The sequence below is a fragment of the Campylobacter volucris genome, assembly GCF_008011665.1.
GTDB lineage: Bacteria > Campylobacterota > Campylobacteria > Campylobacterales > Campylobacteraceae > Campylobacter_D > Campylobacter_D volucris_A.
Window position 1 is genome coordinate 57,672 of record NZ_VOWJ01000014.1, and the last position, 57,671, is coordinate 115,342.

The 57,671-nt window shown below is 28.1% G+C and carries 56 protein-coding genes (2 of these 56 cut by a window edge); 41 read left to right on the forward strand and 15 right to left on the reverse strand.

All coding sequences use genetic code 11. From position 1 onward, the window contains the following. Positions 1-837 carry the beginning of an excinuclease ABC subunit UvrB gene (gene uvrB, locus FPD38_RS02195; RefSeq protein WP_147555162.1) on the reverse strand. 1,137 nt of this gene lie to the left of the window's left edge, so the window shows 837 of its 1,974 coding nt (coding positions 1-837); the start codon lies at positions 835-837; the stop codon falls past the left edge of the window. Positions 838-988: 151 nt separating this feature from the next. Here uvrB and FPD38_RS02200 point away from each other — a divergent pair, with 151 nt between their 5' ends. From FPD38_RS02200 to FPD38_RS02215, 4 genes are read left to right on the forward strand one after another with little or no spacing between them, the layout of a single operon-like run. Continuing rightward, entirely contained in the window at positions 989-1,219 is a 231-nt protein-coding gene (locus FPD38_RS02200; protein ID WP_039665884.1) for a hypothetical protein, read from the forward strand. Further along, the gene (locus FPD38_RS02205) at positions 1,209-1,460 is read left to right on the forward strand and encodes a hypothetical protein (protein ID WP_147555163.1); all 252 of its coding nucleotides are present in this window, start codon (positions 1,209-1,211) and stop codon (positions 1,458-1,460) included. The genes FPD38_RS02200 and FPD38_RS02205 overlap by 11 nt, the downstream gene beginning before the upstream one ends. After that, the gene (locus FPD38_RS02210; RefSeq protein WP_147555164.1) at positions 1,450-1,926 is read left to right on the forward strand and encodes a type II secretion system protein; all 477 of its coding nucleotides are present in this window, start codon (positions 1,450-1,452) and stop codon (positions 1,924-1,926) included. Before FPD38_RS02205 ends, FPD38_RS02210 begins: the two co-directional genes overlap by 11 nt. Continuing rightward, positions 1,923-3,767, forward strand: coding sequence for a primosomal protein N' (locus tag FPD38_RS02215; RefSeq protein ID WP_147555165.1), 1,845 nt, complete (start codon positions 1,923-1,925; stop codon positions 3,765-3,767). The genes FPD38_RS02210 and FPD38_RS02215 overlap by 4 nt, the downstream gene beginning before the upstream one ends. Here FPD38_RS02215 and FPD38_RS02220 read toward each other — a convergent pair. Next, the gene (locus FPD38_RS02220; RefSeq protein WP_147555166.1) at positions 3,760-5,052 is read right to left on the reverse strand and encodes a DUF2972 domain-containing protein; all 1,293 of its coding nucleotides are present in this window, start codon (positions 5,050-5,052) and stop codon (positions 3,760-3,762) included. The two genes, FPD38_RS02215 and FPD38_RS02220, sit on opposite strands and share 8 nt — an antisense overlap. 73 nt (positions 5,053-5,125) lie before the next feature. Between FPD38_RS02220 and ispG the strand changes: the two genes are divergently transcribed. Further along, entirely contained in the window at positions 5,126-6,190 is a 1,065-nt protein-coding gene (gene ispG / locus FPD38_RS02225) for a flavodoxin-dependent (E)-4-hydroxy-3-methylbut-2-enyl-diphosphate synthase (protein WP_147555167.1), read from the forward strand. Here ispG and FPD38_RS02230 read toward each other — a convergent pair. The 5 genes from FPD38_RS02230 to FPD38_RS02250 form a co-directional block, all read right to left on the reverse strand. Continuing rightward, on the reverse strand, positions 6,187-7,548 hold the full coding sequence (locus FPD38_RS02230; protein WP_147555168.1) for a nicotinate phosphoribosyltransferase: 1,362 nt from the start codon (positions 7,546-7,548) through the stop codon (positions 6,187-6,189). The two genes, ispG and FPD38_RS02230, sit on opposite strands and share 4 nt — an antisense overlap. Before the next feature lie 12 nt (positions 7,549-7,560). After that, positions 7,561-8,664 carry a cell division protein FtsZ gene (ftsZ, locus tag FPD38_RS02235; RefSeq protein ID WP_039665878.1) on the reverse strand — a complete coding sequence of 368 codons (1,104 nt, stop codon included), beginning with the start codon at positions 8,662-8,664 and terminating at the stop codon, positions 7,561-7,563. A 14-nt stretch (positions 8,665-8,678) separates the two neighbouring features. Beyond that, on the reverse strand, positions 8,679-10,058 hold the full coding sequence (gene ftsA, locus FPD38_RS02240; protein WP_147555169.1) for a cell division protein FtsA: 1,380 nt from the start codon (positions 10,056-10,058) through the stop codon (positions 8,679-8,681). Further along, the gene (locus FPD38_RS02245; protein ID WP_147555170.1) at positions 10,055-11,536 is read right to left on the reverse strand and encodes a peptidylprolyl isomerase; all 1,482 of its coding nucleotides are present in this window, start codon (positions 11,534-11,536) and stop codon (positions 10,055-10,057) included. The genes ftsA and FPD38_RS02245 overlap by 4 nt, the downstream gene beginning before the upstream one ends. An 82-nt stretch (positions 11,537-11,618) precedes the next feature. Further along, the gene (locus FPD38_RS02250) at positions 11,619-12,197 is read right to left on the reverse strand and encodes a class II aldolase and adducin N-terminal domain-containing protein (RefSeq protein WP_147555171.1); all 579 of its coding nucleotides are present in this window, start codon (positions 12,195-12,197) and stop codon (positions 11,619-11,621) included. Positions 12,198-12,257: 60 nt separating this feature from the next. On the opposite strand from FPD38_RS02250, the gene rsmH reads away from it, so the two are divergent. Together rsmH and FPD38_RS08125 are read left to right on the forward strand one after the other, a co-directional pair. Next, positions 12,258-13,175 carry a 16S rRNA (cytosine(1402)-N(4))-methyltransferase RsmH gene (gene rsmH / locus FPD38_RS02255; protein ID WP_147555172.1) on the forward strand — a complete coding sequence of 306 codons (918 nt, stop codon included), beginning with the start codon at positions 12,258-12,260 and terminating at the stop codon, positions 13,173-13,175. 3 nt (positions 13,176-13,178) lie between these two features. Beyond that, positions 13,179-14,090 (forward strand): hypothetical protein, encoded by a 912-nt coding sequence (locus FPD38_RS08125; RefSeq protein ID WP_187153083.1) that lies wholly within the window; start codon positions 13,179-13,181, stop codon positions 14,088-14,090. Here the strand turns inward: FPD38_RS08125 and FPD38_RS02265 are convergent, their stop codons facing one another. After that, on the reverse strand, positions 14,091-14,582 hold the full coding sequence (locus FPD38_RS02265; protein WP_147555173.1) for a hypothetical protein: 492 nt from the start codon (positions 14,580-14,582) through the stop codon (positions 14,091-14,093). 134 nt (positions 14,583-14,716) lie between these two features. On the opposite strand from FPD38_RS02265, the gene dat reads away from it, so the two are divergent. From dat to FPD38_RS02310, 9 genes are all read left to right on the forward strand, one after another. Then, complete coding sequence (gene dat / locus FPD38_RS02270) at positions 14,717-15,574, forward strand: D-amino-acid transaminase (protein ID WP_147555174.1); 858 nt, start codon at positions 14,717-14,719, stop codon at positions 15,572-15,574. Positions 15,575-15,738: 164 nt separating this feature from the next. Further along, positions 15,739-17,778 carry an FTR1 family iron permease gene (locus tag FPD38_RS02275; protein ID WP_147555223.1) on the forward strand — a complete coding sequence of 680 codons (2,040 nt, stop codon included), beginning with the start codon at positions 15,739-15,741 and terminating at the stop codon, positions 17,776-17,778. Then, positions 17,775-18,296 carry an iron transporter gene (locus FPD38_RS02280; protein ID WP_147555175.1) on the forward strand — a complete coding sequence of 174 codons (522 nt, stop codon included), beginning with the start codon at positions 17,775-17,777 and terminating at the stop codon, positions 18,294-18,296. Before FPD38_RS02275 ends, FPD38_RS02280 begins: the two co-directional genes overlap by 4 nt. Before the next feature lie 74 nt (positions 18,297-18,370). Then, positions 18,371-19,792 (forward strand): Fe-S-containing protein, encoded by a 1,422-nt coding sequence (locus FPD38_RS02285; RefSeq protein WP_147555176.1) that lies wholly within the window; start codon positions 18,371-18,373, stop codon positions 19,790-19,792. After that, a complete protein-coding gene (locus FPD38_RS02290; protein WP_147555177.1) occupies positions 19,782-21,071 on the forward strand; it encodes an ABC transporter permease in 1,290 nt (429 codons plus the stop codon). Before FPD38_RS02285 ends, FPD38_RS02290 begins: the two co-directional genes overlap by 11 nt. Further along, complete coding sequence (locus FPD38_RS02295) at positions 21,061-22,176, forward strand: ABC transporter permease (RefSeq protein WP_147555178.1); 1,116 nt, start codon at positions 21,061-21,063, stop codon at positions 22,174-22,176. Before FPD38_RS02290 ends, FPD38_RS02295 begins: the two co-directional genes overlap by 11 nt. Beyond that, positions 22,173-22,832 carry an ABC transporter ATP-binding protein gene (locus FPD38_RS02300; protein WP_261798273.1) on the forward strand — a complete coding sequence of 220 codons (660 nt, stop codon included), beginning with the start codon at positions 22,173-22,175 and terminating at the stop codon, positions 22,830-22,832. Before FPD38_RS02295 ends, FPD38_RS02300 begins: the two co-directional genes overlap by 4 nt. Then, positions 22,822-23,313, forward strand: coding sequence for a TlpA family protein disulfide reductase (locus FPD38_RS02305; RefSeq protein ID WP_147555180.1), 492 nt, complete (start codon positions 22,822-22,824; stop codon positions 23,311-23,313). Before FPD38_RS02300 ends, FPD38_RS02305 begins: the two co-directional genes overlap by 11 nt. Beyond that, positions 23,304-23,765 (forward strand): TlpA family protein disulfide reductase, encoded by a 462-nt coding sequence (locus tag FPD38_RS02310; RefSeq protein WP_261798274.1) that lies wholly within the window; start codon positions 23,304-23,306, stop codon positions 23,763-23,765. The genes FPD38_RS02305 and FPD38_RS02310 overlap by 10 nt, the downstream gene beginning before the upstream one ends. A 2-nt stretch (positions 23,766-23,767) precedes the next feature. On the opposite strand, the gene FPD38_RS02315 is transcribed toward FPD38_RS02310, so the two are convergent. Beyond that, positions 23,768-24,859 carry a CinA family protein gene (locus FPD38_RS02315; protein ID WP_147555182.1) on the reverse strand — a complete coding sequence of 364 codons (1,092 nt, stop codon included), beginning with the start codon at positions 24,857-24,859 and terminating at the stop codon, positions 23,768-23,770. A gap of 97 nt (positions 24,860-24,956) precedes the next feature. On the opposite strand from FPD38_RS02315, the gene ileS reads away from it, so the two are divergent. The 10 genes from ileS to FPD38_RS02365 all read left to right on the forward strand — a co-directional run bounded on the left by ileS (position 24,957) and on the right by FPD38_RS02365 (position 37,526). Continuing rightward, positions 24,957-27,722 (forward strand): isoleucine--tRNA ligase, encoded by a 2,766-nt coding sequence (gene ileS / locus FPD38_RS02320; RefSeq protein ID WP_147555183.1) that lies wholly within the window; start codon positions 24,957-24,959, stop codon positions 27,720-27,722. A 99-nt stretch (positions 27,723-27,821) separates the two neighbouring features. After that, positions 27,822-29,189, forward strand: a complete 1,368-nt coding sequence (gene gatA / locus FPD38_RS02325; protein WP_147555184.1) for an Asp-tRNA(Asn)/Glu-tRNA(Gln) amidotransferase subunit GatA — start codon at positions 27,822-27,824, stop codon at positions 29,187-29,189. 2 nt (positions 29,190-29,191) lie between these two features. Beyond that, positions 29,192-30,643 carry an IMP dehydrogenase gene (gene guaB, locus FPD38_RS02330; protein WP_147555185.1) on the forward strand — a complete coding sequence of 484 codons (1,452 nt, stop codon included), beginning with the start codon at positions 29,192-29,194 and terminating at the stop codon, positions 30,641-30,643. Beyond that, positions 30,643-30,816: an exodeoxyribonuclease VII small subunit gene (locus tag FPD38_RS02335; protein ID WP_039665858.1), complete on the forward strand. Its 174-nt coding sequence runs from the start codon at positions 30,643-30,645 to the stop codon at positions 30,814-30,816. The genes guaB and FPD38_RS02335 overlap by 1 nt, the downstream gene beginning before the upstream one ends. Beyond that, complete coding sequence (locus FPD38_RS02340) at positions 30,809-31,597, forward strand: carbon-nitrogen hydrolase family protein (protein WP_147555186.1); 789 nt, start codon at positions 30,809-30,811, stop codon at positions 31,595-31,597. The genes FPD38_RS02335 and FPD38_RS02340 overlap by 8 nt, the downstream gene beginning before the upstream one ends. 53 nt (positions 31,598-31,650) lie before the next feature. Then, positions 31,651-31,905 (forward strand): hypothetical protein, encoded by a 255-nt coding sequence (locus FPD38_RS02345; protein WP_147555187.1) that lies wholly within the window; start codon positions 31,651-31,653, stop codon positions 31,903-31,905. 292 nt (positions 31,906-32,197) lie between these two features. After that, on the forward strand, positions 32,198-33,616 hold the full coding sequence (locus tag FPD38_RS02350; protein WP_261798275.1) for an LTA synthase family protein: 1,419 nt from the start codon (positions 32,198-32,200) through the stop codon (positions 33,614-33,616). Between the two features lie 85 nt (positions 33,617-33,701). Then, positions 33,702-34,994, forward strand: a complete 1,293-nt coding sequence (gene murC / locus FPD38_RS02355; RefSeq protein WP_147555188.1) for a UDP-N-acetylmuramate--L-alanine ligase — start codon at positions 33,702-33,704, stop codon at positions 34,992-34,994. Positions 34,995-35,022: 28 nt separating this feature from the next. Then, positions 35,023-35,331 (forward strand): hypothetical protein, encoded by a 309-nt coding sequence (locus FPD38_RS02360; RefSeq protein WP_147555189.1) that lies wholly within the window; start codon positions 35,023-35,025, stop codon positions 35,329-35,331. Then, the gene (locus FPD38_RS02365; protein WP_147555190.1) at positions 35,328-37,526 is read left to right on the forward strand and encodes an endonuclease MutS2; all 2,199 of its coding nucleotides are present in this window, start codon (positions 35,328-35,330) and stop codon (positions 37,524-37,526) included. Before FPD38_RS02360 ends, FPD38_RS02365 begins: the two co-directional genes overlap by 4 nt. Here FPD38_RS02365 and FPD38_RS02370 read toward each other — a convergent pair. Both FPD38_RS02370 and FPD38_RS02375 read right to left on the reverse strand, forming a co-directional pair. Next, the gene (locus FPD38_RS02370) at positions 37,521-38,507 is read right to left on the reverse strand and encodes a hypothetical protein (RefSeq protein WP_261798276.1); all 987 of its coding nucleotides are present in this window, start codon (positions 38,505-38,507) and stop codon (positions 37,521-37,523) included. The two genes, FPD38_RS02365 and FPD38_RS02370, sit on opposite strands and share 6 nt — an antisense overlap. Then, the gene (locus FPD38_RS02375; protein ID WP_147555192.1) at positions 38,500-39,426 is read right to left on the reverse strand and encodes a polysaccharide deacetylase family protein; all 927 of its coding nucleotides are present in this window, start codon (positions 39,424-39,426) and stop codon (positions 38,500-38,502) included. The genes FPD38_RS02370 and FPD38_RS02375 overlap by 8 nt, the downstream gene beginning before the upstream one ends. Positions 39,427-39,560: 134 nt before the next feature. Between FPD38_RS02375 and FPD38_RS02380 the strand changes: the two genes are divergently transcribed. Genes FPD38_RS02380 through FPD38_RS02415 form a run of 8 tightly spaced genes read left to right on the forward strand, consistent with a single transcriptional unit; the run spans position 39,561 to position 47,836 of the window. Continuing rightward, a complete protein-coding gene (locus tag FPD38_RS02380; RefSeq protein WP_147555193.1) occupies positions 39,561-40,154 on the forward strand; it encodes a LysE family transporter in 594 nt (197 codons plus the stop codon). A gap of 3 nt (positions 40,155-40,157) precedes the next feature. Next, on the forward strand, positions 40,158-41,258 hold the full coding sequence (gene dapE, locus FPD38_RS02385) for a succinyl-diaminopimelate desuccinylase (protein WP_147555194.1): 1,101 nt from the start codon (positions 40,158-40,160) through the stop codon (positions 41,256-41,258). A gap of 7 nt (positions 41,259-41,265) precedes the next feature. Beyond that, complete coding sequence (locus FPD38_RS02390; RefSeq protein WP_147555195.1) at positions 41,266-44,370, forward strand: type ISP restriction/modification enzyme; 3,105 nt, start codon at positions 41,266-41,268, stop codon at positions 44,368-44,370. Beyond that, the gene (gene thiS, locus FPD38_RS02395; RefSeq protein ID WP_147555196.1) at positions 44,360-44,551 is read left to right on the forward strand and encodes a sulfur carrier protein ThiS; all 192 of its coding nucleotides are present in this window, start codon (positions 44,360-44,362) and stop codon (positions 44,549-44,551) included. The genes FPD38_RS02390 and thiS overlap by 11 nt, the downstream gene beginning before the upstream one ends. Then, positions 44,551-45,357: a thiamine biosynthesis protein ThiF gene (gene thiF, locus FPD38_RS02400; protein WP_147555197.1), complete on the forward strand. Its 807-nt coding sequence runs from the start codon at positions 44,551-44,553 to the stop codon at positions 45,355-45,357. Before thiS ends, thiF begins: the two co-directional genes overlap by 1 nt. Continuing rightward, positions 45,350-46,105, forward strand: coding sequence for a thiazole synthase (locus FPD38_RS02405; RefSeq protein WP_147555198.1), 756 nt, complete (start codon positions 45,350-45,352; stop codon positions 46,103-46,105). The genes thiF and FPD38_RS02405 overlap by 8 nt, the downstream gene beginning before the upstream one ends. A 2-nt stretch (positions 46,106-46,107) precedes the next feature. Continuing rightward, positions 46,108-47,241 (forward strand): 2-iminoacetate synthase ThiH, encoded by a 1,134-nt coding sequence (gene thiH, locus FPD38_RS02410; protein ID WP_147555199.1) that lies wholly within the window; start codon positions 46,108-46,110, stop codon positions 47,239-47,241. Then, complete coding sequence (locus tag FPD38_RS02415) at positions 47,231-47,836, forward strand: thiamine phosphate synthase (RefSeq protein WP_147555200.1); 606 nt, start codon at positions 47,231-47,233, stop codon at positions 47,834-47,836. Before thiH ends, FPD38_RS02415 begins: the two co-directional genes overlap by 11 nt. A gap of 27 nt (positions 47,837-47,863) precedes the next feature. On the opposite strand, the gene FPD38_RS02420 is transcribed toward FPD38_RS02415, so the two are convergent. Next, positions 47,864-49,225 carry an SLC13 family permease gene (locus FPD38_RS02420; protein WP_147555201.1) on the reverse strand — a complete coding sequence of 454 codons (1,362 nt, stop codon included), beginning with the start codon at positions 49,223-49,225 and terminating at the stop codon, positions 47,864-47,866. 188 nt (positions 49,226-49,413) lie between these two features. On the opposite strand from FPD38_RS02420, the gene mapA reads away from it, so the two are divergent. The 6 genes from mapA (at position 49,414) to FPD38_RS02450 (ending at position 55,477) form a co-directional block, all read left to right on the forward strand. Beyond that, entirely contained in the window at positions 49,414-50,061 is a 648-nt protein-coding gene (gene mapA, locus FPD38_RS02425) for an outer membrane lipoprotein MapA (RefSeq protein WP_147555202.1), read from the forward strand. Next, the gene (locus FPD38_RS02430) at positions 50,058-50,639 is read left to right on the forward strand and encodes a ComF family protein (protein WP_147555203.1); all 582 of its coding nucleotides are present in this window, start codon (positions 50,058-50,060) and stop codon (positions 50,637-50,639) included. The genes mapA and FPD38_RS02430 overlap by 4 nt, the downstream gene beginning before the upstream one ends. 21 nt (positions 50,640-50,660) lie before the next feature. Beyond that, entirely contained in the window at positions 50,661-53,219 is a 2,559-nt protein-coding gene (gyrA, locus tag FPD38_RS02435; RefSeq protein ID WP_147555204.1) for a DNA gyrase subunit A, read from the forward strand. A gap of 61 nt (positions 53,220-53,280) precedes the next feature. Then, positions 53,281-53,796, forward strand: a complete 516-nt coding sequence (locus FPD38_RS02440) for an LPP20 family lipoprotein (RefSeq protein ID WP_147555205.1) — start codon at positions 53,281-53,283, stop codon at positions 53,794-53,796. Then, positions 53,772-54,218 (forward strand): hypothetical protein, encoded by a 447-nt coding sequence (locus FPD38_RS02445; protein ID WP_147555206.1) that lies wholly within the window; start codon positions 53,772-53,774, stop codon positions 54,216-54,218. Before FPD38_RS02440 ends, FPD38_RS02445 begins: the two co-directional genes overlap by 25 nt. A 56-nt stretch (positions 54,219-54,274) precedes the next feature. Then, on the forward strand, positions 54,275-55,477 hold the full coding sequence (locus FPD38_RS02450) for an ABC transporter permease (protein ID WP_147555207.1): 1,203 nt from the start codon (positions 54,275-54,277) through the stop codon (positions 55,475-55,477). Here FPD38_RS02450 and FPD38_RS02455 read toward each other — a convergent pair whose 3' ends face one another. Genes FPD38_RS02455 through FPD38_RS02465 form a run of 3 tightly spaced genes read right to left on the reverse strand, consistent with a single transcriptional unit; the run spans position 55,478 to position 56,898 of the window. Further along, positions 55,478-56,035: an SCO family protein gene (locus tag FPD38_RS02455; RefSeq protein ID WP_147555208.1), complete on the reverse strand. Its 558-nt coding sequence runs from the start codon at positions 56,033-56,035 to the stop codon at positions 55,478-55,480. A 3-nt stretch (positions 56,036-56,038) separates the two neighbouring features. Next, complete coding sequence (locus FPD38_RS02460; RefSeq protein ID WP_147555209.1) at positions 56,039-56,488, reverse strand: hypothetical protein; 450 nt, start codon at positions 56,486-56,488, stop codon at positions 56,039-56,041. Beyond that, positions 56,488-56,898, reverse strand: a complete 411-nt coding sequence (locus FPD38_RS02465; protein WP_147555210.1) for a copper chaperone PCu(A)C — start codon at positions 56,896-56,898, stop codon at positions 56,488-56,490. The genes FPD38_RS02460 and FPD38_RS02465 overlap by 1 nt, the downstream gene beginning before the upstream one ends. 129 nt (positions 56,899-57,027) lie before the next feature. On the opposite strand from FPD38_RS02465, the gene FPD38_RS02470 reads away from it, so the two are divergent. Next, positions 57,028-57,671, forward strand: partial view of a L,D-transpeptidase family protein gene (locus FPD38_RS02470; RefSeq protein WP_261798277.1) — the 5' portion only. The gene runs 325 nt beyond the window's last position; the window shows 644 of its 969 coding nt (coding positions 1-644); it begins with the start codon at positions 57,028-57,030; its stop codon lies off the right edge, out of view.

A 57,671-nucleotide genomic window follows, 5' to 3' on the forward strand; every position in this document is an offset into this window, starting at 1 on the left:
TTCTACTAATTTATTTTCATTTTCAAAATATGCTAAGCGTTTGTTAAGTTCAGCTTTAATGCCTTTAATAGCTTCTTTTAGCCTAGTTTGTGTGACACTAAATTGACTTGTAGGATAAAGTATAAATTTTTTTAAATCCCTACCTTTTTTATTTTCTAATACATTGTAATGATACATAGCCTCAAGCTCATCGCCAAAAAATTCAAGTCTAATTGCCTCATCTTCATAATAGGCTGGATATATATCAACTATATCTCCATTTACTCTAAAATCAGCCCTATCAAAGAAATTATCATTGCGTTTATAACCCATATCTACAAGTTTTTTTAGGAGTTCTTTTTGTGAAATTTGCATATTTAATTCTAAAATCAAAACCATACCTACATACTCGCTAGGATTACCCAAGCCATAATTTGCTGAAACACTAGCTATGCATATTACATCATCATAGCTTAACAATGAAGCACTAGCGCTAAGTCTTAATCTTTCTAAGTCTTCATTAGTAGAGCTATCTTTTTCTATAAAAATATCAGTTCTTGGTATGTAAGCTTCTGGTTGATAATAATCATAATAGCTTATAAAATATTCCACATGATTTTTTGAAAAAAATCCTTTAAATTCACTAAAAAGTTGAGCACATAAGCTTTTATTATGACTCATTATCAAAGTAGGCATATTTAAATTTTTAATTATATTTGCCATGCTAAAAGTTTTTCCACTTCCTGTAACACCTAGCAAGGTTTGATATTTATTTCCATTTTTGATACTTTTTACTATGCCATCTATGGCTTGTTGTTGATCAGGACTTGGCTTAAAATTACTTGTAAGTTCAAACATATAATTTCCTAAGAATATTTTCATAAATTTTATACAAAATTTTTTGTAAAAATTTGAATTTTAAAAGAAAAAGCTATGCAAAATTAAATTTTTTTTTGTTACAATTAAACATTTAAAATACTCTTATAATTAAAATCAAAAAGGCAAAATTATGTATGATGAAAAAATTATCAATACTATGACAGACAAGGTAAATGAGTTGATTGAAAAATACAATGAAGTGTGTGAAGCAAATGAAAATTTAAGAAATGAATTAGTTAGCGTAAAAGCACAAAATGAAGCAAAAAGTAATCAAATCGCTCGCTTAGAAGAAGAATTAAAATCACGCAATGCTCAAAGTGAAGATATCTTCAAAAAAATAGAGGCTGTTCTTGGCAAATAATAACCAAAGAAAAGTTACAATCAATGTCTATGCTAAAGATTTTGTCGTAACTTGCAGTAATGAATTTGCTAATCATCTTGAAGATGAAATAGCTCTGATTTCAGGAGGAACTGGGAAAATAGAGCTGGCAAATTTCATAAATGCTTTTATAAAACTTAGTTATGAAAACTATATTGTAAAAAAAGAATTAAATAAAATTATTACCACTATAGATAAAGAAATCAAAGAAAATGCAATATAAAAAAGCTTTTACTTTAATAGAGCTTATTTTTTGCATGATTATTATAGCTATTTTATCAGCACTAGCTTATCCTTATTTTTCATTTAACAAAATGGATGCGAAAATTATTCGTTTAAAAAGTGAAATTCAAATGATAAATTCATCTTTGGCGGTATTAAAAAATCAATTTGTATTTAATAAAAATGTGAATTTTCCAAAAGTTTTAGATGAAGCTTTGCCTAATATAGAAAATCAAAAACTTTTTTCTTGCTCTAATGAGCAAATTCAAGCATGTCTTAGTGGAAATTGTTGCTCTTATAGTGTTTTAGAACAAGCCATTGTTTCTAGTAAAAAAACATGGATGAAAATTGCAAATACCAAATATAGATATTTTATCGATGCGAAAAAATATGTGGATTTTTCTTATGATAATCAAAAGGTATTTTTAGAGTGTGTTAGTTCAAATTGTAAGGATTATGGGCTTTGAGATATTATGAGCTTGCTATAAAGGGGTATTATCTTGATACTTTAATCTATGAAAGTGATGAAAAAATTGAGCCTTTAAGCGAGGTTATAGTTGATCTTGCTAGAAAAAAAAATCTCAAAGCCATAATCTTAAAAGAATGTACAAAGCCAAATTTTAACACCCAAAAGATTAAAGAATTAACACTTAATAAAATTACTAATTTACAATATGAGCTTGCTAAATTTATAGCTTATTATTATGCGAGTAAAATCGCTTTTGTCTTGGGAATGTTTGAAAGTACTACTTTTTATACTCAAACTAAAAAAATACACATAGAAAATTGTCCCAATTTAAATGCCAAGCAAAAACAAGCCTTAGAATTTATAAAAGATCATCAAAGTTCATTATTGTTTGGTGATACAGGTTGTGGAAAAACAGAAATTTATATATCTTTGATAAAAGAGTATTTAGAAAAAGGCAAACAAGTCTTGCTTTTAATGCCAGAAATTGCCCTAACTCCGCAAATGGAAAAAAGATTAAAAGTATATTTTGAAGATAGTTTTTTCTTATGGCATTCTAAAATTTCTAAAAACAAAAAACAAGAGTGTTTAAAAAATTTAGCAAATTCTAAAGCTCTTTTGGTAGCAGGAGCTAGATCTGCTTTGTTTTTGCCATTTGAGAATTTAGGGCTTATTATAGTTGATGAAGAACATGATAATTCTTATAAAGCCAGTAATAATCCAAGAATTAATGCAAGAGATTTAGCGCTATTTTTAGCAAAGAAAAATGATATTAAAATACTTTTAGGTTCTGCCACCCCTAGTGTTTCTAGTTTTTATAAACATCCAGTTTATAGACTAAAAGGGACATTTTTTGAAAGTAAAAAAGAGTTTTTATATGATGAAAGTGAGCTTAGTGTATCTTCTAAATTGCTTTTAGAGCTAAGAAGCACTTTGAAAGAAAAAAAACAAGCAGTTGTATTTTTGCCTACAAGGGCAAATTTTAGGCAAATTTTATGTAAAGATTGTGCTAATACCATTAAATGTCCATTTTGTTCTGTTGCGCTAAGTTTGCATAAAAATAAAAATGCTTTGAAATGTCATTATTGTAATTTTACAAAAGAGATTGATAAATATTGTCCAACTTGTAAAGGCAATATGTTAGAAGCTAGGAAAATGGGAACAGCACAGCTTCGTGAATATTTGCAAGAGCAATTAAGTGAATTTAATGCTGTAATTAGGCAATTTGATAGTGATGAAATTAGTAGTGTAAAAAAGCTAAATACTATTTTAAAAGAATTTAATCAGCAAAAAATAGATATTTTAGTAGGCACTTCTATGCTTGCTAAAGGGCATGATTATCATAATGTAAATTTAAGTGTGATTTTGGGTTTGGATGAGTATTTATTTAGACCAAATTTCAAAGCTTTGGAAGAAACCTTAGCTTTAGCTATGCAAGTAGCAGGAAGATCTGGTAGAAAAGGGTGTGGAAAAGTTCTTTTGCAAACTAAAAATAAAGTCTTTTTTGAAAAATATATACAAGATTATGATAGTTTTTTAGAAGATGAATTAAACGCAAGGAAGCGGCTTTATCCGCCGTTTAAAAGGCTTTTAAGATTAATAATTGAAGATGAACATCAAGTCAATGCGATACAAATTTGTGAAAAAATGCTTGAATTTTGCCAAATGAATGAGGTTGAAATAGTAGGAAGCGGTGCTTGTGCTATTGAAATGCTTCATAAAAAATGGAGATTTTATGTATTAGTGCGAAGTAAAGATTATTTTAATTTAGTCAAAATAGAACATTTTGCACTAAATTTTAAAAATATAATTTGCGATATAGATCCAATTGATTTTAGTTAAAAAAATTTTTAAATTCTTGGTAATAACTCCAAGATTTTACTATATCAGGGCGCACTTTTTTGATATGGATTAATTCTTTATCTAGTATATCTTTAAGTTTATTTTTGGCTTTTTCATTGTTTTTAAGATAATCTAGCACTTCCTCTTCTTTCATTAAATTTGCTTCTGTGTAATCTACAACTTCTTTAATAGCATCTAAAAAATTGGATAAATATTGTTTGATATTTTTATAATTTTTGTGATTTAACAATTGATCTATTTTGGTTTTGTCAATATAAATTCCAATGTTATTTTTAAGGTCATTGTTGCTGATATGTGAGAAAATGTTTATTTGTTCATTATTGTTATGGTATCTATTGATAGTTAAATTAATTTTATCATCTACTTTAAAATTTAAAGGAAGTAAATATCTAATATAACCTCTAAATTCTTTTCTTTCAAGAATATTTTTATCATTATGGGGGGGGGTAAAATGAAATTGATTTGCTAATTTGGTCAAAGTGTTATAAACTTTATTTGTTTTGAGATCTTGCATATCTATATAGACAATTTTGCTTGTATCGATTTTATCAAGCAAGGCGTGCATTATAAAAGTATTTTCCAATAAAGTTTCAAAATTATCCTTCATATAAGTTTTATTTGGTTTTAAAAAATCAATATATTCTTGGAAATTAAAATTTAAATCAAAATTTGGGTTATAATTTCTTTGAACTTTACTCCAATCTCTTCCATAAGAATGTCTTAATAAAGATATAGGATCTCTTGTTTGGATTAATATTGGTATATCGGGATTTATTAAATTTAAATATTTATCTAGGTTTAAGACATTAGTTTCAGATATATTAATAGCAACTTGAGAATATGTAAGCAAAGATATAAAATTTAAACTATATCTATAGCATCCATCATTTGGAAGCACCCAAGATGCAGGACAATACACATTGCACAACTCATTAAGCAAAGTTAAAAAAGCAGCAGCACCAACACCATGAGGTGATATATAAACAAATTTTGCATTTTCTAAAGGGATATTTAAGTTCCAAGCTAAATTGGCGCAATACTCACTAGGTTCTATATCTATATTTTTAGGATTTATTAATGGTGGATAAGGATTATTTTTATATTGTTTAAATTCATTGCAATTAAGCCAAGTTACAATATGAGTGATGTTGTCTAAGATAAATTTTTGAAAAGTTTCACTTTGATTATTTTTTAAGGTGTTTAATAACAAATTTGCTTTTTTACTATCTAAGTTAGTAGATAAAAAATTAAGTAAATTTTGCATATTAAATCCTTAGTGTTTTTTGATTTTAAATAAAATATTATAAAATTATATAAAAATATTATTAGAGTAAGTTATGAAAAGATACAAAACAAGACAAATCAAAGTAGGTGATGTTTTAATAGGTGGTGATGCACCAATTTCTGTGCAATCTATGCTTTTTACAAAAACAAGAGATATTGAAGGTTCTTTAGAGCAGTTAAATAGACTTTATTTTGCTGGAGCTAATATAGTTCGCTTGGCATGTTTAGACATGGCCGATGCAAGAGCTTTAAAAGAGATAAAAGCACAAAGCCCATTGCCTTTGATAGTCGATATACATTTTAATCATAAATTAGCTATATATTGTGCTGAATTTATAGATGGTATTAGAATAAACCCAGGTAATATAGGCTCTAAAGAAAATATAAAAGAAGTGGTTAATGCTTGTAAGCAAAGACAAATTCCAATACGCATAGGTATAAACCATGGTTCTATAGAAAAGCAATTTTCTGATAAATATGGTTACAATATAGAAGCCATGCTAGAAAGTGCAAAATATAATATAAAATTATTAGAAGATTTTAACTTTTTTGATATAAAAATTTCTATGAAAACTTCAGATACTCAAAAAACCATAGAAGCTTATGAAAGACTTCGCCCGCTTTGTGATTATCCTTTTCATTTAGGGGTAACTGAAGCTGGAACTAAATTTCATAGTACTATAAAAAGTTCTATAGCGCTTGGAAATTTACTTTTAAAAGGTATAGGTGATACTATGAGAGTTTCCATGACAGGAGAACTTGAAGAAGAAATTCGTGTAGCAAGAGCTATTTTACAAGATAGTGGAGTTCAAAAAAGTGGAGTAAATATCATATCTTGTCCAACCTGTGGAAGAATACAAAGTGATTTAATAAAAGCTATAAAAATAGTAGAAGAAAAAACAAAGCATATAAAAGAGCCATTAAATATTAGTGTTATGGGTTGTGTGGTAAATGCATTGGGTGAAGCAAAAGGAGCTGATGTGGCTATAGCTTTTGGCAAAAATCAAGGTTTGGTTATAAGACATGGAGAAGTGGTGGCAAAGCTTAAAGAAGGTGAGCTTGTAGATAGATTTTTACTTGAAGTAGAAGATGAAGTTAAAATAAGATCTAAAGGCTAAATTAAAGTTAAATTCTTTTTTAACTCTTGTAGTTTTTTTGAAATTTTTACTTTGTAAGTGCTTGGATTTTTTAATCTTTTATGTGAAGATTTCAAACTTTGAATATTTTTTTTATAAAAATTTTGTATAAAAGATAAATTAGGAATTTTATATATTAATTGTCCATTTTTAAAAATCATTTTCAGCATATTTTTAGCTTGTAAATTTTTATATTGAGTTATTTGTTCATCGTGATTATATAATTTATCAAATTCCATTTTTTCATTTTTATAATATCGTATCAATTTTTTAAACGAAGGTAGGGTGGTTTTGTTTGAATGTTCGCTAATTTTTATTTTAGGGATAATGTGTTGATTTTTTTCTACAGCTACTAATTTATAAACAGCTCCAAAAACAGGACAACTTGCAGAAGTGATAAGTCTTTCTCCAACGCCAAAGCCATCGATTGGAGCTTTGTTTTTTAGAAGTTGTGCAATTTTATTTTCATCTAAAGCATTACTTACAAATATCTTACAATTTTTTAAATTATTTTGATCAAGCATTTTTCTTGCTAATTTAGAAAGTTTTAATAAATCCCCAGAATCAATGCGTATAGCATAATTTTTTAAAGTTTTTTTAGCTTGTAATTCTTTAAAAATTAAAATAGCATTATTTATACCATTGATACAATCATAGGTATCTACTAAAAGTGTGATATTGTCTTTATAAATTTTGCAATAAGATCTAAAAGCATCAAGTTCATTATCATGCATTTGCACCCACGCATGAGACATGGTGCCACTTAAAGGGATATTGAATTTTTTTGCAGCTAGGGTGCAAGAAGTGGCGTTAAATCCACCTATAAAAGCAGCTCTTGCTCCATTTATAGCAGCATTTGCTCCATGAGCTCTGCGAGAGCCAAATTCTAAAAGTATTTTTTCTTTTGCAATTTGAAAAATTCTATTTGCTTTTGTTGTGATTAAACATTGATGATTTAGTGTTAAAAGTATAAAAGTTTCTAATAATAAAGCCTCTATAATAGGTGCTTTAACATAAAATATAGGCTCATTAGCAAATATACATTCACCTTCTTGTATGCTATAAATATCACCACTAAATTTTAAATTAGCTAGGTAATTTAAAAAATCTTCACTAAAAGAATCGGTATTTTGTAAAAATTCAATATCTTCTTTTGTAAAAGAAAAATTTTGTATATATTGGATAATTTGTTCTAAACCAGCAAAAATAGTATATTTTGCATTATCAGGAGCTTGTCTAAAAAAAACTTCAAAATAGACTATTTGTTTATGCTTATTTTGTTTAAAATAAGCATAAGCCATAGTTAATTCATAAAAATCACATAATAAAGTATGATTCATAAATGGATTAAATTAATCCATTTGGCGACGCAAAAATGCTGGTACATCAAGTTGAGAAATAACTTCCTCATCAAAACCACCGCTAGCTTTGCGTAAATTTATATATGAATTTTTTTTGCTTTCTTCTTGCTCTTTGGCTTGAACTTCATTTTTATCTTCAAAACCTGTAGCTATGATGGTTACTTCTACGCGATCTCCCATACTCTCATCAGCAGTAACACCAAAAATTACTTTAGCATTTTCATCCGATTCATCACTAATACTTTGTGTAGCTTGTGAAATTTCAAGAAGTGAGCATTCAGGCCCTACTTTATAATGTATAATTACGCCTTTAGCACCTTTCATAGTCATACCATCAAGTAATGGTGATTCTATAGCACTTTCTAATGCTTCCATGATAGCATTTTCACCTTCTCCTTGACCTACGCCCATTAATGCTAAACCCCTGTGGCTCATAACTGTTCTAACATCGGCAAAGTCTACATTGATATCGCCATCTTCTAAAAGTATAGAAACCATTCCTCTTACAGCTCTTGTAAGAATATCATCAACTAATTTAAATGCTTCTTTGATACCAGCTTTTTTAGGGAGTATGCTAAGTAATTTTTCATTTTGAATTACAATGATGGAGTCGCTTTCTTTTTTTAATTCTGCCAAACCTGCTTCAGCAAGTTTTTTTCTTTGTTTTCCTTCAAAAGCAAAAGGCATAGTAACCACTGAAACTGTTAAAGCTCCAGCTTCTTTAGCTGCTTGAGCTACTACAGGGGCCGCACCTGTTCCCGTTCCGCCACCAAGTCCAGCTGATATAAACACAATATCACTTTGGCTTAATGCAGCTTTTATTTCTTCAAAACTTTCTCTAGCGCTTTCTGCACCTATTTCAGGTTGCATGCCAGCCCCAAGACCTTTGGTCTTTTTTTCTCCAAGTTGAATTTTTGTTTTAGCTTGAGATTTAGCTATTGCTTGCGCATCAGTATTTGCTGAAATAAGATCAAGATCATGTAGGCCCATATTGACCATATGATCAATCATATTTCCGCCGCCTCCACCGCAGCCAATAACTTTTATCTTTGCACCTTTTGCGTGTTGCATTTCTTCTACCAAAAATTCACTCATTTGTATTCTCCTAATTAGAACTGGTTTATAATTTTATTCCAAATTTTAGAAAAAGAACTAGGTTTTTTCTCTTTTTTCACTTCAACTTTTTTTATTTCTTCTTTCTCTTCATCAAAAATTTGTCTATCTTGAAAAATTTCTTCTAATTTTTCTTCTTTTTCTTCATATTCTTCTATGACAAAATTTTGTTTAATTTGTTTATTTATAATTTCAGGTTCGCCTTTATACCTTAATTTCTCGTTAGAATCTAACTCATAAGGGGTGAAATAACCACCACCATATAAACAAAGTCCTATTGCACAACTATTTTCTGGATCATCAAATATTTCTTTAAAGCCATCCATAGTGTCTTTTTTTGCACTTGCTATTCTAACAGCTTTATTATCAAAGTAAGCTGAAGCAAGTTTATCAAGTCCTGCAAATTTTGTCATACCTCCGGTTAAGACTATACCAGCTCCTGCTTGATTTGCACTTGCATTATCACTTAGCATTTTTGCTAAAATGATAATAGTTTCTTCTATTCTTGCATAAATTACATTGGAAATAACTTCGATAGAAACCTCATTTTTTCTTTTTTCATCTCCCATGTATGGAATTTGTATTAAAGAATTTTCATTTTGTGCTAAAGAAGCATAATTTAGTTTTAATTTTTCAGCTTCTTTTGGAGGCGTGTGTAAAGCTATGGATAAATCATTAGTAATATTAACTGAGCCAATTTGCAAACACTCATTATATCTTACAGAATTTCCTGCATGTATGACCATATCGCATACTGCTCCACCCATATCGATTAAGACAGCACCTAATTCTTTTTCGCTATCATCAAAACAAGCAATTGATGAAGCATAGCCTGATAAAACAATATTATCTACTCTAAGATCTGCAAGTTCGACTGCTTTTTTTAAATTTTTTATATGAACTTCTTGAGAAATGACAATATGTGTAGAAACTTCTAAGCGATTTCCACTCATTCCCAAAGGATCTTCTACATGCTCAAGATCATTAACTTTAAAATTATAAGGCAATACATGGATGATTTCATATCCACTTGGTATGTTAGCTGTATGTTTAGCCGTGCTAACGGCTCTGTGGATTTCTTTAATTCCTATTTCTTGATTTGGAATATTTACAACACCTATGCTATCTACGCTTTTTGCGTATGCTCCAGATATAGAAACAATTACTTTATCATAATGTACTCCTGACATCATTTGTGCATCTGCTACTGCTTCTTCTATAGACTTTGAAGCTAATTCTATATTAGTAATTGCTCCTTTTTTTATACCGCTAGATTTTGATTTACCAAAACCTATAATTTTTAATCCTTCTTCACTTTTTTGAGCTAAGATTGCACAAGTCTGTACAGAGCCTAAATCAATTCCTAAGATGTTCAATTTGCATTTCCTTTATAGTATCTTTTGATTGAATAAAGTTCGATTAATTTTTTTAATAATTCTTCTTTTAAAAGTGCTTGTTTTGTTTGTCTTGCACTTTGTTCTATAATAAATTTATAAATTTGTTCCTTTTCTTTATTTTGTAGTTTTTGTTCGATAATTTCATAAACTATAGCTTTATCATCAAATAAAACATAAGATTTTTGTTTATTAGTATCAAAAACTTGTGCTAAAAATTCGCTAAATTCGGTATTGTTCATAATACTATCACTCACTTTATTATTTTTACTAGAATCTCTGCTGTAAGTTCCTATGTCGATACCATGGAAATTTTCCAATGCATTTTTAGCTTTTTCTTCTAATATTTGTTTTGTTTTTTCTTTGATATATAGTTTTTTAACTTCATTTTTTGCTTGTTCAAAAGTTTGAGTTTGTATAGGATTGATCTTTAAAATTTGAGCAATCATATAACCATCTTTAAATTTAAATGGCTTGATAAAATCTTTTTCTTTACTTTTTTGTATAGCTTCTAAAGGATAGTAAATATCTGTATTTTCAATAGTAATATTTGTATCAAAATTTAACTCACCCTTTCTTAGTGCCACATAGCTTTCATTTGCTTTAAGTTTTAATTTTGCAAGATTAAGATCTTTTAGAACTTTTTCTTTACTTTGTTCTAGGCTTAGTATTTTTCCATTAAAATCTTTGTAATCATTTTTATTTTCTTCATAAAATTTTGCTAGCTCTTTTTCATCAATTTGTGTTAAATCTGGCTTTAAAAAATAAGTTGCTAATTCATAGCTTGGTTCGCTTTTGTATAATTGTTTATTTTTTTCCCAAGTTTGATAGAGCTCTTTTTCGTCTATAACAATATCTTTTTCATTGACATAAATTGCTTGGATTTTTAATTTATCTTGCATCAAAAAACTTGCCGCAAACATATCTATTTCATCTTCTTTTAAAGGGATATTAAAAATAACATTGATTTTTTTAAGTAAAAGCTCATCGTGAATCATTTTTTCATAAGTTTTTGGAGTGTAATTGTTTCTTGAAAGAATATTATAGTAAAGATTTTTATCAAATACACCTGATTCGTTGTGAAAAACCTTTTGATGAGCAAGATCATAGGCAATTTCTTCTTCGCTTACGCTTAGTCCTAAAGTCTTTGCATAAGATAGAAGTAATTTTTCTTGTATTAGTTCGTTAATTGCTTGAGTATCTAAACCATCTTTTAAAGCTTGTTCTTGAGTATAGTTTCCATCGTTAAGTTGAGAATAATATGCAAATAATTGAGAATATTTAAGATTAAATTCATCATAGCTAATTTTTTCATCGCCAACTTTAGCAACAGCATTAGAACGATCGGTATTAAAATCGTAACTTCCCCAACCAACAAAACCTGCACCTACAAAGGCAACAACGCTAATCCAGATTGTTATAACTAAATATTTTTTATGATGCTGCATCCAAGTGAGCATTTTTTCCCCAATCAAACTTAATTATGAATTAAATTACAAATTATAGATAAATTGTGATTAATCAAAAATTAATTTTTTAAAATCATGATAAATTAGTTTCAGCTAAATAAATGATTTTACAAGAATTTTCAATCAAATCTATGATTTTTCCAAGTTCATAGCTTGTTCTACCATAAGCAAAAATGCCATATCCTTTAACCACCACAAAATTTTGTTTTTGCTCTAACATATAGCGATAAATTTCTGTTTGAGATCTATCTTCCCAATCTTCGTAATTTTTGGGATTATAAATGCGAATTTCTTCTAAAAAAATTTCGCCAAAATAATCTTGAGGGGTAATAAAATCATGATTTAAACTCATAGAAAGGGTGTAAGATGGACAAGCAAAGCATATAAATTTGGCTTCAGGGATATTTTCATAAATGCTTTTGTGTATTTCGCAATCGCTATTTGCTTCATTCCAGCTATAATCTTTGCTAAATTTTAAAACACTAAGATTTTTTTCATTAATTTGGTTTAAAAAAGCGTCATTTTTATTGATGATAAAAGAGCTTGGAGAAAGTTTTGCTGAAATTGATCCATGGGAGATTCCAAAAAAATTTTTTTTAAACATAGATGAAGAAAGCATTTGAATTTGAGAAATAATATTGTCTTTATTCACTAAAAAGCCTTTTTTTTAAACTTAATTGAGATATTATACTAAAAAATAAAAAGGTTTGATTTGAAAAGTCTGCATATACCAGTTTTATTGCAAGAAGTTTTAGATGTTTTTAAAGATTTAGATCAAGGAGATTTTTTAGATTGCACATTAGGGTATGGAGGACATAGTAGTGCTATTTTAAAAGCTCATCCAAATTTAAATTTAATTGCTTGCGATAAAGATATAGAAGCTTTAAATTTTTCAAAAGCCTTTTTAAATGAATTTTCAAATAGAATTTCTTTTTATCATCTTGGTTTTAAAAATATACTAGATAAAATTTTTACACAAAATTTAAGAGGAGTTTTAGCAGATATTGGAGTATCTTCTTTGCAGCTTGATAAAAATGATAGAGGTTTTTCTTTGAATTCAGATTTTTTAGATATGAGAATGGATCAAAATGCAAGTTTGAGTGCTAAAGAGCTTGTAAATTCATACTCTGAAGAAGAATTAGAGCAAATTTTTAGAGAAAATGGAGATTTAGGTTCTATCTCAAAAAAATTAGCTTCAAAAATTATACAAGCAAGAAATCACAAAGAAATCACAAGTGCAAAAGAATTAGCCAAAATTATAGGTGATGCTAAATTTCATGGTCGTAATGTAAGTTTAGCTTTGCTTGTGTTTCAAGCTTTGCGTATAGAAGTTAATGATGAGTTAGGTGAACTTAAAAGATTACTTGATAGTATTGAAAAGGCTAAGTTAAAAGATTGCAAAGTCGCGATAATTTGCTTTCATTCCTTAGAAGATAGATTAGTTAAAAATACTTTTAAAAGATGGGAAAAAGATTGTATTTGTGATGAAAAAGCTTTTAGATGCGAGTGTGGAAAAAACCATAGTCTTGGAAAGATTCTTAGTAAAAAAGCTATAAGTGCTTCCAAAGAAGAAGTTAGATACAATAGTAGATCAAGTTGTGCAAAGATGCGAATTTTTCATTTTAGGTAAATTATGACTAATGATGATTTTTTAAAAGAAAAACAAAATATACGAGAAAAAATGCTCAAATACTCAAGAGCCATAAAAGAGGGTAGAGTATATGAGAATCATTATGAATTAAACGAAAATGATCGGATATTAAAAAGTAGGATTAATCGTAAAAAAAGACCTAAATTTACAGATTTTGATGAAGAATATGAAGAAAAACCGAAAAAACAATCTTCAATTTATTTAAAAGAAGATTTAATTAATGTGAAATTAGAAGAAAGAAAACCTTTTTCAATTAAGCTAAATTTTTTCAAAAAAAACAAGCAAAAAGCAAATAAAAATATAAATTCAAAAAAACCAATAGCAAAAGAAAAAAGTGTCAATTCTAACGAAAAACTTGAAAATAAATCTTTTCAATTTGAGCAAATTTCTAAAATAGTAACAAAAGGCAATGCTTATGTTTCTTTGAAAATTCAAAATATAAAAGAAAATCAAAAACAAAAAGCAAAACTCAAACAAGAAATAAAAGAAAAGAAAAAACTTGAAAAAGAGAAATGGCAAAAACAAGAGCAACTCGAAAAAGAAAAACTAGAAAAAGAAAAACAAATTCAAGAAGAAGTAAGATTGCAAGAACAAAAAGCACAAGAGCAATTAGAATACAGCATAGAAGATAAATATGAACTTTTAGATAGTATAAAAACAGAAGAAAATAAAAATTTAAGTTTAAAACATTTATCGTATGCGGGTGTTATTTTGATTTTTGCTTTACTTGTGTTTTTTCCTCAAATTTATATAAGAAATCAAATTTATTATATTAGTAGAGATATAGCTGATTTACGCTCGCAGGAGTGGGTTTTGGATGAGGAAAATAAAGAGTTGCAAAGACAACTTGAAGCAATTTATTTTCAAAATCAAGTTTTAGATTATCTAGATTAATTATTTGTTTGTTTGGATGATTTTTTCTAATACATATTGTTCTAGTTGGTTTTTGGGAATTTCTTCTTTGATAGCTTGATTGTAAATATTTTCAGCAATTTTAGAGTATTTTTCATATGCAAAATATGGAAAATGTAAAACCCAAGCTTTTTTAATTAATTTTTTACTAATAATTTTTCTTGTGTAAATTTTAAATATATCATATCCTATAAAAATACAAGCTGTAACTAAAACAGAACTTAAGATACTAATATGAAAATTAACAATAGTTAAAAAATAATGAGTAATTAATAACAAAGGTATCAAAATTAAGGCGCATAAAATAGCGTATATGAGATAAGAGTTTAAGATTTTAAATTTATAATTTAATTTAGCAGGATCTACTAACATACCTTCATTTAATAAAGCATTGGCTTCCAAAAGATCCTTTAGGTTGACAGGTTGATTTGAAATCTTAAAAATGGAATTTAAAATTAATTCTTTAATTTTCATCGCTCCAATCCAGAATAAAGTGATTTAATATAGTATTTTAACATATTTTTATTTTTGATAAAATTAATGGTAATTATTTTGTATTATAATGAGTGTTAATAACTATACTGTTTTATAAAATTTAAGGAAAAAATATGGAAGAAAAAGAAATAGTTTTTTTAAATGGTGAATTTGTAAAATCAAATGAGGCTAAAATAAGTGTGTTTGATAGAGGATTTATCTTTGGAGATGGAATTTATGAAGTAGTTCCTATAGTCAATTTTAAAATAGCAGATAAGGAGGAATTTTGGGAGCGTTTTGAACGAAGTTTGGCTCAAATTAATCTAAAATTATCTTTTTCTAAAGAAGAAATGGAAGAATTTTTTAAAAAATTAATTGAAAAAAATTCTTTAAAAGAGGGCGGAATTTATATACAAGTTACTAGAGGTGTAGCAAGTAGAAACTTTGCTCTTTTAGAAGGATTAAAACCTACTATCATGGCTTTTGCTTTTGAGTGTAATGTGATTGAGCATGAATTTGCTAAAGGTGGTATTAATGTGATTTCAACAGCGGATTTAAGATGGAAAAGAAGAGATATTAAGTCAATTTCTTTACTTGCTCAGTGTCTTGCAAAACAAGAAGCCATAAAAGCTAAAGCTTTTGAAGCTTTCATGGTAGAAAATGCTTTGGTAACAGAGGGTTCAAGTAGTTCAGCTTTTATTATAAAAAATAATATTTTAATTACTAAACCTTTTTCTAATGAAATTTTACCAGGTATAAGACGCAAAAATATTTTAAAATTTGCAAAAGAATTAGGACTTAAAGTAGATCAAAGAGCCTTTAGTATGAAAGAAGTTTATGAAGCAGATGAAGTGTTTATTTCCGCTGCTACTTTTTTAATTTTAGGTGTAATTAAAGCAGATAGTAAAGTGATTAAAGATGGAAAAGTTGGCTTTTATACTCAAAAACTACGAGAAAAATATATCGAAAAAATTTTAAAAGAAACTGTTTGATTATAATAAAGCTTGATAAATTAGTTTATCAGGCTAATATTGGTTTTATTAAATTTAATTTTTATGAAATAAATAATGATAATGTTTATCTTAAATTAAGAATCCAAGTATTATACTTTTATTTACTTTGTTTAAAAATATATTTTTATTGGAGATAAAAAGTGTTGCAAAAATTTCTTTGTTTTATAATTTTATTTTTTTCATTTGTTTTTGCAAGAGAAATTGATTATAAAGGAGAAAGTCAAGCCATTAAACAAGCTTTAGAACAAAGTATATTATTGTATAAAGAAAATCATTTTTTACAAGCTAAAAAGAAAGTTGAAGATGCATATTTTCAACATTTTGAAAATATGGAAGGTTCTATAGGGCGAAATATAGGCAGAAAAGTCATTACTATGGAGCGAAAATTTAATAATCTTAGAAAAATGTATAAAGATAAAGAAGAAATTTCTAAAATTGAAGCTTTAATTGCTAGTTTAAAATTTGATTTAGATGAAATTGTGCCAATTTTAGAAAAAGGCTTACAATTGAAAGCCGAAGCTAGCGATGTAAATTATGATGATGCATTTATTCAAAATGCTTCTTTAGAAGCTGAGAAAAAAAGACAACAAGAAGCTGCTAAGATGTTTTCAACTTTACTTGGAGAAGAAGTAAAAGATCAAAATATATCCATAAATCAAAATTTAGATCAAAATTTATCAAATCTTCAAAAAACTTCGAATTTAGATGCAAGATTGCAATTTTTAATTGATGAGATGAGTTCTAAATTAGATCAAGCTGTTTTAGCTTTTACCAATAAAAACTATCAAAAAGCAAAAGATCTCATTCAAGCTGCTTTGTTTGAAAATTATAGAAATTCAAAAGTAGAAATTTTAGTTGCAAGATACACTAAAGCTGGTATGGATAAAAAAATTCAAACTAAACTAAGATCTATCATTAGACAAATTAATAATAATACTTTAGATGAAAAAATGATGAGAGAAGAAGTTTCAAATATTTTAGATCTATTATATGAAGCGTTTCTAACCTTACCAAAAGAAGAATTATCTTTACTTGAAATTAAAGGCTTTGATGATCAAGAATTAAATTTAAAAGATTATTCTAAAGTATATGATGATATTAAGATTGCTTTGAATGAGCTTTTACAAAATTACGAAGGGTTTAGTTTAAATAGTATAGATTCTTTACAAAATATTTATTTAGATATTTTTGAAGCAAGTGGTATGGAAAGCAAAATAGGAGCAGTTGATAGTGCTTTGAAATTAAAAATTGAAAGCTATTTTTCAAAAGGTGTAGCTTTAATTAAAGCAAGTGCTTCTAAAGAAGAATTAAAACAAAATTTTGATGAACTTGAAAAATTAATAGAACAATCATTAGATAAAATTCAAGAATCTTCCCCGATTTCATTATTTATATGGGCTTTGGGAATTATTTTAAGAGAGGGATTGGAAGCTTTGATTATTATTGTGGCTATAGTATCCTATCTTGTGCAAAGTGGCAATAAAAAGCGTTTAAATATAGTATATTCAGCTTTTTGGAGCGGGGTATTTTTAAGTTTTGTAAGTGCATTTTTAATTTCTTGGTTTTTTAAAGAACAAGCTGGACAAAGTAGAGAACTTTTAGAAGGTATCACCATGCTTGTTGCAGTAGTATTGCTTTTTTATGTAGGATTTTGGCTTTTATCCAATGCTCACAATAAAAAATGGATTAATTTTGTTAAAACTCAAGCAGTAGAAGCTATTTCTAATAATTCAGCTAAAGCTTTGTGGTTTAGTGTGTTTTTGGCTGTTTTTAGAGAAGGAGCAGAAACTATACTTTTTTATCAGGCTTTATTATTTGATGCAAAAACAAATTTAGACTATAGTTTTATTTTAGCAGGTTTAGCTAGTGGGTTAATTATTTTAAGTATTTTATATTATTTATTAAAAATTGGTGCTCTAAAGATTCCATTAAAACAATTTTTTTATATCACTTCATACATTATTTTTTATATGGTTTTTGTTTTTATGGGCAAGGGTATAGGCGAGCTTATAGAGGCTAAAGTCATTACTCCAAGTTTAGTTCCTTTTGATTTTGATGGAATTTTGTGGCTTGGAATTTACCCTTATTATGAGAGCATCATACCTCAATTTATGGTTTTAATCTTACTCGTTGTGGGTATTTTTATAACAAAACAAATTTCAAACAGAAAGGAAAAAATATGAAAAAAACTTTATTAAGCTTAAGTGCAGCAATGAGTATTTTTGCTAGTTCTATTTTTGCTGCAGAAGTGCCAATTGGCGATCCTTATGAATTAAATGGTATGGAGATAGCAGCAGTTTATTTACAACCTATCGAAATGGAGCCAAGAGGAATTGATCTTGCAGCTAGTTTGGCTGATATTCATCTTGAAGCAGACATACATGCTTTAAAGGGCAATAAAAATGGTTTTCCAGAGGGCTTTTGGATCCCATATTTAACCGTAGCTTATAAACTTACTAATCTTGATAATGGAAAAGTCAAAACAGGAACTTTAATGCCTATGGTAGCAGATGATGGCCCTCACTATGGAGCAAATCTTAAAATGGATACAGGCATAGGAAATTATGAGTTAGTTTTTTTGATAGATAATCCAGAAAAACAAGGCTTTGGAAGACATGTAGATAAAGAAACAGGTGTTGGTAAATGGTTTGAGCCATTTTCAGTAAAGTATAATTTTAAATATACTGGTGCACCAAAATAATTATCCTAGCATTAGCTAGGATTTATGTATGAAATTCAAGATTTTTTACATAAATTTTATCTAAGAGTTTAACAATGTCAATTTATTTTATACATTTTTTTACAGCAGTTTTTCCTTATGCATTTTTGAGTGCATTGGCCTTTTATAAATTAAATAAATTTTTTGTTTTTAAGCTTAGTTTTGTGGGATTTGTATTTGCATATTTTGCATTTTTTATTAGTGCAAAAAATTTAGCCTATGATGTGCTAAATTTTTTTAATGCAATTTTATTAGCATTTGCAAGTTTGGCAATATGTTTTTTGTTTTTTATAAAGAATATCTTTAATAAAAAAGCAATACAAAGCGTTTTGATTTTGCTTTTATCTTTCGTATTTAGTGTAAAATATTTTTCAAATTCTGTAGATTTTCCTTTATTTAGCTCTAGTTTGATAGACTCTTTGGCGATTAATTCTTTTTCTTTGATTTTACTTGCTTTGATTTTATGTATTGGTTTTTATCTTTTTATATGTTGGGCGAGGGAATTTAATTTTAAAATTTTAAATGTATTCTTGATAGTAATTTGTATTTTTTATTTTAATGAATCTTTGGCAAAAATTTTACTTTACCTAATGAGAACAGGCGTTATAGAAACGCAAAGTTTGTATCTGACTTATGTAGCAAAGAGTGTGTATTATGTACATTTTTATTCTTATATTTTGTTAGGTTTTATTTTAGTGAGTATGATTTTAGCTTTTAAGAAGAAAAACGATAGTTTTTTTAAAACTAAAGATTTTGATATTAAATTTCGTAAAATTCAAGCAAAAAATTTTCAAATTACTAATTTTTGCGTGAGTGTATTTTGCACAGGTGTTTTAAGTTTTGGAATTTTATCATTTTATGATTTGCACGCTTCAAAACCTATAAGTATAGATAAACCAACTTATGTAGAACCAAATGAAAATGATGAATTTGTATTTGATGTAGAAATTTTAAGAGACAATAAACTTCATCGATTTGCCTATATTAGCGATGAGGGAAAAGTTGTGAGATTTTTTCTTATTAACAAACGAGAAGATAAAGATTCTCCTGTTGCGGTATTTGATGCTTGTAGTATTTGTGGAGATATGGGCTATATCAAAAAAGATGGAGAATTAATTTGCATTTCTTGCAATGTGCGAATTTTTTTACCAAGTGTTGGAAAAGCTGGAGGGTGTAATCCTATCCCTATGCAGTATAAATTTGAAAATGGTAAGGTTATCATTCCTTTTTCTGAAATTTTAAATGGAGTAAATTTTTTTACTCAAATAGTAGAAAAAAAAGTATATGATCCAATCGATAATACTGAACTTATCAATCTAAAAGCATACAAAAGTTATATATATAAAGGAAGAACTTATTTTTTTGCTAATGAAAAAAATTATGAAGAATTTAAAAATAATCCACAAAAATATACAAACATCAATAAAAGCTCTAAATATAGAATCCATAATTTTTTAGGAAATGATTATGCAAGTTAAGATTGTCAAAAATTCTATTTTTCAAAATAAAATTCAAAAATTTCTAGCGATTTTTACTATTTTTTTAGCTACTTTGTTAATTTCTACCATGCTTAATATCACTTTAGGTATAGGTAACGAGCTTGCTAAAGAATTAAGAAGTTATGGTTCTAATATTTTAGTTTTACCAAAAGGAGCAAGTTTAAGCGTAGAGGTTGGAAATAAAATTTATGAGCCTTTGAAAAATCAAAATTTTTTAGAAGAAAATAAACTTCACACGATTAAAGAAATATTTTGGCGCAATAACATCAATGCATTTTCACCATTTTTAAATTCTCAAATTACTTTGAAAACTAAAGAAAATTCTTTTAATGATGTTGCATTATTAGGGACATATTTTAACAAATCCATTAAAATTGAAGATGATGATTTTTATGCAGGAATAGAAGAATTATACAAATTTGCTAAAATAGACGGAAGATACCCAAAAGATGATAGTTTAGATGAAATTATCATAGGTAAAGACTTAGCTCAAAAATATCATTTAAGTTTAAATGACGAAGTTGAGTTGGTAAAAAACGATAAAATCTTTAAGGTTAAAATAGTTGGTATTATAGATTTAGTGAATGAATTTTCTAATAAAATCATCACTTCTTTGCTTTTATCTCAAAAAATTTTAGATAAAGTAGGTTTATTTGCAAAAGCTGAAGTATCAGCTTTGACTATACCTGAAAATGACTTAGCTCAAAAAGCAAGACGCGATGTTGATAGTCTTGATCAGCTTGAGTATGATCAGTGGTATTGCACAGCTTATGTTAGTTCTATTGCTTATCAAATAGCAGAGGATTTTAAAGGTGCTAGCACAAAGGTAATTAGTGCTGTATCAGATGCTGAAAGTTTAATTGTAAATAAAATTCAATCTTTAATGGCAGTAGTTAGCGTTATATGTTTGATTGTAGCTTCTATAGCGATTTCATCTTTAATGAGTGCAGATATTTTTAGAAGAAAAGGCGAAATAGGGCTTTTAAAAGCACTTGGTGCAAGTACTTTGCAAATTTATATGATTTTTGTATTAGAAGGTATAGTGATAGCTTTTATAGGAGCTATTTTTGGTTTTATTTTTGGCGTGATTATTTCAGAATTTATAGCTTTGAGTATTTTTTCGCATACTATTGTGATTTCTTGGGTGATTTTGCCACTTTGTGTATTTTTTGCAGTGCTTATAGTGCTTTTAGGATGTTTGTTTTCAATCAAAGAAATTTCAAAACTTTCAACTTCAGAGGTTTTATATGGCAAATAATTTTTTTATACAAGAAGTTTTTAAATCACTCGTTTTTTCTTATAAACGAGTGAGCGTTATATTTATAGCTATTTTTATTGGAGCTATGGTTAGTTCTTCGTTTTTTAATATTTATTTTGATATAGATACTAAATTATCCAAAGAATTAAAAGCTTATGGGGCTAATTTTATCATCACTCCTAAAAATGATGAATTTTTAAGTATGCAAGAATTCATGCAAATAAAAGAAAATTTAAAAGCAAAAGCTCTTACACCATTTTTATATGGTTTTTATAATCTTGAAAGCTCAAGTGCAGTAGTTTTGGGAACTGATTTTTCAAATTTAAAACTAACTAAGCCTTTTATAGAAGTTTTAAAAGGAAGTTTTTCTTTGAGCGATTTTGGTGAAGATAGTGCTTTTGTAGGTATTGATTTAGCAAAGCAATTAGAGCTTAAAATAGGACAAGAATTACAAATTTATAATCCTGAAATTTCTAAAGTTGTTAAGGTAAAAATTAAAGCGATTTTAAGAAGCAATGATGAGCAAGATGGAGTTTTAATCATATCTTTAAAAAAAGCTCAAGAATTAGCCTCTAAAGAAGTGATTAATTATGCTCAAGCTGTAGTTTTTGGAGATTATGAGTATTTAAACCAAAGGGCAAAAGAACTTAGTGTAGGAAAGATTGAAGCTAAGCCCATTTCATCTATTTCTATAAGTGAAGGCTTGGTTTTAGATAAAATGAAAGCTTTGATGGCTTTAATTAGTATAGTGATTTTACTCATTAGCTCTTTGAGCGTAAATACCACTCTTAGTGCAGTGATTTTTTCAAGAAAAAAAGAAATAGCTTTGCATTTGGCATTAGGGGCAAAGCAAAATCAAATTTTAAAACTTTTTGGAGTAGAAGTTTTGATTTTAAGTTTGGGTGCTAGTTTTATCGGTGCTTTTAGTGGGTATTTTTTAGCAAATATTTTTGGATATTTAATTTTTAATGCAAGTATAGATTTTAGGTTTATTTCTGTACTTTTTGCTATGGTGGTTTCTTTGATTTTTGCATTTTTTGCAAGTTTTTTACCACTAAAAAAAGCATTAAAAATCAATGTATGTGAAAATTTAAAAGGTGAATGATGAAAAATATTATAAAAATTTCAAATTTAAATCGTAATTTTAACGAAGTCAAGGCTTTGCAAAATATAAATTTAGAAGTAAAACAAGGAGAATGGCTTGCTATTATGGGTCCATCAGGATCTGGAAAATCAACACTTTTAAATATACTTTCTTTGATGGATACTCAAAGTAGTGGAGAATATCTTTTAGATGGTAAAGAAATGTTGGATTTAAACGAAGAGGAAAAAAGCATCATAAGAAGAGAAAAAATAGGATTAATCTTTCAACAATTTCATCTTATACCTTATTTAAATGCTTTAGAAAATGTAATGTTAGCTCAATATTACCATTCTTGTGTGGAAAAAAATGATGCTATAATAGCTTTAGAAAAGGTCGGACTTTCACATAGACTTTCTCATTTACCAAGTCAATTAAGCGGAGGAGAGCAACAAAGGCTTTGCATAGCTAGGGCTTTAGTAAATGATCCTGAAATTTTATTAGCAGATGAGCCTACGGGAAATTTAGATGAGGCAAATGAAAAAAATATTATAGAACTATTTCGTAAATTAAAGCAAGATGGTAAAACTATAATTTTAATTACTCATAATATAGATGTAGCTAAATTTGCTGATAGGACTATTATATTAAGTCATGGAGTGATGAAAAATGAAAATTAAAGCTATATTTTTAGCATTATTTTGCACATTTTTTTTAAGTGCATGTTTGGAAAATAGCAACACAAATGGAGGCAAAACAGGGTTAAAAACTCCAGAAATTTCTGCTAAAACCATAGAAGGTAAAAAAGTAAAAATTGCTGATTTTGATAATTTAGTTGTTTTAACTTTTGTAGAGCAAGGATGTGCTTCTTGTTTGAAAGATTTGCCATTGTTGGAAAAATTAGCTAGTGAATATCCTCAAAAAATCACTATTTTAGCCGTAGATTCTATAGATAAAGGTGAAGAATTTAAAAAATTTGTAACAAAATTTAATTATCAAAATATTATTTTTTTAGAAGATGATTTAGATATTTCATGGCAAAGATTTAGCATTTTTGCTGTTCCTACTACTTTTATTATTAAAGATGATATTGTGCAAGATAAGATTATAGGAGAAAAGCCATGGTCGTATTTAAAAGCTTCTATTTCTTCTTGGCTTTGATTTTATTAAGTGCTTGTAATAATGATTTTAAAACTTTAAATTCAAATGTAAATTATGCTTTTGAGTATGATGGCTTTAAAAAGACTTTAAATATTAAAGATTTCAATACTCCTTATGCTTTGTTTTTCTTTACGCAAGATTGTGGAGTTTGCAAGATTGAAATTCCCATACTCAATGAGCTTTATAAAGAAAGAAATTTTCATTTTATAGCTGTTTTAAACGGAGCAAAAACTTTACAAGAAGCTCAAAAAATTGCTAAAGATAAAAATTTGCAATTACCGCTTTTATATGAACTTAAAGCAAGTGATTTTTTATCTAAAGCAAGTGGTGGAATTTTTGGAGTGCCTGTGATTGTTTTTTATGATGAAAATGGTAATTTAAATGAAAAATTTATAGGACTTACTCCAAAAAATATTTTGGAAAATAAAATTAAATCTTTGCAAAAATTATAATTTTAAAATCCAAAGAAAATTTCAGGTTTTAATTTTAACATCAAGCAAAAAGCAGCTAAGCAGGCTTGCTCTCTTGTATAGTTTCTATTGCCTTGTATATGGATACATTCTTGCAAAAATGTCCCATCTTTATACATAGCTCCTATGTAAATGGTGCCAGCTTTGGTGTTTTTATCATTATTTTCCCCAGCTACTCCACTAATTGCTAGGGCAAAATCAGGATTTGCTGTTTTAAATACACCTTTTAGCATAAAATACACACATCTATCAGAATACTCACTTATGCTTTCTAAAGTATCATTGCTTACCCCAAGCCATGAATTTTTTAAACGATTAGAATAAGTTATCAAAGAGCCTTCAAAAATGCTTGAAATTCCATCAAATTGGGCTAATTTTGAAGCACATAATCCTGCTGTGCAACTTTCAGCAAAAGAAATTTTTAGATTTTTTTCTAAAAGTTTTTTTGTGATAAATTTGATAGGATCATTTCCTAAAAATACTTTTGTATTAAAAAGTTTAAAAACCCCTTTTAAAAAGCCTTCTAATTTTCCATATTGACTAGCACTTGCGCGAATACATATTAAATTTTCAAGCAAAGCACTAGAATTAGTTTGAATTTCAAAAGATTTTGTCAAAGTATCAAGTAAAAGATTTGCACTCATTTCATCGATATCTAAAAGACAAAAGTGAGCATAATTTAACTCAGGTTTATTTAAAATTTGAGGCAATTTTGAAGTGATATTTGCATTAAGTAAATTGATAGAGCAGTTATCTATAGTGATTAAAAAGCTATTTGTGATATTGTTTGATTTAGATGGAACTAGGGTATCATTTTCTAAAATAAGTGTATCATCGCTAAGAGTGGCCAAAATTTTTGCTATGGTAGCATAGTGTTCATTGATACAAAATATACTGATGTAGCTGTATTCTTGAGCAAGATTTTGTAGTAAAAAAGGAAGTTCTTTATCAGGTTTGTTGATAAATTTGATTTCATGAAGTTCTAAAAATTGCTTTTTGTATTCTTCATAGATATAACGCATGTAATTTTCATTAATGATTAATTCATTGCCAATTACAATGATTAAATGTTTCATAAAATTCCTTTTTTATTATGATTATAACAAAAAAATAAGTGCAAATTAAAAGTATTTTAAGTAGAATTTACCATTTTTATTATTTTAAGGTGAATATATGGATTATAAAGATACGCTTTTATTGCCTAATACGACTTTTGCTATGCGTGCAAATTTAGCAGAGCTTGAACCTAAGCGTTTTAACAAATGGTTTGAAAATAATTATGCCTATGAAAAAATGAAACAAAAAAGGCAAAATGCTAGTGAGAGTTTTACCCTACATGATGGTCCTCCTTATGCAAATGGACACTTACATATCGGTCATGCTTTAAATAAAATTTTAAAAGATATCATCATTAAAATGCATTATTTTCAAGGTAAAAAAGTGCGTTTTACTCCAGGCTGGGATTGTCATGGCTTGCCAATTGAGCAACAAGTTGAAATGAAATTAAAAGATAAAAAACAAAATTTAAGCAAAAAAGAAATTCGTGAATTTTGTAGAGAACATGCTAAAGAATTTGTAAATATCCAAAAAGATGAATTTAAATCTTTAGGAGTGATTGCAGATTGGGATAATCCATATTTAACTATGAAAAATGCTTTTGAAGCAGATATTTATAAAGCTTTATGCGAGATTGCTAAAAAAGGACTTTTGCTTGAAAGAAGCAAACCTGTGTTTTGGAGTTGGGCTGCTAAGAGTGCTTTGGCTGAAGCTGAAGTAGAGTATGAAGATAAAGAAGATTATTCTATATTTGTAGCTTTTGCTTTAGATGAGCCTTCTTGCCAAAAACTTGGCGTTAAAAATGCAAAAGCAGTTATTTGGACTACTACTCCATGGACTTTACCTGCAAATCAAGCTATATCTTTAAATCCAAATGAAAAATATGTCATCACTCAAGAAGGTTTTATTTTTGCTAAGGCTTTACTTGAAACTATGGTAAATAAAGGCTTTAGTGAAGGAAAAATTCAAAAAGAGCTTTTAGGGGCTGAATTTGAAAATTTAAGTGCCATTAATCCGCTTAATCAAAGAAAATCTACTTTGATTTTAGGTGATCATGTATTAATGGATGGTGGAACAGGGCTTGTGCATACTGCTCCAGGGCATGGGGAAGATGATTATTATGTGTGTTTAAAATATGATATTGAAGTGATTATGCCTGTGGATGATGGTGGATGTTATGATGAAACATTAAGAGCTAAAGGGCTTTTACCAGAGCATTTACTAAATGAATTTATAGGACTTCATATTTTTAAAGCTAATGAGCGTATTTTAGAACTTTTAGGGGATTCTTTGCTTGAAAGTTCAAAATTTACTCATTCTTATCCATTTTGTTGGAGAACCCATAAACCTATTATTTATAGGGCAACCAAGCAATGGTTTGTTTTAATGGATGAGAAAAAACTTGACTCAAAATCTTTAAGAGAATTAGCATTAGAGCAGTTAAATAGTGTTAAATTTTATCCAGAAAGCGGTGTAAAAAGACTTAGTTCCATGATAGAAAATCGTCCTGATTGGTGTATCTCAAGACAAAGAGATTGGGGGGTTCCTATAGCATTCTTTAGAGATAAAAAATCTCAAGAAGTGATTTTTGATACAGAAATTTTAGATCATTTAGTGAGCATTTTTGAAGAAAAAGGGGCTGATGCTTGGTGGGATTTAGAAATTAAAGATTTACTACCAAATTCTTGCAAATATAATCCTGATGATTTAGAAAAAGTTTATGATATTTTAGATGTTTGGTTTGATAGTGGAAGTACTTGGGAAGCAGTGCTAAATTCAAACAGATACGACGCAGGAGAATACCAAGCTTCTATGTATCTTGAAGGAAGCGATCAGCATCGTGGATGGTTTCAAAGCTCTCTTTTAATCTCCACTGCAATCAATCATAAAACTCCATATAAAAATATACTCACTCATGGTTTTACCGTAGATGAAAAAGGTCAAAAAATGAGTAAATCTAAAGGCAATATCATCTTGCCTCAAAATGTTGCTAAAAATTATGGAGTAGAGATTTTAAGACTTTGGATTATGCTGAGTGATTATTCAAGCGATCTTAAAATTTCAGATAATATCTTAAAACAAGTAAGCGAGCAGTATAGAAAGATAAGAAATACCATAAGATTTTTACTTGCAAATACCAATGACATAGAATTTGTAGAAACTAAAAATTTCACTCTTTTAGATAAGTGGATTTTAATGCGTGCGAAAAATGCTTTTGAAATTTGTGAAAATGCTTTTGAAAAATATGAGTTTGCAAAAGGCTTTAGCGTGCTTTTAAATTTTTTAAGTTCGGATTTAAGTGGAATTTATCTTGATATTTGCAAAGATAGATTGTATTGTAATGCTAAAGATGATGCCAAAAGAGTAAGCGCACAAAGTGCGATGGTGTTAATAGCTAGAAAACTTTTTACACTTTTAGCTCCAAGTTTAACTTATACCATAGATGAAGCTTTAGAGCATGCAAATATAGCTATAAAAGAAAATGCTAAAGATGTTTTTGACTTAATATTAAAAAATGGTTTTGAATATGAATTTAAAATTGAAGATGAATTGTTTATCAAATCAAGAGAGAAATTTTTTGAAATTATCGATGGATTAAAAAAAGAAAAACTTATAAAATCGACATTAGAGTTAAATTTACAAACTAGTGCAAATGAGCTTTTAAGTGAAGATTTAGAAGAAATTTCAGATTGGTTTATGGTGAGTTTGGTTGAAAATCTTGATGACAAAGAAGCTTTAGCTGAATTTAAAGTAGATAATGTCAGCTTTAGGATAGTTAAATCTTCATTGTATAAATGTCCAAGATGTTGGAAATTTTTAGCAAAAGAAGTAGAATGTTTGTGTCCAAGATGTAGTGGGGTGGAAAAAGAAAAAAATGTTTGAACAAGCTTTGCCTTTTAGCGTGGTGGTTATTACTGTAGTATGTTTTTTACTTGCTATATTGGTTTTATTTTATGTAGTTAAAAAATTGAAGGATAAATAATGGTAACTTTAAAAGAGGCTTTAAAATTTTCACAAGAAGAGTTAGAAAATTTAAAAAAAGAATTAAATCAAAAAGCATTAGAGCAAAAACATTTAGGTGCTTATGTGGAGCAATTTTTGGGTAAAGATTTAACAAATTCAGGCTCAGGAGTGCCTATAGCAATTAAAGATAATATTAGCGTGAAAGATTGGGAATTAACTTGTGCTTCTAAAATTTTACAAGGTTATGTTGCTCCTTATGATGCTAGTGTAATTACTAGTCTAAGAAAGCATAATTTTTCTCCTTTTGGAAGATGTAATATGGACGAATTTGCCATGGGTAGCACTAGTGCATCTTCATTTTATGGTAAAACATTAAATCCACTCGATCACACAAAAGTTCCTGGTGGAAGTAGTGGTGGAAGTGCGGCTGCTGTAGCTGCAGGTATAGCCTTAGCAAGCTTGGGTTCAGACACAGGAGGCTCTGTAAGACAACCTGCTGCTTTTTGTGGATGTGTAGGGTTTAAACCAAGCTATGGAAGAGTAAGTAGATACGGCTTAGCAGCATATTCTTCGAGCCTTGATCAAATAGGAGTTTTAACGCAAAATGTAGAAGATGCGGCTATTTTATATGATGTTATAGCTGGATATGATGAAAAAGATAGTACTAGTGCTAATATAGCTTTTGAGCCAACTACGCCAAAATTAAATGCCAATAGAAAATTAAAAATTACTGTTATTAAAAATTACATAGAGCAAACTAATGATGATGTGAAAGAAGCTTTGTTAAGCACTATTGATATGTTAAAAGCAAATAATCATGAGATAGTTTATAAAGATTTGATGGATTCTAAATTTGATGTTGCTACTTATTATATCATTGCAGCAGCTGAAGCAAGTGCAAATTTAAGTCGTTATGATGGAGTTCGTTATGGACACAGAAGTCAAGATTGTGAAAATTTAAATGATTTATATGTTAAGAGTAGAAGTGAAGGATTTGGAGAGGAAGTAAAAAGAAGAATACTACTTGGAACTTTTGTTTTAAGCAGTGGTTATTATGATGCTTGTTATGTGAAAGCTCAAAAAGCTAGGAGATTTATTAAACAAAAATATGAAGAGATTTTAAGTGATTGTGATTTGATTTTTATGCCTGTAACTCCTAGTGTGGCTTTTGATTTTGGAGCTTGTAAGAGTCCAGTTCAAATGTATTTAGAAGATGTATTTACAATTTCGGTGAATTTAGCCGGTCTTGGTGGTATTAGTGTGCCAATTGCTACTAATAAAGATGGTTTAAATATTTCAGCTCAATTTGTATGTAAGGCTTATGATGAGCAAACCTTACTAGATGGTGCTTTAAATTTAGAAATGTTAGTCAAAAATAAAGGATAATTATGAGAATTCTTAAACGCGCTTTAACTTTTGAAGATGTTTTATTAGTCCCTCAATATTCAGAAGTATTACCAAAAGAAGTAGATATTAAAACCAAATTAACTAAAAATATTACTTTAAATATGCCTTTGATTTCAGCAGCAATGGATACAGTAACCGAACATAGAGCTGCTATCATGATGGCTAGACTTGGTGGCATAGGAGTTATCCATAAAAATATGGATATAGCTTCTCAAGTTAGGGAAGTAAAAAGAGTTAAAAAAAGCGAAAGCGGGGTGATTATAGATCCTATTTACATCGATGCTAAAGCAAGTGTAAAAGAAGTATTAGAGCTCATGGCAGAATATAGAATTTCTGGAGTTCCTGTGGTGGATGAAAATAAAATTTTAATAGGAATTTTAACCAATCGTGATTTAAGATTTGAAACCAATTTTGATAATTTAGTTGAAAATGTAATGACAAAAATACCTTTAATCACTGCTAAAAAAGGCTCTACTTTAGATGATGCTGAAAGAATTTTTTCAACTAATAAAGTCGAAAAACTTCCTATTGTCGATGAAAATAATCGTTTAGAGGGATTAATTACCATAAAAGATCTTAAAAAACGCAAAGAATACCCTGACTCAAACAAGGATTCTTATGGAAGATTAAGAGTAGCAGCAGCAGTTGGTGTAGGGCAAATTGATCGTGTGAGAGCTTTAGTAGAAGCTGAAGTGGATGTGATAGTAATGGATAGTGCTCATGGACATTCTAAAGGCATTATTGATACTTTAAAAGCTATTAAGGCTGAATTTGAAGTAGATGTGATTGTAGGGAATGTTGCCAGTGCAAAAGCTGTAAAAGACTTATGCGAAGCAGGTGCTGATGCAATAAAAATCGGTATAGGGCCAGGTAGTATTTGCACTACACGCATTGTATCAGGCGTAGGTGTGCCTCAAATTTCAGCTATTGATGAGTGTGCTATAGAGGCTAATAAATATGGAGTGCCAGTAATCGCTGATGGAGGTATAAAGTATTCAGGTGATATAGCAAAAGCTATCGCAGCAGGTGCAAGCAGTGTGATGATAGGTTCGCTTTTAGCAGGAACAGATGAGAGTCCAGGAGAACTTTTTACCTATCAAGGAAGACAATATAAATCTTATCGTGGTATGGGAAGTTTAGGTGCTATGCAAAAAGGAAGTTCAGATAGATATTTTCAAGAAGGCACAGCACAAGATAAACTAGTTCCAGAGGGTATTGAAGGAAGAGTTCCTTATGTAGGGAGTATGAAAAATGTTATCCATCAACTTTTAGGTGGTCTTAGATCTTCTATGGGTTATGTAGGCGCTCCAAGTATTAAAGATTTCCAAGAAAAGGCTGAATTTGTAGAAATTACCGCAGCAGGTTTAAAGGAAAGTCATGTGCATGATGTTACAATTACTGCTGAAGCACCAAATTACAAAGTGAGTAATTGATGGAATTTGAAGATTATATCAAACAAGCTGAAGAATCTTTAGAAAAACTTAATGATAAAGATTTAAAACTTCAAACTTGTGTAGAAATTTACAAAGATGGTTTAAAGAATATCCAAGCAGCAAGAGAGCTTTTAGAAAAAGCTAAATTAGAAATAGAGCAAATTGATGAGTAATGTGGTTGCTTTACAATTTCCTACTTTAGCTTTAAGCGAATCAAGATTAGATTATTATTTAAAAGCAGCCAAGGAAAGCGGTGCAAATTTGGTTGTTTTAGGTGAGTATGTTTTAAATAGTTTTTTTATAGAACTACAAAGCATGCCAAAAAGCATGATTAAAGAACAAAGCGAGAGTAAAAAAGAAAGCTTAATTAAACTTTCTAAAAAATATGACTTAACTATTATAGCACCCTTTATAAGCGTTGAAAATAATGGTTTAAAAAAGCTTTGCTTAAAAGTAAGCCCTCAAAGCGTAAAATCGTATGAGCAACAAATTTTAATGCCTTATACACATTGGAATGAGGATAAATTTTTTAACAACAAAAAGAGCGAGAAATTAAAACTTTTTACTTTTATGCATGAAAAATTAAAATGTGCTTTACTTTTTGGCTTTGAGGCACATTTTGATGTATTTTGGCAAATGATTATGAAAAAAAAGATTGATTTGGTTATCATTCCTACAGCTAGCACTTTTGAGAGTAATCAAAGATGGCTAGAACTATTAAAAACTAGAGCTTTTTTAAATTCTACTAATATTTTAAGAGTAAATCGCATAGGAAATTTAAAACAAGAAAATGAGTGGAAATTTTATGGCGATAGCTTTTTTATCGATGCTTTTGGACAGCTACAAGAGCAATTAGGTGATAAAGAAGAAATGCTAGTAGTACAAGTAACCAAAGCAAACGAAGCTAGAGCTTTATGGGCTTTTGATAAGATAATTAAAAATTTTGAAAATTAAAATATTTATTATTTTTTCATTTTTGCTATAAATTATTTTTTAAGGAAAAATACATGAGAAAAATTTTATTACAAATTCTTTCTTTTAGTCTTATTTTTATGGGAATTTTTACTTTTGTTAGATTTTTTATGGTGAAAAATTTGACTAATGAAAGTGAAAATTCTTTTATGGTGTATATTTATGGTTTAGGCCATGATATGAGAACTTTTAGCACACTTTTGTTGCCTTTGTTTTTATGCGGTTTTCTTTCTTATATAGGTTTTGTTTTCAAAAATAAATATAGCATCACGGGGGGGGGTAATCGCTAAATTTTATTTTTACTTTTCTAGTTTTTATATAGCTTTTTTAGCTTTTATTGTTTTAATTTCTGCTTTTATACATTATTATTACTTCCAATTTTATATAAGTAAGATTGATATTTTTATTTTTGGACTAAAAGATGATAATACCAAAGCTATATTGTCTATTATTTTGTCTGATTATCCTATTATCAAAGTTTTGTTTATAGCTATATTTTTTAGTGGGTTTTGTTTTTGGCTTAATACTAAGATTCTTAATCTAAATTTAAAATATATACGGATAAATACGATATTTTTTATTTTGTTAAATATTTTATTGGTTTATGCTTATATTGTGGCATTAAGAGGACATTTTACTTATAATGCATTAAGAGCTTCAAATTATGAATTTAGTACTATAAAAGCTTTTAATGAAATTTCTACCAATCCTTTAATGGCTTTTTCTTGGGCTTATAAAGAGTATAAAAATCAACAAGAATTCAAAAATGTAGATATAAATCAATTAAAACATTTAGAAGAAACGCTTTTTCCTATGTTTGATACCACTTTAACAAACAAATATCATGCAAAAAATCATATTTATTTAAATATTATGGAAAGTTTTGGTTTAAATTTACTTGATTTTAGTAACGAAAAACATAATTTTTTAGGAAATTTGGAAAAACATTTTAAGCAAGATTATGTATTTAAAAGATTTTTATCAGGAGCAAATAATACTATAGAAAGTTTTAATCGTTTGGTATTTTTAAGCCCATATACTATTTCCAATGGTAAATACCAAAAAGAAATTTTATCTTACACTCCTTTGCAAATTTACAAAAACGCAGGATATAAAATAATCTTTGTTTATAGTGGAAATTCTTCTTGGTATAATCTTGGAAATTATTTTATAAATCAAGGAGCGGATGAAATTATAGATGAAAATACACTAATGCAAGATTTCCCACAAGCTAAAAAAACAAAGCATAAATACGGCATAGCCGATGAATTTATGTATAAAAAAATATATTCTATTTTTGAAAACGCTAAAAATCCTACTTTTGTTATATCTCTTAGTATTTCTACTCATAGGCCTTATATACATAAAAGCAAAAAAGAATTATTTAGCGAAACAACTTTAGATGAAAAATTCTTAAATCAATTTATTATTGATAATCCTATAGATGCTTTAAATGCTTATGCGTATGCAAATGATGAATTTGGAACTTTTTTAGATCGCATAAAAGAAAGTAAATTTAAAGAAAATATTGTTATTGCTGCTACAGGTGATCATAGATTTAGAGATATTAATATAGATATGAATTTTCAAAAAGCTTTTGCTTATAGTGTCCCTTTTTATTTGTATATTCCTGATCATCTAAAAAATGATATCTATTATGATAAATATCGTGTAGGTTCTCATAAAGATATCTTCCCAACGCTTTATAATCTTACTCTTAGTGATACAAAATATTTAAGCTTAGGTGGAAGAAATATGTTAGCATCTATCAAAGATGAGAGATTAGAATTTGGCTTTAATGAGCTTGTATGGATAGATAAAAATGGAGTGTATGATGGAGTTAATGGCTATTATTTTAAAAATAATACTAGTTTGAAAGACGCAAACAAAGCTTTTAAAATAGATGAGTATCATAAAAATTTTTCAAAACTTTATAAAGAATTTTTTCAAAAACAATTCAATTATAGACTTGTTAATTTAAAAACTCAAAATAATGATTAGATTTACCTTTGAAAGCTTTTTATATTTTAATTTTAGTAAATAAATGATAAAATTCTTGCCTTATTATTGAACACTTGAGGCAAGAATGCAAAAAATTCATTTCATAGGTATAGGTGGTATAGGTATTTCAGCATTGGCTAGATTTTTAAAAGAGCAAGGCTTTGAAATTAGCGGTTCTGATATAAAAGAAAGCAAAACCACAAAAGAATTAGAAAAAGAAGGGATAAGTATAAAAATTCCACATCATAAAGATAATGTTGAAAATGTAGATTTAGTGGTGTATTCAGCAGCTATTAAAGAAGATAATGAAGAATTATTAAGCGCAAAAGAACAAAACATTTCTACCCTGTCAAGAAAAGAAGCTTTGCCTATGATTTTAAAAGATAAAAGAGTTTTTGCAGTTGCAGGAGCCCATGGTAAAAGCACTACTTCAAGTATTTTAGCAAGTTTAATAGAAGCTTCAGTGATTATTGGTGCAGTTTTAAAAGAAAGTGGCACCAATATGCTTTATAAAGAAAGCCAAAATATCATTTTTGAAGCCGATGAGAGTGATAGCTCTTTTTTAAATTCAAATCCTTACTTGGCTATCGTAACCAATGTCGAAGCAGAACATTTAGATCATTATGGAAATGATCTTGCTAGATTACACAAAGCTTATGAGGATTTTTTAAATTTATCTAAAATTCAAGTTATCAATGCTGAAGATGAATTTTTAGCAAAATTGAATTTGTCTAATTGTAAAAAATTATATCCAAGCAAAGACATTAAAAATATCCGTATGAGTGTAGAAAATTTTAAGCCTAAAATTCATTTTGAGTTAAAAGATTTTGGAGAATTTGGTGTTTGTGGTATGGGAGAGCATGTAGCACTTGATGCTTCTTTGGCCATTTTAGCTGCAAGTGAATTTTTAAACATGGATCAAATTCGAACCAATTTGCAAAATTATCAAGGTATTAAAAAAAGATTTGATATTTTATTTGCCAACGAAAAGATGGCTTTAATAGATGATTATGGTCATCATCCAACAGAAATTAAAACCACGCTAAAAGCAGCTAAAGAATATGCAAATTTAGCTGGATATAAAAAACTTATAGCTATTTTTGAGCCACATCGTTATACGCGTTTGAGTGCAAATGTGGAGTATTTCAGTCAAGTGTTATCTTGCGTTGATGAGTTATATATCTTACCTGTATATGCAGCAGGTGAAACCAAAATAGATATAAATATGCAAAAATATTTTCCAAATGCACATTTTATAAAAGATATCAAAAGAGAGCAAAATGCCATTTATCTTGATGAAATTTTGTTAGATAGTGGCTTATTGATTGGTTTTGGCGCAGGAGATATTAGCGTAAAACTTAGAGGTAAATATGTTTAAAATTTTTTTATATATATTAGCTTTTTTTATGATTTTACTTTTTTTTGCATTTTTGAGAAAAAAAATTGGAAAAATTAGTAATTATCTTTTAGCTATAGTATTGATTTTAGCTATAGTTTTTGCTGTTAAATTTGAGCTTAGTGCTACAAGGAGTGGGATTGCTAAAAAAGAAATGTTAAATGCTTTTTTGCAAGGTCAAATTTTAAAATGCCAAGATATGAATGTAAGCAAAGAATTTTTTAATTTTGAACATGGTACGCAAAGCTTTGTTTCCAATGGCAAAAATAAAGATTTTAAAGCTTTGGTTTTTGATATTAAAGATTGCAATCTACAATGACACAGGAGCTTTTTAAAAAATTAGATTTAGATTCTTATATAGTTGAATTTAAAAATTTTTTCGCAAGAGATAAAGATGTTTTTTTGCAAGGTGATAGCAAATTGCATTTCAAAAGGATTAATGAGCTTTGTAAGATTGATTTTACTTCACCACCTAGTATAAGTAATTTAAACACAGCTTTAACTCATCTTAGCAAACAAGGGATTTTGCATTTAGATCAAAGTTTTGAATTGATTAAAATTTGTATGTATTTTAGGTATTTAAAGGGTTTAAAATTTGAAGAAAGTTTAAAAGAATGGCTTTTAAAGATAGAAATTCCACAAGTTATCGCAGAGCTTTTTGAATATTTTGATGAAAAAGGGCAAATAAAAGAAAGTATTGATGAAAGACTTATAAATTTAAATCTTTCTTTAAAGCTCAAAAAAGAAAGTTTAACAGCTGAGTTTAAAAAATTCACTTATACTAAAAATTTAACTCCTTATCTTATAGATACACAAATTCATTTGATAAATGGTATGGAAGCTTTGCTTGTGCGTGGAGGATTTAACCATGTATTAAAAGCTAAGATTATAGGTAGAAGTAGCGGTGGTGGCTTTTATGTAGTGCCTTTGAGTGTAGAAAAAATTCAAAGTCAAATTGATGAGATTGAAAATACCAAAGAAGAAATTTACTATGAGTATGCTAAAAAAATTAGTTTAATTTTTCATAAAAATTTATTGTTTTTAAAATTTATAAACAATGCTTTTGATTTGTTTGATCATTATAGTGCTAGAGTTTTAATGGCTAAAAAAAATGATTATGAGTTTATTTTAGCGGATAATTCTACAAATTTAAATTTATATGATTTTGCCCATCCTGCTTTAAAAAACGCAAAAAGTGTAAGTTTGGAATTTAATAAAAAAGTTTTGATTATCACAGGGGTAAATGCAGGCGGAAAGTCTATGCTTTTAAAAGGAATTTTAAGCGCATCTTTGCTCGCTAAGTATCTTCTTCCGATGAAAATTAATTCTCAAAAAAGTCAAATAGGAAATTTTAAAGAATTTGATGCGATTTTAGAAGATCCGCAAAATGTAAAAAATGATATTTCTACTTTTGCAGGAAGAATGCTACATTTTTCTAAACTTTTAGGCAAAAAATATCTCTTACTAGGCATAGATGAAATAGAACTTGGGACAGATTTTGAAGAAGCAGCGTGTTTATATAATGAATTGATTACAAAACTTTTAGAGCAAGATAATAAGATCATCATCACTACTCATCATAAACGCCTTGCGATGCTTTTAGCAAAAAATGAGCAAGTTGAGCTTATAGCAGCTTTGTATGATGAAGAGTTTTCTCGTCCAAAATATGAATTTTTAAAAGGCACCATAGGAAAATCTTATGCTTTTGAAACAGCTTTAAGATACGGTATAAGTGCAAATTTAGTTCAAAATGCGAAAAAACTTTATGGAGAAGATAAAGAAAATTTAGAAGAAATGGTAAGTAAAAATATCAATCTTGAGCTTAGTTTGCGTAAAAAAAATGAAGAACTTGAAAAAAAAGAAGAAAAAGTAGATGAAATTTTAAATTCTTTAAAAGATCAAAAAGAAAAAAATGAGCAAGAATTTAAAAAAATCATTTCTAATTTGGAATTTAAATATCACAAAGCCATAGAAGAAGCCAAAAAAACCATTAATCTTAAAGATATCAAAGAAAAGCAAAGAAGCTTAAATAAGGCTAATGAGCTTAAAAAAAGCATTATTTTGCCAAGTATGGAGCAAAATGATGAGCTTAGGGTTGGAGACTTTGTAAAATATGAAAAAATCAAAGGTAAAATCACAGCTATTTCTAAAAATGATGCGATCATTCAAAGCGATGGTTTAAATTTGCGTGTGCCGCTAAAGCTACTTAAAAAAACTAATCAAGCCCATACGCAAAAACCAAAATCAAGCATTAATATCACTAGACCAAGTGCTTTGAGCATGACTTTGGATTTACATGGTCTTAGAAGTGATGAAGCGCTAGATAGACTTGATAAATTTATTTCTGATGCTTTAATAGCTGGTTTTGATGAGGTGATAATCTATCATGGCATAGGCACAGGAAAACTTGCTTTTGCGGTAAAAGAATTTTTAAAAGCCCACAAAAGCGTAAGAAGCTTTAATGATGCTCCAATTAATCAAGGTGGCTTTGGAGCTAAGGTGGTGAGGTTATAATTTGTTTATTCTATCTTGATCACTATCTCCTTTAAAAAAAGCATAGTTTTTATCTTCGCATTTATAAGCAAAATAAATATCTTGATTTTCTTTGATAAATGGTTCAAAATAATTAGTGATTATTTCTTTGTTTTTTTCTATAAAACCCATATTTGTAATTTTTGAAAAATCATTCACATAGCATAAAAAATCTATATATTCATAATCATTTTGTATTAAAAACTCTTGTAATAAAGTATAAATATTTTCTGTAAAATCTCCTATAAAATCAACTATTCTAACACACTTGCTATTATAAATTGAAACTTCTCTTATAACAAAGATACATTTTAGTGTGGATTTTTCAAAGATACCTAAAAATAGATATTTGTAAAAAGGATTTTTATAATATCTATTGATAAAATATTGCTTAGATTTATATGGGATAAAGTTAAATTTTATATTTGATTTTTCAAACTCATCTAGGCTCAAAATTTTATATTTAAAATCTATATTTTTTATACTATGTATATTTGGAGAAATTGTAAAATCTGCTATGTGAAAATTATCTTTTTTATCATTTTTTATGTAAAAATGTTTGAGCGGTTCGACTTTATCATAAGAAAAAAGTTTATAATATTTTATGCCATGTTTAGATAAACCAGCATTTCCTATTGAATTTGGCTTGATAGTTTCTAATAAAAATTTTATCAAAACCAAACCAAAAGTGGGTTTGATACTTTTCCAAATTCCAAACCACAAATCTTTGTTATTTTGAAGTTTGCAATCATATTGACTAAGTAAGGTAAAACCTAAAATAGATTGAATTTTATTATCTTCAATTCCTAGAACAATATTATATCGTTGATAATAATGATCTAAATATTGAAAATCAAGAGCTTTTTTGCTATGGGCAAATACATGATTTTCATTCCAATGATTTTTTACAAATTCCATAATTTTGTTAGTTTCTTCTAATCTTGCAAAACGAATTTCAGCCATAACTAGCCTTTCCATGAATAAATTCATTACAATCATATCTATGAAGTGAGAAACGATTGTTAATCAAATCTTTATAATTAATATCTTTTGATGGTATAGAGCTAAAAGCAAAATCAAAATTATATTTTTTAAGCCACCTTTTTGCATAGGATGTATCTTCACCATAAGGATAAGAAAATATTTGTATAGATGGTATTACAAAAGAATTTAAAAACTTTATAGAATTATGGAGTTCGTGTTTTTGCTCATTGATGCTCAATGTTTTAAAGCTCAAGTGATTAAAACTATGGCTAGCTATTATCATGCCATTATCACTCATAGTTTTTAAGTCATTTTTATTTAAATATAAATTTTTAAAAATTTCTTCATCGTTCCAAAAATTAGCAACAATTTGATCTAAAATTTTTTCTTTGTATTTTGGTTTTACAAAATAGTTAAACAAAAGTTTAAATTCTTTAACATTTTTATCATCATCTAACTCTTGATAGTAGTTTTTAAAAAGTTTTAATGAGGATTTTTTTAACATATATGGTTTCACACTCTTATGGGTAAAATTTAAAATACCCCCCCCCATCTTACCTAATAGATAATGCACCCTATGAACATCCAAAGCTTTATTTTGTTTAAATATACGAGTTGGGACAAAAAATATACCAAAAATTTTTCTTTTTAAAAGCTCATTAAAGGCATAAACATAATGATCCTTTAGTCCATCATCAAAAGTAAGTAAAATTTTATTTTTTAATTTGTTACAAAATAAAGGATTGTCTTTCAAGTACAAAAATTCATCATAACTTACAAAGCCAAATTCTTTTTCAAAAAAATCCAATTGTTTTTTAAAATTTTCAATGTGTAAGTATCTAAAATAAGGTAAATTTTTCAAACTTTCTCTTATATAATGATACATGATTATTTTCATTGATTTTCTTTCATTTTTTAAATAATTTTAATTTTATTGTAACATTTTTATATTTATAAAAAAACTACAATGACTTTTAAAACTTAAATTTAAATACTTTTTGTTAGTCTTTTTAAAAAAATTAGGCTAAGAAAATGTTAGAGATTATTTTAAATGGTATTGTTTTAGGAATGGCGGTATCAGTTCCTTTTGGGCCTGTAAATATATTGATTTTAAATACTGCTTTATCTTCTTTTAAAAGTTCTTTTTGTATAGGAATTGGAGCGTTAAGCGCTGATATATTATTTTTAATTTTAATCAATTTTGGTATTTTAGGTTTTGCAAATAATGAAATTTTTTATAAAATACTAGCTGTTTTTGGTTTTTTCTTTTTAAGTTATATGGTATTTTTAATGCTTAAAAAAACTAAAAAAGTCAATTTAAGCCAAATTCATAGCATTCATCCTATAAAGGGTTTTATAAAAGGATTTTTTTTAAATTTAACAAATCCTTATGTGATAGGATTTTGGGTGAGTGTAGCTGGACTTAGTGCTCAAAGTAAAAATTCCTTTGCCTTGCTTTTTGGTTTGGTAGGGTTTATTGTATTTTGGATTTTTGCTTTGTCATTTTTTGTATATAAATTTAAGTCTTTTGTAAAAAATAAACATATTTTTTATATCAATCTTTGTTCGGCAATTATTTTAGAGTATTTTGCTCTTTCTTTGCTGTATAGAGCTTTTATAGGATAAAACATGCAAGTAGTAGATTTTTTTAAAGAATTATGTAAATTTAAATCCATCACTCCAGATGATGATGGAGCTTTAAATTATATTGCGGTTGAGCTTAGTGATTTTGAAGCGTTTTTCATAGAAAAAGAAGGCGTTAAAAATTTATTATTGACTAAAAAATTTAGCGAAGATGGCGTGCATTTAGCTTTTGGTGGGCATATAGATGTAGTTCCATCAGGCGATGGATGGAGTAGCGATCCATTTAATCCTTTGGAAAAAGATAGTTTTATTTATGCAAGAGGTGCTCAAGATATGAAAAGCGGCTTAACTGCTTTTATATGTGCTGCAAAAGAGGTAGAAAATTTTCAAGGTAGAATCTCGCTTATTTTAACAAGCGATGAAGAAGGTGAAGCAAAGTATGGCACACTTGAAGTGCTTAAATTTATGCAAGAAAAAGATATTTTGCCTGATTTTGCAATAGTAGCTGAACCAACTTGTGATAAAAAATTTGGAGATAGTATCAAAATAGGGCGTCGCGGTTCTATCAATGGGAAATTGCTTATAAAAGGAAAGCAAGGGCATGTAGCTTATCCGCAAAAATGTATTAATCCTATACATAATTTTGCTCCTGTTTTGAAATTTTTAGCAGGTTTTGATCTTGATCCAGGAGATGAGGCTTTTTCTCCTTCAAAGATAGTCATCACCGATATAAGAGGTGGTATGGAGGTTAGCAATGTGACTCCAAATGATTTAAAAATGATGTTTAATGTTAGAAATTCACCACAAACTACCCTTGAAGATGTACAAAAATATGTAGAAAAAATTTGCGAAGGACTTGATTATGAGCTTAGCTTAACTCAAAGTTCAAAGCCTTTTTTAACAAATATAAATTCTAAAATAGTGCAAATTTTAAATCAAAGCGTGCAAAAAATCACTCAAATAGTTCCTGAGCTTAACACTAAAGGCGGCACTAGTGATGCAAGATATTTTGCTGAGTTTGGCGTTAAAGTAGTAGAATTTGGGGTTTGCAATGACACGATTCACGCAATAGATGAAAGAGTTAGTATAGAAGAGCTTGAAAAATTATATTTAGTTTTTAAAGATTTGATAGAAAATTTTAATTAGGAAAAATATGCAAGAAATTAAAAAATATCAACACGATATTAAAGAAATTTGCAAAAGTAAAAAATACAACGAGCATACTTTTAGAACTTCTTTTGAAATTTTATTTAATGCTTTAAAACCAAAAGATATAAAAATAATCCACGAGCCAAAAAGCGAAAAAGGACAAGGCTCTATAAGACCTGATTTTAAGGTTTATAAACTTGTAGATAAAGAAAAAGAATTAAGTTATAATCATCTAATAGGCTTTATAGAGTGTAAAAATTTAGATATTGATTTAAGCGATGGTTTAAAGAGTAATCAAATCAATAAATATTTGCAAATTTCTCCAAATATAATTTTTACAAATTACAAGCGTTTTGTGCTTTTTTCTTTTGAAAAAATTATCATTGATGTAAATTTATTAGACGATGATTTAAATTTAATAGAAAAAAATGTAGATGTATTTAAAAATCTTGTAAAAACCTTTTTTGATGATAATAGCACTACTATAAAAACTAAACAAGAACTAGTAAAAGTTTTAAGCTCGCAAAGTTTTTATCTTAGTAGCGCTTTAAAAATTTCTTTTAATAAAAGTGATGTAAATTCTTCCTTTAGAAGATTTTTTCAAAAAACAAAAGACACCTTTGAAAATATAGAGAAGATAAATTTAAAAGATGAAGAATTTTGCGATATCTTAGCTCAAGCTATAGTGTATGGAATTTTTGTTTCTTATATAGAAAATGATGGTTATGATTTAGAAAAAATTCCTGTAGAAAATTTTATATCATTTTTACCTAGCACTTTTAGGACATTAAGTGAGTTTGTTTATTTTGCTATACCTTCTTTTTCTTTGCCGCAAGATATTAAATATACCTTAGAAAATATCAAAAAAACCCTATCTTTGATAGATAAAATTTCTCTTTGTGAAATTTTAAATCAAGACTTAGAAAGTATAAGTATATATTTATATGAAGACTTTTTAAAAGCTTATGATGATTTAAGAGCGACACAAAAACGCAAAGAAGGCGGTGTTTTTTATACCCCAAAAAGTGTTGTAGATATGATAGTTTCATCATTAGATGAGCTTTTAAAAACTAAATTTGACAAAAACAAAGGCTTTAATGATGAAAGTGTGAAAGTGCTTGATTTTGCTACAGGTACAGGGAGTTTTTTAGCTAGTGTTTTTGAAAAGATTATTTCTAAAGAAAGTGAAGTTTTTAAAAACGAAACCATTAAAAATAAATTTTTAAAAGACATTTATGGTTTTGAGCTTTCTTTTGTGCCTTATATAGTAGCTAGATTAAAATTAGGACAAATTTTAAGAAAAAATGGTTTTAAGGATTTTAGCGAAGCTGATTTTCAAATTTTTCTTAACAATACTTTAGACTTAGAAAAAATTGCAAATTTTGATATGTTTATGCCTTTGGAAAATTTAGATACAGAATGGAAAAAAGCAAGAGATGTAAAACATAGCCAAAATTTACTAGTTATCTTGGGAAATCCTCCTTATAATGCAAAAAGTAAAAACAAAGGTAAAGAGATACTAGAGCTTTTGCAAACTTACAAACAAGGTTTAAACGAAACAAAAATCAACTTAGATGATGATTATATAAAATTTATGCGTTTTGCGCAGTGGAAATTACTAGAGCAAAAACAAGCCAATATCTTTGAAAACAATACAGGCTTAATGGGGTTTATCACTAATAATTCTTTTTTAAATGGCAAAACTCATAGAAAAATGAGAGAAAGTTTATACAAGAGCTTTGATGAAATTTATATACTAAATTTACACGGAAGCGATAAAGATGCTAAGAATGATGAAAATGTTTTCGATATCAAAATAGGCGTTTGTATAAGTTTGTTTGTAAAAAATAAGAGTGAATCAAGCGATGGTGCTAAGGTTTATTACTATTCTACGAGTGAAAATAATATCTTTTCAAGAAAAGAAAAATTTGCTCTTTTAGATGATATAAAGCAAAATGGTTTAAATGCCATAAAATGGCAAGAGTTAGCATTAAATGGGTCTTATTATTACTTTGTATCAAAAAATTTTGAAAATGAAGAATATGAAGATTTTTGGGCACTAGCAAGCGATAAGGCTTTAGGGGATAAAAAGGCTATATTTTTAAATTATGGTAGTGGAATTCAAACAGATAGAGATAATTTAGTTATAGATATAAATAAAGAAAAATTACAAGATAAAATGCAAATAGCTTTTAGTGGTAACTATGATGATGGCTTTAAAGAAGTGTATGCGATAAAAAATTCTAGTTCTTACGCTTTTGAATATAAACTAAAAAATATGAGTTATGATAATTCTTGTATTTATAGATGCAATTATCGACCATTTGATAAAAGATTTATATATTATAAATTAGGCTTTACAAGTCGCCCTGCTTATGAAACAATGCAACATTTTTTAGATAAAGAAAATTTAGGACTTTGCTTTTCTAAGGTGTTAAATAGTGATTATTTTGCACATGCTTTTATTTTAAATGATATAGCAGAAAGGGGTATTATAAGTTCTAAAACAAGTGAAAATGCCTATATAGCTCCACTTTATCTTTATGAAAATGATGAAAAAATTCCAAATTTCACAAATGAATTTTTAGAATATAAAAAAAATCACAACATCTTAAAAGACAAAACTCCTGAAGAAATTTTGTATTTTATCTATGCAAATTTATATAGTCTAAAATATAGAGAAAAATATTTAGAGTATTTAAAAACAGGCTTTGCTAGGGTAAATTTTGAAGTAGATGAAAAGACTTTTGCTAAATTTGTTAAATTTGGAAAAGAGCTTGTGAATTTGCATTTGTTTAAAGAAAATTTAGATGATGATATTGATTTTATATTTTTAAAAGACGATAAAAAAAGCAATTTTGTCTTAAAAAATTTAAGAGAAAAAGATCGTTTTATAGATAACAAAATCATATTAAATGAAGATTTGGCTATAAAAAATATAAATGATGAAATTTGGAGCTATACTATAGGTGGATATCAAGTCATAAAACAATGGTTAAAATACAGAAAAGACTATCAATGTTCTAAAGAAGAATTAGAGTATTTGTTAAAAATATGTAAGATTATAAAACAAACTATAAAAATTCAAAAGGCCTTAGATGATTATTAACGGAGAAAAGTTTGAATTTAAAGAGTTGAAATTTATGGATTTTTTAAATGAAAAAGGCTACAAGGTGGAATTTATAGCTTTAGAGTTAAATGGAGAAATTATCCCAAGGGATAAATTTGAAAATTTAGTTTTAAAAGAAAATGATAAAGTAGAGATTGTAACTTTTGTGGGTGGTGGTTGATGGATATAAAATTTAATGGTAAAAAAATAAATACAAATTTTGATAATACTTTGGATTTTTTTCAAAGTGTAAGTAAAAATGAAAACGATGTGTGGATAGTCAATGGTTTTGCTACTAAAGAAAAGCTAAATTTAAATGACAATGATGAGCTTTTTTGTATAGAAAAAAATACAATGCCTCCTTATGAAGCGTTAGATGCTATGATGAGGGCAAGGCATACTCCAAAATTACACGATAGTTTGAAAAAAGCTAGTGTGGCAATTTGTGGTCTTGGTGGTCTTGGATCTCATATAGCTATAATGCTAGCTCGTAGTGGTGTAGGAAGACTTCATTTGATAGATTTTGATGTAGTAGAGCCTAGTAATCTTAATCGTCAAGCTTATATGGTAGATGATTTGGGTAAATTTAAAAGCCAAGCTTTGAAAGAGCAAATTTCTAAAATAAATCCTTTTATAAAAGTTTTTTCTCAAAATTTAAAAATAGAAAAAGAAAATATCAAAGATTTGTTTATAGATGATGATATAGTTTGTGAGGCTTTTGATAGTGCTAAATATAAAGCTATTTTGGCTCAAAATTTTCATAAATTTTATCCACAAAAAATTTTAATATGTGGTTCTGGTTTAGCAGGATATGGAAATAGTAATGAAATACAAACTAGAAAAATAGCAAATAATTTTTATGTTTGTGGTGATTTAAAAAATGAAGCAAAAGTAGGAAATGGACTTATGGCACCGCGTGTAAATATATGTGCGGCTCATCAAGCAAATTTAGTTTTAGAGCTTTTAGCGAGTAAAAATAATGGATAAATTAAAAATAGGAAAATATGAATTTAATTCGCGTTTTATTTTAGGTTCGGGAAAATTTTCTTTAGAACTTATAAGTTCAGCTGTAAATGAAGCAAAAGTAGAGCTTATTACTCTTGCTTTAAGAAGAGCTATGTCAAAAAGTGAAAATATACTTGATTTTATACCAAAAAATGTCAAGCTTTTACCAAATACTTCAGGTGCTAGAAATGCTAATGAGGCTCTTCGTATAGCAAAGCTTTCAAGAGAGCTTGGGTGCGGTGACATGATAAAGCTTGAAATTATTAATGATAGTAAATATTTATTGCCTGATAATTATGAAAGTATCAAAGCTGTAGAACTTTTAGTAAAGGAAAATTTTAATCCTTTGGTTTATATGTATCCTGATTTATATGCAGCAAGAGCATTGGAACAAGTTGGTGCTGCTGCTATAATGCCACTTGGTGCTCCTATAGGAAGTAATAAGGGTTTATTAACTAAAGAATTTATACAAATTTTATTAAATGAAATTTCGCTACCTATAATAGTAGATGCTGGCATAGGAACTCCATCTCAAGCTTGTGAGGCTATGCAAATGGGAGTAAGTGCTATTATGGCAAATACTGCTATAGCTGAAGCTAATGATATAGCTAAGATGGCAAAGGCATTTTCTTTAGCCATAAAGGCTGGAAGGAATGCATATTTAGCTGGTATTGCTAGTATAAGTGATGCAAAAGCAAGCTCGCCTTTGACGGGATTTTTAAGAGATTGAAGTTGAGACAATTTACACATTTAAAAGATATACAAAGTGAAATTTTACAAACTCTTTTAGGTGAAATTAGCATTTATGAACAAAGTCGATTTGGTGCTAAAGAAGTTAAAAAAGCTTTAGATAATGAGTATTGCACTTTAGATGATTTTAAAGCTTTACTTTCAAGTGCTGCAGAAAATTTTATAGAGGAAATAGCACAAAAAGCTCAAAAGCTCACACAAAAACATTTTGGAAATTCTATTAATCTTTTTACACCTTTGTATCTTTCAAATTATTGTAATAGTAAATGTACTTATTGTGGGTTTCAAAAAGGCAATAAAATCAAAAGAGCAAAACTAAATGAAGATGAAATTCACAAAGAAATGCAAGAGATTAGAAAAAGTGGTTTAGAAGAAATTTTGCTTTTAACAGGTGAAGGTAGGGAGTATGCTAGTGTAGAGTATATAGCTAAAGCTTGCAGTATAGCAAAAGAGTATTTTCAAGTGGTTGGGGTTGAAATTTATCCTATGAATGAGCAAGAATATGTTTTATTACATGAGAATGCTTGTGAGTATGTAAGTATTTACCAAGAAACTTATAATCTAAAAAAATATTCTAAAATTCACTTAGAAGGTGAAAAAAGTATTTTTGAGTATAGATTTAATGCTCAAGAAAGAGCATTAAAAGCTGGTATGAGAGGAGTTGCTTTTGGATCTTTGCTTGGTATAGATGATTTTAGAAAAGATGCTTATGCTACTGCCTTGCATGCTTATTTTTTACAGAAAAAATATCCACACGCTGAAATTTCTTTATCGGTTCCAAGGCTTCGTCCTATAATAAATAATAAAAAAATTAATCCCAATGATGTAAATGACAAAAGACTCTTGCAGGTAATGTGTGCGTATAGGATATTTTTACCTTTTGCAAGTATTACTATTTCAACGCGAGAAAAAGCTAGTTTTAGAAATGCGGTAGTTAAAATAGTTGCTAATAAAATGAGCGCTGGAGTTAGCGTAGGGGTTGGCGGGCATAAAGGCGAGAAAAAAGGTGATGATCAATTTGAAATCTCTGATTTAAGAAGTGTAAAAGAAATTTTAAAAATGCTTAAAGAGCAAAATTTGCAAGCCATAATGAGTAATAATATTTATGTCGGGTAAAAAAATCATTGCAATTAGTGATAGCCAAAATACACAAGGTGATTTTTTAAATTTTATTGAAAAATTAAGTAAAAGCTCTATTGATGCGTTGGTTCTTAGGGAAAAACATTTAAATCCGAGAGAATATTGTGAGCTTGCTAAAGAGGTTCTTAGAATTTTTAATAAAAATAAAAAAATTTGTTTTTTGCATTTTTACTATGATGTGTGTTTGTATTTAAATCATCAATATTTTCACTCTCCTTTGCAAATTCTTAAAAACGAAAAAAATATTTGTAAGAAAATTAAGCATATTGGAGTTTCTATACACTCTAAGGAAGAACTAGAGCAAAGTTATCAATATAATGTTAATTATGCTTTTTATGGCCATATTTTTCCTAGCTCGTGTAAGCAAGATTTGACCCCAAAAGGTATTTTAAATTTAAAAGAAATTTTAATTCAATCTAAAATTCCAATTTATGCTATAGGTGGAATTAATATACAAACTATAGATTTTTTAAAAGATTTAAATTTAGCTGGAGTTTGTATGAGAGAAGCTTTATGTAAAAGTATAAATTTAAATAGATATTTAAAAAAATGCAGAAAAATATTACATTAATTTTTTAGTCCAAAAAGGACTAAAAAATTAAAGCCAAAAGAAATAAGCAATAATAGCTATGCTAATTGAGCAAAATATATTAAGTATAATTCCAACTTTAACCATTTCTTGTTGTTTTATATGTCCTGTCCCAAAAACTATAGCATTTGGTGGTGTTGCAACTGGTAACATAAATGCACAAGAAGCTCCTATAGCTATGATTAAGGCAAGCCCTAAAGCCGGTACTCCTAAAGTTTCTGCAATAGAAATAAACAATGGTATTAAAAGAGCAGCTGAAGCAGTATTGGAAGTAAATTCAGTTAAAAATACTATAAAAAATGCTACGACTAATCCTATGATAAACAAATGTCCATCTTCTATAAATGAAATAATTGTATCAGCCATGACTTTGCTAGCACCTGAATCTTTTAAAATAACACTTAAGGTAATTCCACCACCAAAAAGTAGCAAAACTCCCCAATCGGTATTTTTTTGGATACTTTTCCAATCAATTACTTTAAAAACACATACTAAAACAGCAGCAAGCAAGGCAATAACAGCATCAAGATTAGCTATTTTGTGACCAAAAGTTGCTTCTATATAAGGAGAAATTTTTCCGCTAAAAATCCAAGCTAATGCCACGACTAAGAATATAACCAAAGTAGTAATTCTTGGTTTAGTAAATTCTACATAATCAGTATGAAGATCAATTTTAGCATTGAATTTAGGCTTAAATACACAATATAAAATGAAAATCATAGTTGGTAAAAAAACCAAAACCATAGGAATTCCATATTGTAGCCATTGTGCAAAAGTAATGTTAAGTTGAGTAGCAGCGATAGCATTTGGCGGTGTTCCAATTATAGTTCCTATACCACCGATACTTGCACTAAATGCGATACCTAAAAGAACAAAAACATAAGTATTTCTGTCTTTTTCTGGATCTAAAGTAGCTAGCATCCCGATAGCTAAAGGTAGCATCATAGCTGCTGTTGCGGTATTGCTCATCCACATAGATAAAAAAGCAGTGGTGATGAAAATATATAAACTTGATAGCCCTAAGTGTCCTTTTGCTAAAGAAAGGATCTTATGCGCGATCATTTTGTCTAATTTTTGATGATGCATTGCAGCAGCTAATGCAAATCCGCCAAAAAATAAGAATATATTTGAATCTGCAAATCCACTTAAAGCTTTTGGTGTAGGTAATAAACCCAAGATAATGGCTAAGATAGGGATTAAAATAGCCGTAATTGTAACATGTAAAGCTTCGCTAAGCCAAAGTATAGCGATAAATACAAGTAAAGATAAGCCTTGATTTACTTTTGTTTCTCCAAAAGGTGAAAAATAAAGCAAAGCTATGAAAAGCACTAAATCTGCTATAACAATTAGTGTCTTTGTATTTAGTTTCATTCTAAAAAGCTCCTTTTAAAAAAATGTAGTTTTGTAACATATTATAAATGAATTTTGTTTTAAAATTTGATATTTTTGTAGGTTTAAAATGTTAATGTGTAAAAAAGTAGTCTAATAAGCATGTTATTTTTGGTATAATTCTTGCTAAATACATCAAATATCAAAGAAGTTAATTTTAAGGAAAAAAAATGGTAAAAAATATATTTTTTCTAGCATTTGTTTTGTTTTTTAGTGCTTGTGCTGTTAAGCCTAAAATTCAAAATATAGCAAGGATTAATGAGACAATTAAAATTCAAGCTCAATGTTATAATCCTTCAGATCCTAAAGCTTATGAGGCTAAAATTCAAGGTTTGACCTATATTAGTGATGTGGGGCTTAAATATTGTGTTAATAAAAGAACTATAGATAAAAGTGTTGCTTTGAAAAAAGTTTATATACATAGAGTTTATGATTTGGATGAGAATTTGAAATTTTCAACTTCAAATAAAAATCGTTATTATATAGATGAAAATTTTAATTATTATTTTTATGTTTTCTTAAAAGAAGAATTAAAAAGTAGAGGTATTATGGTGGTTAATAGCACCCAAGATTCGCCTTATATTTTAAAAGTTGATTTGGGTTTTACTGATTTTTATTCAAAATTTGATTCTCACTCGCTTTTTTCTGTTATAGCTAGCCAATTAGAAATTAAAAATATCAATACTAATAAAAAAATTAATATAAAAACAAAACAGGAAGTGAAAGGTTTTAGTAAAATCAATGATTTGCCTTTTTACACTCAACTTCTTATAAGGCAAGTAGCAAATAAAGCTGCTGATATAATTAGTGCTTTGTGAGATGTTATAATTGTTATAAATTTTCCCTAACAAGTTTTTGTGCTCATTGTAAAGAAGAATTGCAAGATTATTCTTTGGGTGTAAGAAAACTTGAAGGGGGACTGAAGGTTTATTATTTTTATCATTATGATGATATAAAGCATTTATTATACGCTAAGCATCATTTTTATGGATATTTTATTTTTCATGCACTAGCAAGACTAAGCTTTGCTAAATTTAGAAATTTTTTTAATCCACCATGTTTTATCAATGTCATTGCCTTAGATGATGAAACTTATGGTAATTATTCTCATACTGCTATTTTAGCAAAATATTTAAAAACAAATTTTATTAAGCCGATGTTTTATACTTTGCAAGCAAAGTCACAAGTAAAATATAGTGGCAAAAGTTTGCATTTTAGAAAAACAAATAAAAGATTATATGAGCTTAAAAAAATTCCAAAATATCCTGTTATTTTAATTGATGATGTGGTTACTACGGGATTAAGTTTGCTTGAAGCAAAAGAAATTTTAGAAAAAAATAATATAGAGATACTTTTTGCTTTAGTTTTGGCTAATGCAAAATTTGATACACTATAAGCTTTAGTTTTAAGGAATTTTATGGAAAATATTTTTACTAAAGATCTAGATATTGAAGATATAGACATAGAAAGCTCGATAAAAAGTAGCTATTTGGATTATTCTATGAGTGTTATTATTGGGCGTGCCTTGCCTGATGCTAGAGATGGACTTAAGCCAGTTCATAGAAGAATTTTATATGCCATGAATGATTTGGGAGTTGGAAGCCGTAGTGCGTATAAAAAATCAGCTCGTATAGTAGGGGATGTTATAGGTAAGTATCATCCGCATGGAGATGTTGCTGTATATGATGCTTTAGTAAGAATGGCCCAAGATTTTTCTATGCGTTATCCAAGCGTTGATGGGCAAGGAAATTTTGGTTCTATCGATGGAGATGGTGCTGCTGCTATGCGTTATACTGAAGCTAGAATGACTATTTTAGCTGAAGAGTTGTTGCGTGATATTGATAAAGATACGGTTGATTTTGTTCCAAACTATGATGATTCTATGAGTGAACCAGATGTTTTACCTGCTAGAGTTCCAAATTTATTACTTAATGGTTCTAGTGGTATAGCCGTAGGTATGGCTACAAATATTCCTCCGCATAGTTTAAATGAACTTATAGATGGTCTTTTATATTTGATTGATAATAAAGAATGCTCACTAGAAGAAATTATGCAATTTATTAAAGGTCCTGATTTTCCAACTGGTGGAATTATATATGGTAAAAAAGGCATAATAGAAGCTTATCGCACTGGTAGAGGCAGGGTTAAAGTTAGAGCTAAAACCCATATAGAAAAAAGAGCAAATAAAGATATAATAGTTATTGATGAGCTTCCTTATCAAACCAATAAAGCAAGACTTATAGAGCAAATTGCTGATTTAGCCAAAGAAAAACAAATTGAAGGTATTGCTGAAGTAAGAGATGAGAGTGATAGAGAAGGTATAAGAGTAGTTATAGAATTAAAACGCGATGCTATGAGTGAGATTATTTTAAATAATTTATTTAAATCAACTACGATGGAAAATACTTTTGGTGTGATAATGCTTGCCATACATAATAAAGAACCAAAAATATTTTCTTTAATAGAGCTCTTAAATTTATTCTTAAATCACAGAAAAACGGTTATTATAAGAAGGACTATATATGAACTTCAAAAAGCTAGAGCTAGAGCTCATATATTAGAAGGCTTAAAAATAGCTTTAGATAATATAGATGAAGTTATAGCTTTGATAAAAAATTCGCCTGATAATCCTACTGCAAAAAATTTACTGATGGAAAAATTTGGCCTTAGTGAGCTCCAATCAAATGCTATATTAGATATGAAATTAGGTCGTTTAACAGGACTTGAAAGAGAAAAAATTGATAATGAACTAAAAGAATTATTAGCTGAAATTCAAAGACTTGATCAAATTTTAAAAAGTGAAACTTTGCTTGAAAATTTAATTAAAGATGAGTTAAAAGAAATAAAAGCTAAATTTGATGTTCCAAGAATCACTCAAATAGAAGATGATTACGATGATATAGATGTTGAAGATTTAATACCAAATGAAAATATGGTAGTAACCATAACTCATCGTGGCTATATAAAACGCGTTCCAAGTAAGCAATATGAAAAACAAAAACGCGGCGGCAAAGGTAAGGTAGCAGTCACTACATACGATGATGACTTTATAGAAAATTTCTTTACAGCAAATACTCATGATACTTTGATGTTTGTAACAGATCGCGGACAGCTTTATTGGCTAAAAGTATATAAAATTCCAGAAGGAAGTAGAATGGCTAAAGGTAAAGCTGTGGTAAATCTTATCAATTTACAAGCTGATGAAAAGATTATGGCAATTATTCCTACGACAGATTTTGATGAAAATAAATCTTTATGCTTTTTTACAAAAAATGGAATCGTAAAACGCACAAATTTAAGTGAATATCAAAATATTAGAAGCGTAGGCGTAAGAGCTATAAATTTAGACGAAAATGATGAATTAGTAACTGCTATAATAGTCACACGAGATGAAAATGAAATACTAAATTCTCAAACCGATGAAAATGAGATGTTAGATGATGAGAATATAGAAGAAAATACAAAAGGTAAAATGCTTTTTGCTGTAACCAAAAAAGGTATGTGTATCAAATTCCCACTAGCTAAAGTAAGAGAGATAGGCCGTGTTAGTCGAGGTGTAACGGCTATTAAATTTAAAGAAAAAAATGATGAATTAGTAGGTGCAGTTGTCATAGAAAATGATGAACAAGAAATTTTAAGTGTTAGCGCAAAGGGTATAGGAAAACGCACTAATGCAGGCGAATATAGACTCCAAAGTAGAGGTGGAAAAGGCGTTATTTGTATGAAGCTTACGCCAAAAACTAAAGAGCTAATTAGTGTTGTTATTGTTGATGAAAGTATGGATTTAATGGCTTTAACAACTAGTGGAAAAATGATACGAGTTGATATGCAAAGTATTAGAAAGGCAGGAAGAAATACTAGTGGAGTTATAGTGGTAAATGTTGAAAATGATGAGGTTGTAAGTATTGCTAAGTGTCCTAAAGAAGAAGAGGATGACTTTGAAAATGATACTAATGTAGATTTAAATTTAGAATAGTAAAATTCTTGGAATGCTTTTTGCTGTTTTGATAAAATCAATATAAATTGAAGGTGTTAAAATGAAAAAAATTGTTTTTATGTTTTGTTTGGTCTTAGGTTTTAGTGCATGTGCTCTAGATCAGAGAGCTTTAAATGCTAATCAGACTCAAGCTAGTACTGCTTCTAATGATGTTGTAGTACAAAAGGTTGATAAAGAGGATGTTCGTAGTATCATTAGGGAAGAAAAGATGCTTGCAAATGATACAAACACAGACAATGATTTAACTTTTACTGCAGTAGGAGAAGGTATAGCTCCACTTAACACTGTTTCAGTTGGACAAGCTTTGGCATTAGCTAAAAGAGCAGCGATTACAGATGCTTATAGACAATTAGCGAGTAAGTTGTATGGTGTGAGAGTTAATGGTAAAGACACGGTAAAAGATGCTATGCTTAAAAGTTCAACCATTACAGCTCAAGTAAATGGTTTGATTAAAAACGCTAGCGTGGTTGATCAAGATTTTAAAGATGGACTTTATAGAGTAAATGTAGAATTAAAAATTGATTCAGACAAGTGGAAAGAATTATTTGCTTATTAATTTTTTTAGCTTTTAAGGTTTTTGCTCAAGATGAATTTATATTTTGGGCAGAACTTTCTAATAAAAATTTTATCCTTTTTCATCAAAATGAAACCATCTCTATTGCTATGACTAAGAGCAAAAAAAAACAATTAGAATACGCATGTGAAATTCCTTATAATGATAAAGATTTTGCATTATTACCTCGTGATAATTTTGGCAATATTGATGAAGATAAAATGAGTAAGATGGATAAATTTAATTTTTTAAATTCAAGAAAAAGTGATTTGATTGATTGTTTTTTAAATTTTAAAATTGATGTGAAAGATTTTACCCAAACTAATTTAGCTATGATCCATAGTGAAACTTATGTTAGAATTTTACCCTTAAGATTTATAGTAGAATTTCATAATAATAGTTTTTTTATATATTATCTAAAATAACACAAAGTTAAAATTTATCACTTTAAAGATAAAATAAATAAAAACAAAGTTGTAAAATGAATAAAAGTATTCCTAGATATTTATTATTTAAATATTTGCGTTTTGACAAAGATCAGCCATTTATAATGTTATCAAAAATTTTGGCTTTTTTGGGTGTAAGTATAGGTTTGTGCGTTCTTTTGGTTGCTATGACTATTATGAATGGTTTTGATAAAGAGTTTGAAAGAAAACTTTTTACTATGAATTATCCAATATCGATTTTACCTCGTTTTGGAGCTAGCGTTGATGAGAAATTATTGCAAGATTTAAAAAATAAATTTCCAAATTTGTTATTTAGTCCTTATATTAGCACTCAAGTGATTGCTAGAAATGATTTTAAGTTAGAAGGTGGAGTGCTTTTTGGAGTCAATTTTGATGATGAGAAAAAAATCAATGATGTGATAAATCAAGCATTACAAAATAAAAATCTTCAAAAATTTGATATATTAATTGGCAGTGGTTTAAAAAATGAATTTGATCTTACATTTGATGATAAAATAACATTAATTTTTTCTAATTTAAATGCAAGTGGTTTATCTTTAATCCCACAAGTAAAGCGTTTTGATGTTAAAGCATCTTTTTCTTCTGGTTTGCTTGCTTATGATAAAGCTTATATGTATGTAGATATTAACTCTTTAGCAAAAATTTTATCATATCCAAAAGGTGTATATGATGGATTGCATGTATTTTCAAAAAAGCCTTTTGAAGATATTAAAGCTATAGAAGAATTTTTAGGAGCTAAATATCTAAGTGTAGGTTGGTGGGAGCAAAATGGCAATTTTTTTGCTGCTTTGGCTTTGGAAAAAAGAGCACTTTTTATAGTTTTGATGCTCATTATCTTAGTTGCAAGTTTAAATATAGTTAGTTCTTTATTGATGATAGTTATGAATAGACGCTCTGAGATAGCATTATTGCTTTCTTTAGGGGTAAGTAAAAATGAAATCAAAAAAACCTTTTTTTCTTTAGGATTTTTAATTGGGGGAAGTGGAATTATAGCAGGAATGATTTTAGCAGCAATTGTTTTATATGTGCTTGGAAATTTTGATATTATTTCTTTACCTAGTGATGTATATGGTATGAGTAAATTACCGCTAGAATTATCTTTGATTGATTTTCTATCAACGATTTTTGGTGCGATTTTTATAATTGTCTTATCGTCTTATTATCCAGCTAAAAAAGCAACCCAAGTAAATATTTTAGAAACTTTGAGAAATGAATAATCATTTCTCATTTAAAAATTTTTTAATCTCATTATAAAAATTTTCATAACTAATGTCACTAATTTTTTTTACAAATTTTCCATTTTCATCTAAAAGATAAAATTCGCCACTATGAGCAATGGAATATTGCATAGCAGAATTTGGAAGAGGTATTTTTTCATAAACAACCCCATAATTTTTTGTGATATTTTGAAATTCATTCTCATTTTTTGCAACTAAAGCAGTAGAATTTGGGTAAAAATATTTTACCCATTGATTAGTTTGAGTGATGTTGCTGTCTCTATTTGGATCTAATGAGATAAATAAAACATGTGCATTTTTTGCATCCATTTTAGTTAAAATATCTCCAATTAAAGCTAGCTCTGTTGGACATATATCAGGACAATAAGTATAGCCAAAATACACAATTAGCTTTTTACCGGCAAAATCTTTAAGACTTAACAAGCCTTTTTCAGAATTTAGATTAAAATTATATTTGTTATTTTGAAAATATTGATTTGAGATAAAAAAAACTCCGATTGTGATAAAAATAAGTAAGAAAAATTTCATTTTTTTCATTTTTTACCTTTTTACATCAAAATCAAAATAAAAATTGAGTGGTTTTTCATCATCAAAAAGTTCAATTCTAAAACGCATTGTATCAAGAGTGCATGAACTTAAGACCAATTTGGTATGATAGGAATTATTTATTTTTTTAAAATTTGGTACTATATCTCCCATATACATATTAAGCCCATAGACTCTAGCGTTGAGTTTGTCAAAATCACCAAGATTGCTGATGTTTAAATCAAGCTCGCTCATAGAAGTAATTGGTTTTGGATTTAAAGATATTAAAATCTTTTTCCCGTTGAAATTATATTCACACTCTTGTATGTTTAAATCACATTGTAATGGTGTGAGTGTAGTGATTAATTCCCTTTTTTTGTAAAGATTATTTGTTGGATTATTGTAAAAATAAGCTCCAGCTATCGCTAAAATAATAGCTAGGGCAAATACAATTAAATTTTTCATTATTTTTTAGGGCTTATATCCTTCAATTTTATGGTTGTATTATCATCAAAATAAAGAGTTAGGTTAGCTTTTGTGTTTTCTGTGATATCTTGTTTAAGATTTAAGGCCATAATATGCATACCACCTGGTTTTAAAATGGCACTAGAATTTGCTTTGATGGTTATTTGAGGAATTTGCACCATCATCTTTTTACCATTTTCCATAATATGATCATGAATTTCAGTAGTATCACTTAGTGAGCTATCAGCTTTTATAAGTTTTATATCCTTGTTGGATTTGTTTTGAAGTTCTAAAAAAAATGCAGTTGTTTTGGCATTTGGTGGAGTTTGTTTTACATAAGGATTGTTTATTACAATATCGCTTGCAAACAAAAATGAGCTAAATATACAAAGTGCTAAAATTTTTTTCATGCTATTTTTTCCTTTATTTTTTTAGTGTTTAGAAACATTATACACGAATAAATTTAAAAATATATTTATTGTAAAGATATTATAATGATAGCTTTAAATTTATAAATCAAAGAAAGGTTAAAGTTGTTTTTGAGAGTTTTATTTTCATTGTTATTTTTCATTATATTTGCAAATGCAAGTAATCTTGCAAAAATTTATCTTAATGAAGGTTTGGAGGCTGTAGAAAAGGTTTTAGAACAAGAGCTAGCATCAAAAGAATTTTGGACTAAAGAATTAAAAGATAAAAATATTAGCTTAGGTTACTATGATGATAATATAGCTATAGTTTTGACCAATAAAAGTGATAAAATCATCAGAGTATTTTACTATGATGATGGAAAATTAGAGAGAAAATTTATACAAAAGGATGTTTTAACAGGTTTAGCAGGGGATAAAGAAATAGAAGGAGATTTAAAAACACCTATAGGTTTTTATGAACTAGGAAAGAAATTTTATCCTGGAGATTCATATTATGGCCCTTTTGCCTTTGCTACAACCTATCCTAATGTTTTAGATAAGACTTTGGGTAAAACAGGTAGTGGAATATGGATACATGGTTATCCTTTAGATGGAACTCGCATCGATACATATAAAACTAGGGGTTGTATAGCAATCCATAATGAGTTATTAGAAGATTTTAATAAACTTATAGCAGATAGAAAAACTTATGCTATGACTGAAGAAAAAGATAAAGTAACAACTAATATTGATGAAGTTTCTACTTTGCTTGCAAA

Coding starts and splice junctions, on each gene's coding strand:
- FPD38_RS02420 (WP_147555201.1), bottom strand. CDS start 49,225: ATGAAACTAAATACAAAGACACTAATTGTTATAGCAGATTTAGTGCTT.
- FPD38_RS02415 (WP_147555200.1), top strand. CDS start 47,231: ATGTCGGGTAAAAAAATCATTGCAATTAGTGATAGCCAAAATACACAA.
- FPD38_RS08125 (WP_187153083.1), top strand. CDS start 13,179: ATGACTAATGATGATTTTTTAAAAGAAAAACAAAATATACGAGAAAAA.
- FPD38_RS02360 (WP_147555189.1), top strand. CDS start 35,023: ATGATTTTACTTTTTTTTGCATTTTTGAGAAAAAAAATTGGAAAAATT.
- FPD38_RS02465 (WP_147555210.1), bottom strand. CDS start 56,898: ATGAAAAAAATTTTAGCACTTTGTATATTTAGCTCATTTTTGTTTGCA.
- ispG (WP_147555167.1), top strand. CDS start 5,126: ATGAAAAGATACAAAACAAGACAAATCAAAGTAGGTGATGTTTTAATA.
- ftsZ (WP_039665878.1), bottom strand. CDS start 8,664: ATGAGTGAATTTTTGGTAGAAGAAATGCAACACGCAAAAGGTGCAAAG.
- FPD38_RS02405 (WP_147555198.1), top strand. CDS start 45,350: ATGGATAAATTAAAAATAGGAAAATATGAATTTAATTCGCGTTTTATT.
- dapE (WP_147555194.1), top strand. CDS start 40,158: ATGCAAGTAGTAGATTTTTTTAAAGAATTATGTAAATTTAAATCCATC.
- FPD38_RS02210 (WP_147555164.1), top strand. CDS start 1,450: ATGCAATATAAAAAAGCTTTTACTTTAATAGAGCTTATTTTTTGCATG.
- FPD38_RS02375 (WP_147555192.1), bottom strand. CDS start 39,426: ATGAAAATAATCATGTATCATTATATAAGAGAAAGTTTGAAAAATTTA.
- FPD38_RS02335 (WP_039665858.1), top strand. CDS start 30,643: ATGGAATTTGAAGATTATATCAAACAAGCTGAAGAATCTTTAGAAAAA.
- FPD38_RS02300 (WP_261798273.1), top strand. CDS start 22,173: ATGATGAAAAATATTATAAAAATTTCAAATTTAAATCGTAATTTTAAC.
- FPD38_RS02245 (WP_147555170.1), bottom strand. CDS start 11,536: ATGCTCACTTGGATGCAGCATCATAAAAAATATTTAGTTATAACAATC.
- FPD38_RS02295 (WP_147555178.1), top strand. CDS start 21,061: ATGGCAAATAATTTTTTTATACAAGAAGTTTTTAAATCACTCGTTTTT.
- FPD38_RS02380 (WP_147555193.1), top strand. CDS start 39,561: ATGTTAGAGATTATTTTAAATGGTATTGTTTTAGGAATGGCGGTATCA.
- murC (WP_147555188.1), top strand. CDS start 33,702: ATGCAAAAAATTCATTTCATAGGTATAGGTGGTATAGGTATTTCAGCA.
- ileS (WP_147555183.1), top strand. CDS start 24,957: ATGGATTATAAAGATACGCTTTTATTGCCTAATACGACTTTTGCTATG.
- FPD38_RS02370 (WP_261798276.1), bottom strand. CDS start 38,507: ATGGCTGAAATTCGTTTTGCAAGATTAGAAGAAACTAACAAAATTATG.
- FPD38_RS02460 (WP_147555209.1), bottom strand. CDS start 56,488: ATGAAAAATTTAATTGTATTTGCCCTAGCTATTATTTTAGCGATAGCT.
- FPD38_RS02280 (WP_147555175.1), top strand. CDS start 17,775: ATGAAAAAAACTTTATTAAGCTTAAGTGCAGCAATGAGTATTTTTGCT.
- FPD38_RS02265 (WP_147555173.1), bottom strand. CDS start 14,582: ATGAAAATTAAAGAATTAATTTTAAATTCCATTTTTAAGATTTCAAAT.
- FPD38_RS02220 (WP_147555166.1), bottom strand. CDS start 5,052: ATGCAAAATTTACTTAATTTTTTATCTACTAACTTAGATAGTAAAAAA.
- guaB (WP_147555185.1), top strand. CDS start 29,192: ATGAGAATTCTTAAACGCGCTTTAACTTTTGAAGATGTTTTATTAGTC.
- thiF (WP_147555197.1), top strand. CDS start 44,551: ATGGATATAAAATTTAATGGTAAAAAAATAAATACAAATTTTGATAAT.
- FPD38_RS02455 (WP_147555208.1), bottom strand. CDS start 56,035: ATGAAAAAAATGAAATTTTTCTTACTTATTTTTATCACAATCGGAGTT.
- FPD38_RS02365 (WP_147555190.1), top strand. CDS start 35,328: ATGACACAGGAGCTTTTTAAAAAATTAGATTTAGATTCTTATATAGTT.
- mapA (WP_147555202.1), top strand. CDS start 49,414: ATGGTAAAAAATATATTTTTTCTAGCATTTGTTTTGTTTTTTAGTGCT.
- gatA (WP_147555184.1), top strand. CDS start 27,822: ATGGTAACTTTAAAAGAGGCTTTAAAATTTTCACAAGAAGAGTTAGAA.
- FPD38_RS02290 (WP_147555177.1), top strand. CDS start 19,782: ATGCAAGTTAAGATTGTCAAAAATTCTATTTTTCAAAATAAAATTCAA.
- FPD38_RS02305 (WP_147555180.1), top strand. CDS start 22,822: ATGAAAATTAAAGCTATATTTTTAGCATTATTTTGCACATTTTTTTTA.
- dat (WP_147555174.1), top strand. CDS start 14,717: ATGGAAGAAAAAGAAATAGTTTTTTTAAATGGTGAATTTGTAAAATCA.
- FPD38_RS02285 (WP_147555176.1), top strand. CDS start 18,371: ATGTCAATTTATTTTATACATTTTTTTACAGCAGTTTTTCCTTATGCA.
- FPD38_RS02390 (WP_147555195.1), top strand. CDS start 41,266: ATGCAAGAAATTAAAAAATATCAACACGATATTAAAGAAATTTGCAAA.
- FPD38_RS02200 (WP_039665884.1), top strand. CDS start 989: ATGTATGATGAAAAAATTATCAATACTATGACAGACAAGGTAAATGAG.
- FPD38_RS02440 (WP_147555205.1), top strand. CDS start 53,281: ATGAAAAAAATTGTTTTTATGTTTTGTTTGGTCTTAGGTTTTAGTGCA.
- FPD38_RS02340 (WP_147555186.1), top strand. CDS start 30,809: ATGAGTAATGTGGTTGCTTTACAATTTCCTACTTTAGCTTTAAGCGAA.
- FPD38_RS02230 (WP_147555168.1), bottom strand. CDS start 7,548: ATGAATCATACTTTATTATGTGATTTTTATGAATTAACTATGGCTTAT.
- FPD38_RS02315 (WP_147555182.1), bottom strand. CDS start 24,859: ATGAAACATTTAATCATTGTAATTGGCAATGAATTAATCATTAATGAA.
- gyrA (WP_147555204.1), top strand. CDS start 50,661: ATGGAAAATATTTTTACTAAAGATCTAGATATTGAAGATATAGACATA.
- FPD38_RS02450 (WP_147555207.1), top strand. CDS start 54,275: ATGAATAAAAGTATTCCTAGATATTTATTATTTAAATATTTGCGTTTT.
- thiS (WP_147555196.1), top strand. CDS start 44,360: ATGATTATTAACGGAGAAAAGTTTGAATTTAAAGAGTTGAAATTTATG.
- FPD38_RS02345 (WP_147555187.1), top strand. CDS start 31,651: ATGAGAAAAATTTTATTACAAATTCTTTCTTTTAGTCTTATTTTTATG.